Genomic DNA, 57671 nt, shown 5'->3' with positions numbered 1-57671 from the left:
TTGGCTTTGAGTGGCAGCTATCGCCTGCGTTAAGCATGACGACTCAGGTAGGCCGCTTAGAGGAGTCCAATGGTCTGTTGGGCGCCAGTGGGTCGGGTGCTTTGGGTTTGGGCGATCATAACGAAATGACCTTTGCCGGTGTAGCCGTCCAAGCGGCACTGGGGAATGGGTTTAGTACGTTTGCTGAATTTGAACAAGGTCGAGGAAATGCCCAGGGCAGCGGACTATTGACCCACATCCGCGACGTTCATACGCAAAAGGCAGCGCTAGGATTGCAATGGCAGAACGAAAACGAGCGGGCAGCGTTTTCACTGCATCAACCGCTGCGTATCGAAAGCGGTATTGCCACCCTGGATGTGCCCGTAGGGCGAACGCTTGATGGCAGCGTTATTCGTGAAGACCGAGAAGCCTCACTTTCGCCATCGGGTCGTCAGGTAGACATTGAGTTTGGCTACTCGTTTTCTCCCCAGCCCAACAAGCAATGGCAATTCAACTTACTCCATACCCTAGAGCCAGATCACATTGCCGGTGCTCCTTCCGATACGGCGGCCATGATTAGTTATTCTGCTTTATTGTAAGAATTAACTTTATAGATCCGATTATTAACCGGCAGAAATGCCGGTTTTTTTATTTCATTGCTATCTAAAAAGTAATCTGAAGAATTTTATTATTTTTATCAATATTTTACTAAATTGCTAAATGTCTTAATAAATATTGGAAAGTTTAAGCTTGAGACTAGTGAACTTGCACTGTGTTAAGCGGCATCTAGACTTAGCTTTCAAAGAAAGTTGTTAAATGGAGAAAGCTAATGGTAAAGGAAACCATCAATGATTCATTACCGACCGCATCGTTTAGCGAAACGTTATCGTTCTTGTTTAAGGTAATGGCCCCGAACATTGCGAAGGGGGTAATTGTTCGCCGCCCCGGTGTTGTACATTTCGCCGAGCGTTGGGCACTGGACCAGCGCTCCGTAAAACAGGTGCAGGCGTTCAGCAATAAATATGGCAAAGGCCCGTTACTTTTTAAAACACCTTTCAAACCTATGGCGTTGGTATTAGACCCAGACGATGCCAATCGGGTGATGGAGGAAATGCCCGAACCGTTCGCAACGGCGGAAGCTGCAAAACAGAGCGCGCTTTCCCACTTTGAGCCGGATATGGCGTTGATCTCGCACGGAAAGGCCCGCGAAGAGCGGCGACGTCTAAATGATGACGTATTGCAAAGCAGCTGCCCGATGCACAGCTTTTCTGCGCATTTTACCCGGGTGGCTGAGGAGGAGGTGGACGCGCTCCTAAAGACCGTTTACCACCATAATCATCAGCTGGATTGGCCATTATTCTTTGATGCCTGGAATCGTATCGTACGCCGCGTGGTGCTCGGTGATGCTGCCCGAGATGATTACTCGCTCACTCAGGAACTTATTCAACTGCGTAAGGCAGCTAATTGGGGATTTATGCACCCCAAACGTAAACGTTTAAGGCAAAAATTTCATGACCGTTTAGCGCATTATGTAGAGCAAGCTGAACCCAATAGCCTGGCGGCGAAACTATCGGATTACGCGCCTCAAGGCCAGGCAAAGCCGTTGGATCAGATGCCTCAGTGGCTGTTTGCTTTTGAACCCGCCGGTATGGCGACGTTTCGCGCGCTGGCGCTGCTTTGTGCGCATCCCGCCCAGAATGAGCTTGCTCAAAAAGAGGTTGAGCAAAACCCGCAGCCTCAGCCGAATAACCCTTTTTTAAAAGCCTGTGTGCTGGAAGCTTTACGGCTCTGGCCAACCACGCCGCTTATCTTGCGCGAAACAACCGAACGGACATGCTGGTCGCAGGGCGAAATGCCAACGAACACCACGCTGCTGATTCATGCACCGTATTTTCATCGGGATGATCGCCTGCTAGACATAGCTAATCGTTTTGCGCCCGATATATGGTTAGACCCCGAGCAGTTAAAGCATTGGCCACTGCTGCCCTTTAGCGGCGGCCCCGGTATTTGCCCTGGAAGACATATCGTGCTGCTGGTGACCAGTGCGGTACTGGCTGGCCTGATGAAAAACCATCAGTTCAGCCTGGATCCGCCGGAGAGGTTGAAGGGGGATGAACCCATGCCCGCGCTATTGAGCAATTTCCATCTCTGCTTTCGCGTTAAGCACGCGGATTCTCCCTCAAACCAGGCAGACTCCGCATTATAAAGACGGGGGTTACAACGACTCAGTTCAGTTATAAGGGCTAATTTATAAGAACTCAGTTATAAAATTGTGGCTATCAAAGCGTTGTTACTAAAACAGTATTTTAATCGTTAATCTCGCTATAGGTAGCCGCAAGGATGGTAGATCGAACAAGGTTTATAACCTTGCCCGATCTGCGTTGCCATTCATGTGCATTGCAACCTGGCATGACGCTCGCTAAAGTTCCGCCTCCTTTGAGTTTATGAATGCACGGAGCATGGCGCATGGCCACCTTAATGATTCAGGGCACCACCTCAGATGCGGGCAAAAGCACGGTGGTCGCAGGGCTATGCCGCGTTTTAAAACGTCGAGGCATCTCCGTTGCTCCTTTTAAGCCACAAAATATGGCGCTAAATAGCGCTGTGACCGAAGATGGCGGTGAAATTGGCCGTTCTACTGCCTTGCAGGCGCAAGCGGCGGGCGTTGTCCCGCATAGCGATATGAACCCTGTGCTGCTCAAGCCTGAAACCGACCGTGGCGCTCAGGTAATTTTGCGCGGCAAGGTTTACGGTCACATGGATGCGCTGGATTATCACGCTTTTAAACAGACCGCCCAAGAGAGCGTGATGGCGGCTTGGCAGGCGCTTGAAGATCGCTTTGATGTCATTATTGCCGAAGGGGCGGGCAGCCCTGCTGAAATTAATCTGCGTAAGGGTGATATCGCCAATATGGGGTTCGCTGAAGTGGCGGATTGCCCTGTAGTGCTGGTCGGCGATATTGATCGGGGCGGCGTATTTGCTCAGTTGGTCGGCACGCTTGAGTTACTCAGCCAAAGCGAGCAGGCGCGCACGCGGGGTTTTATTGTTAATCGTTTTCGTGGCGATATAGGGCTACTTAACCCAGGCCTTGAATGGTTAACCCAGCGGACCGGTAAACCTGTGTTCGGCACCCTGCCGTACCTGCAGGGATTATTGTTGGATGCCGAAGATAGTGTTGGCTTAACTCAAAAAACCGCGCAGGCAGCGCCTTTAAAAATTATCGTACCGGCCCTGCCGCGCATTAGTAACCATACAGATTTTGATCCGCTACGCCTTCATCCTCAGGTGGCGCTTGAATTTATTGGCCCGGGCCGGCCGATTCCACCTGCCGATGTGATTATTTTACCGGGCAGCAAAAGCACCGCCAGCGATTTGACGTGGCTTAAGCGCCAAGGCTGGGAGTCGGCGATTCATCGCCACCTGCGTTACGGCGGCAAGCTGCTGGGTATTTGCGGCGGCTTTCAAATGTTGGGCCAATGGATAGACGATGCAGCCGGCCTTGAAGGCGAGCCGGGGCGCGTAATGGGTTTAGGTTTATTACCCCTTACCACACAAATGGTGCCAGGCAAGCAGCTGCGTAACGTAAGCGGCTCTTTGATAGCCGATGGTGCTGCCGTGACCGGTTATGAGATTCATAACGGGGTAAGCGATGGGGCGGCGCTAGCAAATCCGCTGTTTGAGCTAAATGGCCGAATGGAAGGAGCGGTGAGTCAGGATGAGCAGATAATGGGTACGTATCTGCACGGCCTGTTTGATCATCCAGAAGCTTGCCAAGCGCTTTTAAGGCGCTTGGGGCTGGTGCACGCCGAACCGGTTGATTACCTGACTCATCGCGAACGGGAGCTGGACCGCTTGGCGGATTCGCTGGAAGCGCATTTGGATATGGGCACCATTTTAGGGCTTATTCAATCCTGAGATATTTAGCCACGGCTGGCACGCTTAGCCATAAGGGTAATTTCAAGACGACTACCGCCGCAGATAGAGGGCGACTCAGTGCACGTGCGGGCCGGGTAGTGCCCTTGCTCGAAGAATTCAGCATAAATAGTGTTCATTGCGCTGAGGTCTTTTAAATCAGCCAAATGGATGTCAACACGCACCACATCCGCTAAGCTTCCTTCTTCTTGGTTCAGCATGCGTTCAAGCTCGCGCATTACCAGACGCGTTTCTTCCTTGATATCGCCTTTGGCAGCGTGGCCGTTAGAAAGGTCGGCAACGGTCAGACCTGAGATAAACACGTAGTGGTCATCAATCACCATGTGACTTCCTGGGAAGTCCGGTTTGGGTAATGTCGGGTCGTTGATAAACTGTGGCATTTACACTCCATTGGGCAGCAAAAGTGCTCAATTGTGTGACTATTCGTATCCCGATCAGTTCACATGCATTAACGTAGCTAATACGGTTAGCAACAGCTTAAAGAGAGCGTAATGAAGGTAGTTCAGATTAAAGACGCAGGGCAGCGAGATGCCTGTTTAGCGCGGTTATGTGCTGAAGTATATGGTCAGCAGGCAGGGTTAACGCCGCTGGTGGTATTTACCGGTACGCGAAACGTCCTGTTTACCCAAGAGATTGCACGCTTGGTGGCGGGCGTAGATGGTGCCGGTAAGCCGCTAGCGTTAGCGTTGCTGGTGCTGGATGAGGCCGGTGAAGGCATGACGATTACTCACGCCTGTGAACTGGGATCGACTGGCGCCAAACAGCGCTTAATCAGCGAGCTATCACTTAAGGCGCCGCTGCGGGTCGAGGTTGAAAGCGCCGAGCAGGAAGCCCTATATCAAGCGAGCGGCATCAAGCGCTGGTTTGATGGGCAGGACAACAAGCGTATTGGCTTGAGTGGCCGCCATCCGGCCAGTGGCCCAGGTGAGCTAGCTGCCACGGTCGAGCTGGATGAGGCCTTGATTCTGCGGCGCTTTAAACACGATGCGAAAGCGTTTGAGAGCGCCAAGCAGGACTTTTTAAACGGCTTGAACCAGTTTCCTGCAACGCTCTAATCATGTGTTTCCGGTGAGCTGGCCGAGGCTACTTTTTGGCCAGCTCACGCATTGCACTTTCTAGCCCTTCCAGCGTCATGGGATACATCCGATCTTCGATAATTTCACGGATTAATTGCGTGGAGTACGTGTACTCCCAGGCACGGGGCGGCATAGGGTTAAGCCACGCCAAGTGGGGGAACGTCTCGCAGACGCGTTTAAGCCACAGGCCGCCGGGCTCTTCATTAAAGTGCTCAACGCTGCCGCCCCGGTGAGTGATCTCATAGGGTGACATGGCCGCATCGCCTACGATGACTACCTGATAATCTGCGCCGTAAGTGTGCAGCACATCCATGGTTGGGATGCGCTCGCTGCCGCGCCTTGAATTATCCCGCCATACGCCTTCGTATAGGCAGTTGTGAAAGTAGTAGTGCTCCAGATGCTTGAATTCAGAGCGGGCCGCTGAAAAAAGCTCTTCGCAAACGCGAATATGGTCATCCATTGAGCCGCCTACATCCAGAAATAGCAGCACTTTAACGGCATTATGGCGCTCAGGGCGCATCTGAACGTTCAATAAGCCGCCATCGCGGGCCGTTTCGCGGATAGTGCTGTCGACATCGAACTCTTCTAAAGCGCCCTGGCGAGCAAACTTGCGCAGCCGGCGCAAAGCCATCTTGATATTGCGCGTGCCAAGCTCCAGAGAATCGTCATAGTCGCGAAAGCGTCGCTCATCCCATACCTTGGTTGCGCGGCGATGGCGTGAGCCTTCCTGGCCAATGCGAATGCCTTCAGGATTATAGCCATAAGCGCCAAACGGGCTGGTGCCGCCGGTGCCAATCCATTTGTTACCGCCTGCGTGGCGCTCTTTCTGCTCTTCCAGGCGTTTTTTAAAGGTTTCGATCAGTTCTTCCAGGCCGCCTAGCGATTCAATCTTGGCTTTCTCTTCTTCAGAAAGCTGTTTTTCGAACTCTCGGCGCAGCCAGTCATCTGGAATCAGTGCCTCGATGGCTGCATCCATATCTTCAAGGCCTTTAAACCAGACGGCAAAGGCACGATCAAAACGGTCAAAGTGGCGTTCGTCTTTCACCATTACCGTGCGGGCAACTTGGTAGAACGCTTCCATATCGGCAAATACCACACCACGTTCAACCACTGCGTGAAGATCCAATAATTCACGTAGCGAAACAGGCACGCCTGCACGTTTTAAGGTTTCGAACAGACCAATAAACATGGCTTAGCGACCTGTGCCTTTCTGGCGGCGTAACATAAACGCCAAGCGCTCAAGAAGCTGCGTATCCTGCTCATTTTTAACCAGTGCGCCGGCCATGGGCGGCAGAGCTTTGGCTGGGTCGCGGTTATACAACGCTTCCTGGGCAATTTCATCGGCCATCAGCAATTTTAGCCAATCCACCAGTTCTGATGTTGAGGGCTTTTTCTTTAGGCCAGGGGCATCTCTAAGTTCAAAGAATACATTAAGCGCTTCACTGACCAGCCGGGGGGCGATATCAGGAAAATGTACATCTACAATCGCCTGCATGGTGTCGCGATCGGGGAACTCAATGTAGTGGAAAAAGCAGCGGCGAAGGAAAGCATCGGGCAACTCTTTTTCGTTATTGGATGTGATGATAATGATAGGGCGTTGTTCAGCACGAATCGTTTCACCGGTTTCATAAACGTGAAACTCCATGCGATCAAGTTCCTGGAGCAGGTCGTTAGGAAACTCGATATCGGCCTTATCGATCTCATCGATCAGCAGCACCACGCGCTCATTAGCGGTAAAGGCTTCCCATAGCTTGCCAGGCTTGATGTAGTTGGCAACGTTTTCAACGCCCTTAACCCCCAGTTGGGAATCGCGCAGGCGGCTAACCGCATCGTACTCATAAAGGCCTTGGGCCGCTTTGGTGCTGGACTTGATATGCCAGGTAATCAACCGAGTGCCTAGCGATTCGGCCAGCTCTTCCGCCAGTAGTGTTTTACCGGTGCCTGGCTCGCCTTTGATAAGAAGCGGACGCTCAAGAACTACCGCGGCGTTAACCGCCTGTTTAAGTGCGTTAGTGGCAATGTACGAAGAGGTGGATTCAAACGCCATGTGAGAGCCTCGGCTAGTCAAAAGATCGTGTTATATGAATTTCAAACAAGTGTACGTGAGGGTAAACGGCAGAGCCAACTCAAAGCCAGTACATCTCGTATGACCTGAGCACCAGTATTGAATAGAGCTAATATCAGGACTAACAAAAAAGCTATCCAATGCTGGCATGTAACTTAATGAAGCAAAATCTCATATAGATGGGCGGTGCTGGTGCAATACACCATTCTTGGCGTTAGAGTAGAACAGTTAGAAATTTATACTTTTAATTAAGTTTATGTTTTGTTTGTAAATTTTAAAAAATGGCACGCAGTTCGCAATATATTAGGTAAGCAGCAAATGAATAGAGTAATCAGCATTGACCGATTGCTTTCCCTTCTTTGCGACACCGCTGCGGTGAACGTACCGCGCGGTACACAAAGTGAGCTGGCGTGCTCCACCTAGGCCTCCTTCGGGAGGTCTTTTTTTATGTCTAATGAAAATTAAACTTGTACAAGAGTATAAAAAAATTCCACACATAATTTGGAAACACTGTTCGAATAGTATATATTGTATAGGCAAGCCGGTTGTCCGGCGCTGGTCCCAGCTAAAACGCAAAGAGGATGAACCAAATGCGCAACTTAAAATTGATTTCAGCCGCTGTGATTACTGCTGGTTTCGCTCTGGCAAGCCAGGCGGCGTTGGCATATAACGCAGGCGATGCATTTGTTCGCGGTGGCTACGCAAAAACTGATACCGGTTCTGGTAACGGTAATGTGCTCGGTGACGAACTCAATGTTCAAAACGAGAGCGGCTTCACCTTCGGCGCTGGTTACCTGTTTACCGATAAAGTGGGTGTTGAGCTCAATAGCTCTGAGAAATTTGAGCACCAGCTGAACACTGCCAATGCAGGCGATATCGGCAGCATCGACCGCTTGCCCGTTAACCTGCTAGTGAACTACTACCCGCTGGGTGGAATGGATTCACGCGTACAGCCGTACGTTGGTGCGGGTCTGAACTACACGCGTTTTTCTGGCGAGCCGGAAAACGTTGATGTTAAAGCAAGCTATGGCGCTATCGGCCAGGCAGGCGTTGACCTAGCGGTAACTGAAAATATTCTGTTGAACGGTTATGTAAGCTATGCCGATGTCGACACTGATGTACGTGTTGGTGGCGACACGGTAGGTAAAGTAGACATGAACCCGGTAACGATCGGCGGTGGTGTTACTTACCGCTTCTAACGTCCTCTGATTGATCGACGTTAGTCATCTCGAAACGCTCGGCAAACGCCGGGCGTTTTTGTGTATGTTCGATTTACCCGCTTTTAAGCTATCTCTAACGGTAAAGGAGTAGCCACATGACCACATTCTTCGTTGATACCCATTGCCACTTCGATTTCCCCCCCTTCGCGGATAATGAAGCGCAGAGTCTTGCGTGGGCGAGCGAGGCCGGGGTCGAAAAAATCATTGCGGTGGGCGTAACAGCCGAGCGCTTCGGCGGGGTGATGGCGCTGGCCGAGCGCTTCGACCCGGTTTACGCCGCGCTCGGCATTCATCCGATGGCAATCGGCGAGTTCGAAGAGGCGCATCTCGACCGGCTCGAGGCATGGCTTCGCCAAAGACCTAGCAAGCTAGTGGCGATCGGGGAGATCGGGCTGGATCTTTACATCGAGGACCCGCAGTTCGAAAGGCAGGAGGCGCTGCTTCAATCGCAGCTGCGTCTGGCGCGAAAGTTCGAGCTGCCTGTGATCCTTCACTCCAGGCGCGCCCACGACAAGCTCGCGATGCACCTAAGGCGAGTCGAGCTACCAAGGACCGGGGTAGTGCACGGTTATGCCGGCAGCGAGCAGCAGGCACGGGCTTTCATCGAGGCAGGGTATTATATCGGCGTGGGCGGCACGCTAACGTACGAGCGGGCCACCAAGACCCGCCGAACGCTTTCGCGCCTCCCGCTTTCATCGCTTTTGCTCGAGACCGACTCGCCGGATATGCCGGTGCAAGGGTTTCAGGGCGAGCCCAATCGCCCTGAGCGTATTCGCCACATCTGGAATAGCCTTTGTGAGATTCGCGAAGAGTCGCCGGAGGAGATTGCCGAGGCCATTCGCGACAATACCCGCCGGCTTTTCAGGATCTGATTGGTTAAAATCGTCAGCGTCAGAGGGACGACCCCTTCGAGTCTGGGAGGCTCAAGGCGTCAGGTTCTCGAAGCTGGATTCGGTGACCAGCACGTTATCTTCAATACGGATCCCACCACAAGGCAGCAGCTGATCAACCAGCGTCCAGTTAATGGGCAACGCTTTATCACGCAACGGTTTCAAGAGCATGGGTATAAAATAGAGCCCCGGTTCGATAGTCACGACCATGCCAGGCTTGAGCGTGCGTGTTAAACGCAGCGCAGGATGCTCAGTGGGCGCAGGAGCAGGGGTGCCGTCTGGATGGCGCAAGCCTGCAACGTCATGAACCTGGAGACCCAGCGAATGACCTAGCCCATGAGGACAGAAAGCACGCGTAACGCCTTCTTCAACGGCTTGCTGGGCGCTGCCTTTAAAAAGATCGTGGGCGACCAGAATGTTTCCCAGGGAGTGATGCATCTGCTTATGCAGTCCAACGTAATCAACGTTGGGCGCGATGCTCTCGACCATTTCATCTTTCAGACGGTGCAGGGCTTTCACCAGCTCGCTAAAAACGGCGGGCGCATCGGGTCCAGCATAAGTACGCGTAATATCCGCGCAGTAACCTCGAAAGCGCCGCCCGGCATCCACCAGTAGGCTAAAACGCTGCTTAGGAGGCGTTAAGTCATAGTGTTGGTAATGCAGGACGCCGGCATGGTTATTCAAGCCAATAATATTTTGATAGGGAACGTTTGATTCGCGCTGTCGGCTGGCGGCAAGGTATGCCAGTTGAATATCAAGCTCTCCCGAGGCACCAATAAATGCGGTTTGCGCCGCTTGATGGCCAGCAATAGCCAGCCGGTTGGCTTCCCGCAGGCAGGCTACTTCATAAGGCGTTTTGAACATACGCAGCTCATCAAGTGCCTGGACAACCGCATTAGGCGCCTCGTTCGCATTCAGCGCTTGCTTGATATCGTCACTCACGCTTTCAATATCACCGATCGCGACGGCTTGGCCAGTAAGGGATGGGGCGGTTTTAGTGCTGCATAAATGTACATCCAGCGCAGACACCCAAGGCTCTTCAGGAAGTTGAGTGGGTAGATGCCAAAAATCATCCGGCGCATAAAGATAGAGCTGAGGGCGCGTATTCGGCGCAATGACCAACCAGCTGTGCTGAATATCCGCAAGCCCCACCCAGTGCATAAAATGGCCATAGGTCTGAAAAGAGGCGGCATGATCGTCAGCAAAATGGTTGTTAGCGTGACCGCTATAAATCGCCAAGCAGTCAAAGCCGGATTTAGTTAGCACCCGTTCATATGCGCGTTGCAAATGGGCGATATGTTCAAGCTGCAGGTTGAAAAGCGTCGTTGACATGCAAGCGTATCCTGTTAACTACGTGAAGGGGCGAGTTCGCTCCAGAATTTATCCAATTCGGCGTGGCGCTGAAGTTGATGGCGGTACAAGCGCAGCTCCATGGGTACGTCCCAGCGGCTATCGCCTGCTCTTACCAGGGTGCCCTGGGTAAGCTCTTTCGCGACGCTGCGCTCGGGAAGCCAGCTCATGCCGTACCCAAGCAGTACAAGCTCTTTAATACCGGCTGCGTATAGGTTTTCGCTTTGCGCATTCAGGTAGGTGCTGTGTGGCAATCTGGCCAAGTGAGCCTTTATCGCAGAGCCGAGCAGGCCTCGCTTTGGATAGGCGAGCCAGGGCGAGGGATGAGCGCGTGTTCCCGGCAATGCCGCACTGGGATCGCCTTGCGGACTTAGCCCGGTAACCGGTATCAGTCGTTCATGACCGATGACCTTGTAAGTGCTGGCGCTAGTATCGATTTCCAGATCGCAGCGCCCCACGGGCCAGTAACAAATGGCCAGATCGCACTCCGCGCGTGCCAAGGCTTGAAAATAATCGTTGGCGACCCAGCCGGTGGCTCGCAAGTAAGGCTGTACCCGATCCTGCCAGCCGGTTGAGGCGAGCCATTCCGGCAGGAAATGGCCCAGCAGGCTCTGCGGGGCCGCCACCATGATGCGTCGCTGCTGGCCGGCATTAATTTCCCGCAGGCGATCACGCGTCAAGCGTACCCGTTCCGTTACCTGCTCGCAGAGCGTAAGAAACTCCTCGCCAGCGGGTGTTAACGAAAGCGGTAACGTCTGACGATTGATCAGCGTAACGCCCATTTCTTCTTCCAGCAGCTTAATGCGCCGAGAGAAGGTGGGCTGGGTGACATGTTGGTCGTCGGCTGCGCGCGAAAAATGCCGTGTTCTGGCCAGGGCAATAAAGTCTTCTAGCCAGCGAATTTCCATGCGATACCCCGCAGTGAGATGACTTGCTTGGCCAATGAATACCTAATCATAGGCGGCCTTCCTCAACAGCGTGACACGCAACACGCGTACCGTCATCCTGCATTTGCAACTGGGGAATTTCCTGGATGCAGCGCGCATTGGCATACGGGCACCGGCCATGAAACACACAGCCGCTGGGTAGGTTGACCGGGGTCGGCACTTCGCCCTTGAGGCGAATATGCTGCGGCCGATCATCCTCTAGGCGTGGAATCGAGGAGAGCAGTGCCTGGGTATAGGGATGACGGGGTTTGGCAAATAGGGTCGCGGTGGTGGCTACTTCGCACACCGTACCCAAGTACATGACCGCGACGCGTGTACCAAAATGCTCAACAACGGCCAAATCGTGGGTAATGAACAGGTAGGTTAAATTGCGCGCGTGTTGGGCTTCCATCAAGAGATTCAACACCTGCGCCTGAATTGACACATCCAAGGCCGAAATGGGCTCGTCGGCGACGATAAACTCAGGATCCACCGCCAGCGCACGGGCAATGGCAATGCGCTGGCGCTGGCCGCCGGAGAACTCGTGACCAAACCGCTTGCCCCAGTCGGGGTTGATGCCCACCGAGTCCATCACCTCTTCAACCTTGTCGGCAATCTGCTGCCGATTCCATTTTGGATGATGCAGCCGCAGCGGCTCTTCCAGGGTCTGCTGAATGGTCATACGCGGGTTAAGCGAGGCGTAGGGGTTTTGAAAAATCATCTGCATGCGCTTGCGATACGGCAGCAGCTGACGCGAGCTTAAATGATCGATTCGCTGGCCGTCATAATGAATTTCGCCTTCTGAAGGGGAAAGCAGCCCCATCACCGTGCGGGCAACGGTGGATTTACCGCAGCCGGATTCACCTACCACGCAGAGTGCTTCGCCACGGTTGATCTCAAGGTTGACCCCATTGATGGCGTGAACGTGCTCTTGGTGACGAATAAGCTTGCCGCCTTTAAAGCGCAGCTGGTCAAGAAAATCACCTGATAGTGAAAAGCGCTTTTTGAGGTCACGAATTTGCAACAGCGGCTGGGCTGTATCGACGTTTTCAGCGGGGATGTGGTTGGCTGCCATGGCGCTTGCCTGCGTGCTCATTGGCTTTCCTCCTTTAAACGACGATCTTCCATTAGTTCAGCCACCATATGGCAGGCGGCCTGGCAGTTACCCGCCTGCACAAAACCGGGTACCTGCTCAATACAGACAGGGCGGGTTTGGCCATCGGCGCGCTTGATAAAGTCGCAGCGCGGATGAAAGGCGCAGCCGCTGGGCAGGTTGGAGAGCGACGGCATGCTGCCGCGAATCTGATTCAGCTTCTCGCCTGGCGTGGCCATCTGGGGCAGGGCATTGATCAGCCCCTGGGTGTAAGGGTGCTGCGGGTCGTTAATGATCTCGCGCGTGGGGCCTTGCTCGATCACGCGCCCTGCGTACATGACCAGCATGCGCTGAGTAACCTGGCTTACCACACCCAGGTCATGGGTAATCAAAATAAGCCCCACATTGTGCTGTTCGCAAAGATCCAAGAGCAGCGCCATGATTTCCGCCTGGATGGTCACATCCAGCGCGGTGGTTGGTTCATCGGCAATGATGATATCCGGGTCGAGCAGCAGGGCAATGGCGATAATAATACGCTGGCGCATCCCGCCGGAAAGCTCATGCGGGTACTGGTCCAGGCGCTTTTCCGGTGAGGGGATTTGCACTTGGCGCAGCTTATCCAACGCAATGGCACGGGCTTCTTTTGAAGAAATACGGCGGTGGGCTTTCAGACACTCAACCATCTGCTCGCCAATCGACAACACCGGATTAAGGGTCATCATCGGATCTTGGAAGATCATCGAAATACGGTTGCCACGTATTTTACGTAGCCCGCGCTCCGACATGGTATTAAGCGTTTGCCCTTCAAAGGTGATACTGCCACCCGCGATAAAACCCGGCTTGGCAATCAGGTTAAGCAGCGAAAAGGCGGCCACCGATTTACCGGCACCAGATTCGCCTACAATGCCCAAGCGTTCGCCGCGTTCAAGCGTAAAGCTTACATCGCGTATTGCCTTGACCTCGCCCTGACGCAGGGCAAAGCGTACATCTAACTGGGAAACTTCAAGTAATGCCATGGTGTCCTCAGCCTTTATAGAGTCGTGGGTTCATGACATCGCGCAGCCAGTCGCCCAATAGATTGATAGACAGCACTAGCACTACCAGTACCGCACCGGGAATTAACGTAATCCACCAGGAGCCTGACTGAATGTAGTCAAACCCCGCCTTGATTAACGAGCCAAGCGATGGGTGAGTCTCCGGCATGCCCAGCCCCAGAAACGACAGCGCTGCTTCAGAAATAATTGCGTTGGCAATCTGTACGGTGGAAATAACAAAAATCGGGGAAAGCGTGTTGGGCAAAACATGGCGGAACATAATCCGTTTGCTGCGCAACCCCATGACGCGGGCGGCGTCCACATACTCTTTATTTTTCTCTGCCAGTACCGAGGCGCGCACCGTGCGGGCGTACTGCGGCCACTCGGCCAGGCCGATAATCAACACCAGCATGAGCACGGCGTACTGGCTATAAAAAGAGCTGCCCATGGTGGCTTTCACCACGGCGCCCACCACGATAGCGACCATCAGGGTGGAAAAGGACAGCTGGATATCTGCCAGACGCATAAAAAATGCATCGACACGACCACCCAGGTAGCCTGCCATCAGGCCAAAGGTCACGCCTAAAAGCGCTTGCAAGATAACCGCGCCAAAGCCGATTAAAAGCGACACGCGCGTACCGTATAAAACGATCGACCAAAGATCGCGTCCCTGAGCATCGGTACCTAGAATATAGCGCTCGTCGGTGCCATCGATCCAGAAGGGCGGCAGCTCAGAGGCAAGAATATCGATCTGGCGCAAATCATAAGGATCGGTCGGTGCAATCAGCGGCGCGGCAAAAGCGGCCACTACCAGGCAGATAAACACGGCAAGGCATAGCTGCGCGGTGCGGTCGCGCTTAAAGCTGTACCACAGAAAGGAGTCACTAAAGCGCTGGAAGCGGCTAGGTGCTTTGATTGGCTTTGTTGTCATCGTCATGCGGGCTTACCAGTCAGTTTTACGGTGGGGTTCACGTAGCCGTAGATCAAATCCACGATGGTGTTTGTCACCACGAAAATGACGCCGACAATCATCAGATAGGACACGATGAGAGGGATATCAGCACGGTTGATCGCATCCAGGAACATAAGACCCATGCCCGGCCACTGGAAAACGGTTTCGGTCAGGATGGTGTACGCCACCATCGTGCCAATTTGCACGCCGCCTACGGTAATGACCGGAAGCATGGTGTTTTTAAGCGCATGGACAAAATACACGCGACGCATGGAAATACCCTTTGCGCGGGCATACTTAACGTATTCAGTCTGCAGTACTTCCATCATCTCGGCGCGGATTAAGCGAATGAACAGCGGCAGCATAATGGAGGCGAGCGAGATGGCGGGCAGTACCAGATGCTTTAAACCGTTCCAGGAAGCGAGGTTTGTATCCCAATGGCCGACCACATGCACCAAGTCGTAGCCACGTCCAAACGACGGCATGTTGCCTTGGGTGGAGAACAAGCCGTTAAGCCATGCACCCCAGCCGGTACTTTCTGGGAAAATCGAAACGGTGATGCCGATGGCAAATATTTGAATGAGCACGATAGCGGTTAAAAATACCGGAATCGAGATGCCAATGATCGATACGCCCATGAAAAACCGCGAAATAATCGAGCGCGGTTTAATCGCACTGTATACCCCAATAGGCACCGAAAAAATCACGATAATTAGCGTTGCCGCAAACACCAGCTCAAGCGTTGCTGGCAAGTGGCGGGCAATAACGCTGAGCGCCGGTTCGCGGTAAAAGTAGGAGTAGCCAAAGTCTCCCTGCACCGCGTTCTTGGCAAAGCGCACATACTGCACCATGAACGAATCATTAAGGCCTAAGCGCTCGCGTAGGGCTTCACGTTCGCTTTCGGGGACCGACTGTCCAACCATCTGTTGTATCGGGTCACCCAGGTTATCCTGGATGGCGAAGGCCAGCACGCTGATGACGAACATCACCAATACCGCGTGCATCAGCCGCTTGATTAAAAAGGCAATCATGGCGTACGCCACCTATGTAATAGTGTTTAGCGAATAAAGTGGAGACAAGTTTTAGTTAACGTTTTGCAGCGGGTTTTGACACACAAAGCGCTTCGCTCTCCAGATAGCTGGAGAGCGAAGCATCCGTGCAGGTAACTTACAAAGCGTTAGTCGAACTTAGCGATTGATCACGAGATCGCCCAGGTAGGGGAAGTCGATGGCGTTAACGACAGGCTCGATGTCTACGCCTTCAGCGGCAGCATAGGCCAGGTTCTGCCAATGCAGCATAATGAAACCAGCATCTTCATACAGCATGGCTTCGGCTTCGCGCAGCATTTCGTTACGTTGTTCAAGATCGGTAATGCTGTCGGCTTCGGTAACTAGAGCATCAATTTCTTCATTGCAGTAGTTGCCGTAGTTGTATTGACCCGCACCCGTCTCGTCATCGATACAGAAAGACAGGTATTGGAAGAAGTTAGCCGTATCTTCGGTATCTGAGTGCCAACCCAGCATCGCGATATCAGACTGACGTGTATCATACTCAGGCCAGTATTGGGCCAGCGGCATAGTGCGCAGATTCACCTGGATATTGATGCGTGACAGCATGTTGGCGACAGCCTGGGCAATCTGTGCGTCATTAACGTAGCGGTTGTTCGGCGCGATCATGTCAACGCTAAAGCCATCTTCATAGCCCGCTTCCGCCATCAGCTCCTGAGCGCGCTCAAGATCGTAACGCGGTACTAGGTCCGGGTTATGGCCTGAGTAGCCTTCCGGTGAGAACTGGCCGGCCGGTGTGGCGAAGCCGCGCATCAAGCGGTCAGCGATACCTTCCTGGTTGATAGCAAGGTCGACGGCTTGGCGAACGCGAACGTCCTGAAATGCTTCAACTTGTTCTTCGTTAAGCTGGAAACCGATAATACGGGTACCCGGTACTTCGAAAAGATCGACACCGCTTGCTTCGCGCACGCGCTCCAGGTCATTGGGCGGTACTGCGTCGATAAAGTCGACGCCGCCAGACAGCAGGGCGGCCACACGTGAAGCGTTTTCAGCGATGGGGGTTAATACGATGCTGGACACATTGCCTTCACTTTCCGTGTCCCAGTAATCTTCAAAACGCTCAAAATCAACGCGCACGCCCTGGCGGCGGTCGGTCAAGACAAACGGACCGGTACCGGAGACGTTACGTGATGCAAAGGAATTGCCGGCTTTAACAATCTCCGCTTTATCACCGCCACCCTCAGCTTCACCGGTGTAGAACTGGCTATCCATCGGGAAAATATAGGTCGCCAGGTTGAGCATCAACGGATAAGGCTCGGTAGTGGTAATTTCCACCGTGTAATCATCAATGGCTTCAGCGCTTTCGATAGGCTCAAAAATCGCTTTGTAGTCTGGGCTCTCTTTTAGACGCTCAATGGTCCACACCACGTCTTTCGCAGTGAACTCATTACCTGAATGAAAGGTAACGCCTTCACGAAGCGTCATACGCATATGCGTATCGTCTTGTTGCTCCCACTCGGTGGCCAGGCGGGGCTCGAAATCAAAGTCTTTGGTCCAGCGTACGAGAGGGTCGAAAGCAAGGTGGGAAAAGCGCAGCATACCGCCCGATAGCTGTTCGTGAATATCGAGGGTTTCGGGGTCAGCCGAGTAGCCAATGCGTAAGGTTTCAGCACTGGCTGTCAGGGGTAGCATTGCACCACCTGCTACCGTAGCACCGATAATAGAAGCCAGTAACGTTTTCTTGAGCGTCATAATTGTTCCCATTTTTTGATGGTTTTATTGTTCGCTTTAACGCCTAAATGAATCTCAAAAGCGAGTAAAACAGACACGGTCAGCTTGTAAGCTAAGCTACTAACATAGAGAGTGCCTATTACCTGGCACAATCGAAATAATGACAGGCTCTATTCATCTACTGAATGATTACGCTTATAGCGGTGAATGACGTAACGAATGTTAGACAAAAGTCTTAGTTAGAAAATAAACGAGCGTTTGGTTATTTTCCATGCGCGCACCAACACGGCGTTAGAAGGTTGTGATGAAAAAATGTAGTTGGAGCATATTACTGCTAGCCGGATTACTTCCGATAACCGCTCAGGCCGCGAGTATTGAAGGAACGCTTGAAGGCGAGCCGCGTGAGTGGTTTATTTTAAGTGAGGGTCGGGATTCAAATGCTTCTTTTATAGAAGTAGGCGATCAACAGCAGGTGACGATTTCCGGGTTTATCGAACCTGATAACTGGAATGCCCATGAAGCGCTCTCGATCAGTTTAAGTATCGAAGATAAGCAGCTTATCGACTACCAGGTCGTGCACTTGATCGGCAACACCGCCATGCCGCCTCTTTATACTTCAGAAGGGGGCAGTGTCACCGTCACGTTGGAGCATTTTGAACAGCAAGGAAGTCAGGTTCACGTTACCGGACATATACAGGGCGTCATGGCGTTACAGAGTGATTTAGATGCAGCGCCAAGCCAGGATGAGGGGATCGACATCAATGTGCAGTTCGATGTTGAAGCCTATCGGGTCGAGTTCTAGGCCCAGTAGCGTTCTAAGTACCGAACTGTTGATGTAGCCACTTATTAATATCATCCGACTCATAAAGCCACTCTTCACGGCCATCTTCATGGCTGATCTTCAAGCAGGGCACTTTGGTTTTGCCGCCACCTTCAACCAGCGCCTGCTTGTGAGTCGGATCTAGCTGGGTATCCCGCAGTTCGATATTGAGGCCCAGACGGGCTATTTCTTTGCGCACCTTGATGCAAAAAGGGCAGGTTCGAAATTGATAAAGGGCTAAACGCTGACAGGCTTGATCGACGCGTGCCTGCTCCTCAGGGGTGCGTTCAATGGCGCTCGGCGTGGTGAGTTTTTCCGAGATAATCATTACCGGTGCCAGCACTAAACGAACACCTCGAAAAAAATAGCGAATTAATACGCGCATTGTAAGCTCCCTTGCAGGCCCTAACCATATGGCCTGAGTTTGTCGATAGGTATGCCAGTCAATCTTAGGTATGACAGTCAATAAGAATGGGCGCATCCTGCAGCAATCGAGCGCATTTGTCACTTGGCTGGTCATCTATGACCTGCGCTTAGCGTAAGAGCGACCTGTTTTGTAGTTTAAATCCAACGCTTATGGATGAGCATTCCAGCCGGGCATGCTAGTCTTTTCAGCTATTTGTTTGCTGTTTATTACGTTGTTAGGGGCGCACGCCATGCATCTTCACATTATCGGTATCTGCGGCACCTTTATGGGTAGTCTTGCGCTGTTGGCGCGTGAGCAGGGCCACCAGGTCAGCGGATCGGATGCAAATGTCTATCCGCCCATGAGTACGCAGTTGGCTGAGGCAGGCATTACGCTGATGGAAGGCTATCGTGCAGAGCACCTTGATGCGTCTGTCGACTTGGTTATCGTAGGCAATGCGTTATCGCGCGGAAATCCGGAAGTAGAGGCGCTGCTTAACTGTGGCTTGCCCTACACCTCTGGCGCCCAGTGGCTTGCCGAGCATATTTTGCCAGGGCGGCGCGTAATTGCCATTGCCGGGACCCACGGTAAAACCACTACCGCCAGTTTATTGGCCTGGCTACTAGAAAGTGCCGGCCAAGCGCCGGGCTTTTTAATAGGCGGCGTACCGCGCAACTTTGGTGTTTCGGCGCGCCTGGGCGACCCTCAAGGCCCCTTTGTGGTTGAAGCCGATGAGTATGATACGGCTTTCTTCGATAAGCGCTCCAAGTTCGTTCACTATTGCCCAGACATTGCCGTTCTCAATAACCTTGAGTTCGATCATGCGGATATTTTCCCAGACCTGGCGGCTATCGAGCGCCAGTTTCATCATCTCGTGCGCACCGTGCCAAGCCAAGGCCGCCTCCTGGTCGCTGACAAGCAGCCTGCTCTGAAGCGCGTTCTGGAAATGGGCGCCTGGACACCGGTTGAGTACTTTGGCGAGCAGGACGAAAGTGCCTGGCAGCTCTGCCTGGAACGCCCCGATGCCAGCCGCTTTCAGGTCATTTACCGTACGCCGAAAGGTGAGGAAGACAGCGTTGTTGAATGGCCGTTAAGCGGTGCCCACAACGCGCGTAACGCCTTGGGTGCGCTGGCTGCCGCCCACCAGTGCGGCGTTGACTTGGCCCGCGCCTGTGCGGCTCTGGCACGCTTTGAGACCCCGCGGCGGCGCCAGGAAGTGCGTGGCGAGGTGAAAGGCGTTCAGGTGATTGACGACTTTGCCCATCATCCCACTGCAATCGCCGCCACCTTGGAAGGCTTGCGAGCCACCACGACCAAGGGGCGCCTGCTGGCGGTCATCGAGCCACGCTCCAACACCATGCGTCTGGGGGCGCTGCGTGACCGGTTAAAAGAGAGTATTGCCGATGCCGACCAAGTCTACTGGTATCAGCCGGAGGGGATTGACTGGTCGATGGACGAACTGGTCGCAGAGCAGGGCGCCAAGGCCCATCTGTACCGTGAGATCGATGCATTGGTAAGCGCGGTGGTTAGCCAGGCGGAGCCGCTGGATCGTATCGTTGTCATGTCTAACGGTGGTTTTGAAGGCGTACACGAACGTTTATTGAGCGCACTAGCGGCAAAGGAATCCATGGCGTGAGTAAAGATTTGTGCTTTAAAAAACCGGTGACCGTCGCGTTAACAGGTGCATCCGGCGCGCAGTACGGCTTGCGGCTGATTGACGTGCTGGTAGAGGCTGGCCATGAAGTGTGGGTCATGATCTCCAAGGCGGCGCATATGGTCGTCGCGACAGAAACCGATATTACGCTACCCGCGCAGCCAGATAGGCTGGCCAAGGCATTGAGCGAGCGCAGCGGCGCGCAGCCGGGGCAGATCCGCTGTTTTGGTCGGGAAGACTGGATGGCTCCCGTAGCCTCAGGCTCCGGCGCGGCATCCGCAATGGTTATTTGCCCCTGTTCCACAGGCACGCTTTCTGCGGTGGCAACCGGAGCCAGCAACAATCTGATAGAGCGCGCGGCGGACGTGGCGATTAAGGAGCGGCGAACGCTGGTGATGGTGCCTCGGGAAAGTCCGTTTTCGCCCATTCATCTGGAGCATATGCTGGGGTTGAGCCGACTGGGAGTGGTGATTTTACCTGCCGCACCCGGGTTCTATCATCGTCCGCAATCAATTGATGATCTTGTCGATTTTATCGTTGCAAGAATTCTTAATCAGTTGGGAATTCAACATACTTTGATGCCCCGCTGGGGCGAGCTGGATGCTGACGCAGGCAATACTGCTAAGGATGACCAATGAGCTGGGCAACGCTATCGATATTTGTGCCAACGTTTCTATTCGTATCACTGACGCCCGGCATGTGTATGACCCTTGCGATGGTGTTAGGGATGACCCAGGGCGTTAAGCGCACGCTTTGGATGATGGTTGGTGAGCTTTTGGGAGTGGGGCTGGTCGCAGCCGCTGCGGGAGCGGGTGTCGCTGCATTGATGCTGCGCCAGCCCGAACTTTTTATTGCCTTTAAATGGATCGGGGGCGCTTATCTAGCTTATTTGGGTGTGATGATGTGGCGCTCTCGTGGGCGGATGGCCATACCCAATGAGTTAAATGCCGGCCCCCCCGCGGGTCGTCTTCAGTTAGCCATGCAGGGGTTTGTAACCGCGGTGGCTAACCCCAAAGGCTGGGCTTTCTTTATGGTGCTGCTGCCGCCTTTTCTGGACAGCAGTCGCCCGCTTGCCAGCCAGCTTAGCCTGCTTATCACGGTAATCCTGCTAATTGAATTTGCCAGCATGCTGGTTTATGCCACTGGCGGCAAAACGCTGCGTAAAACGTTGGGCAAGAGTGGCAATGTTCGGCTTCTTAACCGTATTGCCGGCTCGTTGATGATTGGCGTAGGCGTTTGGCTGGCGCTGGGCTAGCCGTTATTTATACCGGTGGAAAGAAGCCAACCCTCACGCTGATCAGGATAAGTGAGGCTACGCCTAATAACTGCCATGGGCAGGGGGTTAACGGTTGGCGCGGATAGCGTTGCCAGCTTAAGCGTACCAGCGCGCACACCACCAAGCCCAGCAGCGCGCCGCCGATCAGGTCACTAAACCAGTGCACGCCGATAACTAAGCGGGATAGGGCCATGGGAACGGCTAAGGCAATTGCCGCCCAGTAAACCCAGGCGCGTTTTTGGCGCGAGAGTTCTGAGGCTACAAATGCCGCCAACAGCCCCAGAACCACCACCGATGTGGAGGTATGGGCGCTGGGATAGGAGAGCGAGCCGATCAGATAGTCCGGCGTATCGGGCCGGGCGCGGCCGAAATACGCCTTGCCAAAGGTATTCAGAAACGCAATGCCCCCGACGGCCAATCCCCAGTGCAGTAAGGCATCAATACGCTTATTAAACAGCATCCATAAGCCCCACGGCGCTAGAAGCGTGGCGATACCCAGCTTGTCACCTATCTTGGCAAATACCGCACCCACCATAATCAACGTATCGCTTTGCAACCAGGTAAACAGTCGCTGAACGTAGAGGTCGAGCATTAGAGGCCCGTTGTGGTGTACCACTACCAGTGTCCAACCAGAAAGGCTGGTTAGCGCAATGATAAGCAACAAGAGTGAAGCGATAGGCACTTCACCAGACTGACTCATATAAAGCCATGGGCGGCGCATGAACGGTACTTTTCGCGCCAGCCGGGCCATGGCGAGATATAGGCGCCCATGACGACCCACCTGGGCACGACCCCAGGAGAACACCACAGCCAAGACTACAATGCTGGCTGCCATGATAAGCAGGGCTGTCTGGATGCCTGGCGGCACGTTGAGATGCTCCTGCCAAGTACGCCCCAGTAAATAGCCCGGCAATAGATAAGCCGGTGCCCACAAGGCAGCTGAACCAATATTTGCCCATAAAAACGTGCGCGGCGGCATGCGCATCATGCCCGCCACCAGAGGAATGATCGGCCTTACCGGGCCTACAAATCGGCCAATAAACACAGAATAAAGGCCGTAACGTTCAAAAAAACGTGCGCCTCGGCCCAGCCATTCGGGGTGCGCAGAAAGCGGCCAGCGCTGGGTAATTTGCGCACGTTGATGATAGCCCAGGCTAAAACTGACACCATCTCCTATGACCGCCCCTATAAACGCGGCCACCATTAGCCAGGGCAGCCCCACTAATTGATGCCCTGCTAGGGAGGCCACTGCCGTTATCAGTACGACCCCAGGCACCAGCAGGCCGACCAGGGCTAATGACTCTGCCAACGAAATCAAAAATACTAAAAGAATTAACATTAACGGGGATAGCGAGAGCTGATAAAGGGTATCGGCTAAAGACACAAAAAACTCCTAAAAGGCATTAAGCCGTCACCCGTTGGCCAATGACTTTGCACGGGCATTCAGGCGTTGTACATAGCGCTCAAAGCTCTCTTTATGAGGCAAGCAAGCGGCGATGCGTGATTCAAGTTGACCGGTTTCAACCAATACACATTGGGAAAGGGCATGTTGCAGCCGCTCACGCACTAATAATGCTCCACTTTCACTGGTATCGGGTAATACCAGCCAGAAGGCGGCCTCTCCCGCGCGACCGAGCAAATCGTGGTCACGGCAACGACCATGCACTTCATTGCATAGGGTATCAAGTAGTGCATTTTTTGCCCGGTGGCCAAACTGCTCTTCCGCCATGTCTAATTGAGGCAGATGAATCACCAGAACGGCCAGGCGCTTGTTAAGCATGGCGGCCCGCTGAAACTCGTTGTATAGGCGCTCTTTTAAGGTATCGATATTGTAAGCATTGCACTGACAGTCGTTTGGATCGGTTGCCCGAAGCAGCGCGCCACGCCGACCGTGCTCCCAGCGGGGGAGCGCCAAGAGTAAAATAAGCGTGACGTAGCCAAGCAGGAACGGGGCTTGTAAGCCTGGATGGAAAATAAAGAACCAAATTAGTGGGCCAAGTATGCCTGTGATCAGCAGCGCAGCCCATAAGGGTAAAAGTAAAAAAGCGCTAACCGTAGGTAAGCCTAGCCAGATGGGGGATACATGGGGGGGATGATAAAGCGCATTGAATGCCGTCAGGTATGTAGCACTTAACAGCAACAGCTGGGGTATATAACCTTTAAAGCCTTGTCCTAAATGAACTAATAAAGCGGCTAATAACAGCAGTGTCACAAAGGTGGGTATCAGCAAATGACGATAGTTACCCAGCCCGTAAAGCCATGACGCATAACCGACCATCAACACCAGGCTAGCACCGTAAGCGAGCGACATTAAACGTCTTGAAAACGGGTACTCGGTCATTTCGGACTCCGCTGACAAGAGGGGTGGCTAAGCTCTTCAAGCGTTAGGTTAGCGGGCTCGATATCAATTAATGGCAGCGAGTGGCTTAAGACGCTATCTGGAAGTGCTGCGTGTAGCTGCTTGCGGCGCAGTACCGCTTCCTGTGGCGAGCGCGAAAGCATCAAGGCCGCAAGCGTCGTGCCGTTAAGGCGGTAAGCATTTTCAAAGGTATAGGTTAGTGCGCACAGTTTTTTGGCCGTGGGCCAGAGCTGACGTCGCTTGACCTGAAAAACCACCAGCTCTGCGTGGATAGCCTCGCGCTCGGAGCGTGTTTGCTCTCGCGGTAAATCACGTAACAGCTGTTCGCCAGCCCATAGATTAACCTTTGGAATCAAGCGCAGGCGCTGGCGAATAGCGCCATTCATATCGACCAGCTGGCGCGCCCGGGATAATGCAAGCAGGCTCAATAGAGTAAAAAGAAGCAGCATTAGTCCGCTTTCTGGCAGGCTTAGTTGAGAAGCAATTAAGGTCCAACAGAATAGCGCTGCGATGACATTAAATATCAGTACCCACCGCGTCTGGGGTAGCATAAACATGGCGGCCCATGCCCAGATCAACATGTTATGACGCTCGGGGGCAGCGGCAATCAAGCCCAGCAACAGCGCGCCGGGCAATACTTGCCAAGGCAAGCCATGCGAGTAGCGGTGACTGAAGTCCAGAAAAAGCGCGGTAATGGAAAGCCAGGCCACCGATAGCCAAAGCAGTAAGGCGGCCATTGGCGGTGCGGTCAGCGTCCAGATCGCTAACGCGAACGCTGCGGCGAATAAACTGGCCTTGAGCAGGCGAATTTTGTATTTGCTTTGCATGGTGGCTTACTATTCACCTTTAATAACGCCATTTATCTTGTCAGTTGTGAAGTAAAAAAGGCTGGCAAGATGCGAAACCTTAAGCACCCATTATAACGTTTAATTAGCGTAATATAGTGCTAACCGCTGAACACAATGATCACGCTATTGCTTAGGCATTACTCATACTGCTTGCGCAACGACAATAGGGAGACAGCATGAGCGTTTTAACACTGTTTCAAGATGAGGCCCAGCAGCAACTCTCTTCGGGTGATGTTTGTGCGTACATGCAAACGCTAGGAAAAGCGGCCCGTTTAGCAGCAAGCGAACTGCGTCGTGCTGATACCGGTATCAAAAACCGTGCCCTTGAGGCAATGGCAAGCCGGATCGCTGACGCGCGAGCGGCTATTTTAGCCGCTAATGCGCAAGATATGCAGCGCGGGGAAGATAACGGCCTGGATAGTGCACTGCTCGACCGTCTGGCGCTGAACGACGCCCGGGTTGATGCGATGATTGAAGGGTTGCGCCAAGTAGCTGGCTTGCCGGATCCCGTAGGTGAAATTGACGATATGAGCTATCGGCCCAGCGGCATTCAGGTGGGCAAGATGCGTGTGCCGTTAGGTGTGATCGGAATTATTTACGAGTCGCGCCCCAATGTCACCCTGGAGGCCGCCAGCCTGTGTTTGAAATCTGGCAATGCGTGCATTTTACGAGGTGGCTCCGAGGCGAGCGCCTCGAATGCAGCGATAGCTGAGTGCATTACCCAAGGTTTGCAGGAGGTAGGCCTGCCGGCAAGCTGCGTGCAGGTGGTAGCAACGACCGACCGCGCCGCTGTGGGTGCGTTGATCAGTATGCCAGACTATGTGGATGTGATTATTCCACGCGGCGGTAAATCGCTGATCGAGCGGATCTCCCGCGAAGCAAAGGTGCCGGTTATCAAGCATCTGGATGGTGTCTGCCACGTCTATATCGATACCACTGCAGACCCGGCCAAGGCGCTGGCCATTGCAGTCAATGCCAAGACGCACCGTTACGGCACCTGCAACACCATGGAAACCTTGCTGGTGGATGCGCCGGTGGCAGATCTGATTTTACCCGAGCTGGCCCGCGCGTATGCTGAACATGACGTTGAGCTGCGTGGCTGCGAGCGTACCCGTGCCTTGCTGCCTCAGGCGCTGGCCGCATCGGAAGACGACTGGCATGCCGAGTACTTGGCGCCGATCTTGGCCATTAAAATCGTCGATGGGATGGATGAAGCGATTGCGCATATTGAGCAGTATGGCTCGCACCATACCGATGCCATCGTAACTCAGGACTACTCGCTGGCGCGCCGTTTTATGGCCGAGGTAGATTCAAGCTCAGTGATCGTGAATGCCTCAACGCGCTTTGCCGATGGCTTTGAGTATGGTTTGGGCGCTGAAATTGGTATTTCAACCGATAAACTGCACGCCCGAGGCCCCGTTGGCCTGGAAGGCCTTACGACGCGTAAGTATGTCGTGTTCGGGGATGGGCAGGTTCGGCAGTGAAGGATAGGGCGATATGAGTTCTCAACCGATAAAAATCGGCATGCTGGGCGGGACGTTCGATCCCGTCCATCATGGCCATCTGCGTAGCGCTTTGGAAGTACGTGAAGCGCTGGGGCTTGATCGACTGCATATGATACCGGCGCCCAAGCCACCATTGCGTGGCGCACCCCAGGTATCAGCCGAGCAACGCTTGGCGCTGCTGAAAGCCGGCATTGGTGATACGCCGGGGCTGTATGCGGATGATCGTGAGCTGCGCCGTGAAGGGCCATCCTATAGTATCGATACGCTCGCTCAACTGCGGGCCGAGTACGGCGAGCAGGCGCGTTTGGTCATGGTGATTGGATTTGATGCATTTTTGCGCCTTCACCAATGGCACCGTGCTAGCGATTTGTTTTCCCTGGCGCATCTGGTGGTTATGGCGCGCCCAGGCTATCAAATGCCTTGGACCAATGAATTAAGGGAACTGGTTGGCCAACGCGAAGTCGAAGGCGTGGACTCGCTGATGCAGCGCCCAAATGGGGGGCTTTTAACGCTATCGCTACCGTCAATGATGGCTATTTCAGCGACCTATATTCGCCAACGGCTTAGGGAGGGCAAAAGTATTCATTATTTGCTTCCAAATGCAGTTGAAGAGGCCATTCGAAAGAACGGCTTTTATCAACACTTTTCCCAGCACGACGAATAGCGCTGGTAGTCACGAAAGAAGCCGTTACAATGGCCCGCTTTATTGGCCGATTACCAAATGGGGTTGTCTTCAGGAGTCATGCACATCGATACACTGAAAAGCCTAGCGCTTGATGCGTTAGAAGAACTTAAAGCACGCGATATTACCCAGCTGGATGTTTCCAGCTTGACCGAGGTCACCGACCTCATGCTGATTGCCAGCGGCACGTCTACACGACATGTAGCGGCACTTGCGCAAAACGTCGTGGAAAAAGCCAAAGCAGCCGGTCTTGCGCCCCGTGGTGTTGAAGGCGGTGACAATGCTGACTGGGTGCTGGTGGATCTGGGCGATATTGTCGTTCATGTAATGCTGCCAGAAGCACGTACTCTCTATGACCTTGAGCGTTTATGGGCGGATCTTCCAAACGACGGTTTCAAAGCAGACGAGTCGTTTGAGCAGTTTGAAGAGCGAGCCAGCATGTCATGAAGGTACGGCTGTTAGCGGTAGGTACCAAGATGCCTGCGTGGGTTGAAGAGGGCATTGAAACTTATCGTAAACGGCTCCCTCGGGATTTCAGTCTTGAAATAGAAGAGATCCCGCTTGGCCAGCGTGGCAAAAATGCCGATATTGCCAAAGCGCGTGCCCAGGAAGCGCAACGCATTCGAGATAAGCTGCGGGGCGATGAATATGTGGTGGCGCTTGAAGTAAAAGGTAAGCCCTGGACGACTGAGCAGCTAGCCCAGGAGGCTGATGCCTGGCGGATGGAAGGTCGCGATATCGTGCTGTTGGTAGGCGGGCCAGACGGTCTTGAGCCGTCTCTGTCTGCCATGGCGGATAAAGCGTGGTCGCTTTCGCCGTTAACCCTGCCGCATCCGTTAGTTCGTATTATGCTTGCCGAGCAGCTTTATCGCGCTTGGACCTTGTTGGTTGGTCACCCCTATCACCGCTAAGGCTCAAACGGGTGGTGGTGTTTGTTGACTGTTGTTGCGTCAATCGTCTGATTTGAGAGTCATCTGTTGCCATGCCCCAGCGCCGTGACACGCTAAAAAATTCTGAGCAAGAGCTGCGTATTTTTCGTGTCAGAACGCTGCTTGCTGTTCTGGTGGTGGCAACGCTTACCAGCCTATTAGTGGGGCGTCTGGCCTACCTACAGATTGTTCAACATGAAATCTATACCACACGGTCAGAAAAAAACCGTGTTCGCGTTGAGCCTCTGCCGCCCAATCGCGGTCTGATTTACGATCGCAATGGCGTGCTGTTGGCTGAAAACCGACCTACCTATAATCTCACGTTAGTGCGTGAGCGCGTTGATAGCCTGGATGAAACCCTGGCACTGCTGGTCGAGCTTCTCGAACTTCCCGAGGAGGATGTAGAGGCCTTCAATGTGCGTTCACGCCAGCGTCAGCGCCCCTTTCAACCTGCGCTATTGATGAGTGATCTTAGCGAGGAGCAAATTGCGCGCCTCGCGGTCAATCGGCACCGCTTGCCGGGTGTTGAAGTCGAAGCACAGCTGCTGCGTTACTACCCTGACTCCGAAGTGATGGCGCATACCCTGGGTTACGTGGGGCGGATTAACGTCGAAGAGCTTCAATCTCTGGATGCCGGCCGCTATGCAGGCACTCACTTTATCGGAAAAACCGGGGTTGAGCGCTTCTATGAAGAAGAGCTTCACGGCGAAGCGGGCCTGCGTAAGGTTGAAACTAACGCTCGTGGGCGCGTGTTAAGAGAATTAGGGCGTACCGATCCTGTGCCAGGTGAAAACATTACCCTGACGATCGATAAGTCGCTTCAGACGCTTGCCTATGAGCTCATGGACGGTCGACGCGGCTCCATTGTGGCTATTGCTCCGGCGACGGGTGAAATCCTGGCGATGGTCTCGACGCCGGGGTTTGATAGCAATCAGTTCGTGACTGGAATTGACGTCGCCTCCTACCGTGGCTTGCAGGAAGATCTTGATCTGCCGCTGTTTAATCGCTCGATTCGTGGGCATTACCCACCAGGCTCTACAATTAAGCCTTTTCTAGCCCTCGCAGGCCTTGCCGATGGTGTAATTACGCCTGACAGCACGATTAACGACCCGGGCTATTACCAGTTACCCAATGATTCCCGCCGTTATCGAAACTGGCTGCGCTGGGGGCACGGTCGAGTGGATCTGGAGCGCTCATTGGCGGTCTCGAATAATACTTACTATTACACTCTGGCGCATGATTTAGGTATCGATAATCTTGATAAACGTATGAGTGGATTCGGGTTCGGGCAGCGAGTTGCCTACGATGTCCAGGGTGAAAGCAGCGGCTTGATGCCCTCTCGTGAGTGGAAGCGGGAGCGCTTTAACCAGCCCTGGTACCCCGGTGAGACCTTGTCAGTCGGCATTGGCCAGGGGTACTGGCAAGTAACGCCGTTACAGTTAGCGAGTGCAACGGCGACGCTTGCCAACCGAGGCCACTGGGTAAAACCCCGTTTAGCACTACAAATTGGCGGTGAGCCGCTGCCTCAAGACTTACCCAACACTTTGGATGATATTCAGCTGGAAAATGATGCCTGGTGGGACCGGGTATTTAGCGGTATGGAAAAAGTTCTTAATGGTAGTGAGGGCACCGCGCGGCGAACAGGCGTTGGCCTTGAGTATCGTATGGGCGGCAAATCGGGAACGGCCCAGGTGTTTTCGTTGGGCCAGGACCAGCGCTATAACGCTGATGAGCTTGAGGAACGCCTGAGAGACCATGCTCTGTTTATGGCGTTTGCACCGGTCGATGACCCACAAATTGCTGTTTCGGTGATCGTCGAGAATGCGGGCGGCGGCAGTACGCATGCCGCGCATTTGGCGCGCGCTATGACCGATGCCTGGCTATTGAAAGATGAAGCCCCAGACGCTGAAGACGTACGCGAAGTTCTACAAGAAGATAACGCTCAAGTGGAGGGGAACTGATCTATGCCTTGGCAGACACTGACCCGCCCATTACGTCGTCATCCTGTGCGTCCGCCCGACAGCGGGATAGCCCGGCGTAAAAGTATTTGGGAGCGTATTCATATCGATCCTTGGCTATTAGGGCTTTTAGTGATTTTGATGGCTGGCGGCCTGCTGGTCCTTTATAGCGCGTCGGGCCAGCGTATTGAGTCAGTAATCGCTCAGGCGATACGCTTTGGCGTGGCGCTGGCGGTAATGGCATTTTTGGCGCAGTTATCGCCTACCACATTCTTACGCTGGGCACCAATAGCCTATGGGGCCGGAGTCGTAATGTTACTGGCAGTGGAAATTGCCGGTGATATTGGCATGGGGGCCAAGCGTTGGCTTGAGATCCCCGGCGTTATCCGCTTTCAACCGTCAGAGATGATGAAGCTGGCGGTACCGTTAATGGTGGCCGCCTATCTGAATCGTTGTCAGCTTCCGCCGCGTTTAAGAGATATTGTGGTGTGTGCGGTGATTATTGGCTTGCCGGTAGTGCTGACCGCGATTCAGCCAGACTTGGGTACATCGCTTTTGGTCGCCAGTGCAGCGGTCATTGTGGTATTGCTTGCAGGTCTTTCATGGCGCCTGATTGGATTTGTTGGCGCGCTGCTGGGCGCGTGTGTGCCGATATTGTGGATGAATATGCACAATTATCAGCGCCAGAGAGTGTTAACCTTTCTAGACCCGGAGAGCGACCCGCTTGGTTCCGGGTGGAATATTATTCAGTCGACCACGGCAATTGGTAGTGGGGGGCTATGGGGAAAAGGTTGGCTTGAAGGTACTCAGTCGCAGCTTGAATTTCTGCCTGAACGGCATACCGATTTTATTATCGCGGTATTGGGTGAGGAGTTTGGCCTGGTCGGCATGCTGATTTTACTTGCTCTTTACCTAATGATTGTAGGGCGTGGCCTGTGGTTGGCGGCTTCGTCTCAGGATACGTTTGGTCGATTGTTTGCGGGCAGTATTATCCTGACATTTTTCATTTATGTGTTTGTAAATGTCGGTATGGTAAGCGGTATTTTGCCCGTAGTGGGCGTTCCGTTACCCCTGGTTAGTTATGGTGGAACCTCCAGCGTGACCTTGTTGGCAGGGTTCGGTATTCTCATGTCTATTCATGCCCATCGTCGGCTATTGCCACGTTAATATTTCAGTCAGGGCGGTGCGTTTTCAAAGGAGTGGTGAGTTGATGAAAAGGGCCCGGAATAAAGCTGGCAGTTACCTTGTCGCCGCGCTGATTGCGTGTTCGATGCCTGCTGCATTCGCTGAGGAACAACCGGCGGAAGCGGTAGACCTGCAAAAAAATGAACGCACCCAGGTATTGGTAGATGAGTTAATCGCCCAAGGCATACCAGAAGCTTGGCTTCGCGATGCTTTTTCGCACGCAGCGTATTCCCAAGAAGTGCTGGATGCCATGGAGGGTGCGGCTGAGCGCCGCTTACGCTGGTATGAGTATCGCGATATATTCCTTACCCAGCAGCGCATTGAAGAAGGCGCTGCGTTTATGCAGACCCACGCTGATACGCTGGCCCGTGCAGAGGATGTGTATGGGGTGCCGGGTAATGTTATTACCGCCATTATCGGCGTAGAAACATATTATGGCCGCCATAAAGGGCGGCACCGGGTGCTTGATTCACTGGCTACGCTAGCGTTTTATCACCCCAGTCGTGGGGATTTTTTCCGCGGTGAGTTGGCGGCATTTTTACAAATCGCCTATGAGCAGCAGGTCGACCCTGCCGAGCTTTATGGTTCGTACGCAGGCGCGATGGGTTACCCGCAGTTTATCCCCACCAGTTATCAGGCATATGCGGTCGATTTTGACGATGATGGCCTGCGTGATTTGTGGGAAAACCCGGTTGATGCCATCGGCAGCGTAGCTAATTATTTTGCCGTACATGGCTGGCAGCGTGATGGCGCAATCTATCACGAAGCGAGTGGGCCGGACGAAGCGCCGGAAACATTGACGTTTAACCAAACGTCAGCACCGAATATAACCGTCGCTGATGCCGCCGCCGAGGGCGTTGAATCTCAGCAAGTACTTGATGGCTCACTGCCGGTGATACCGCTGGTATTTGAAATGGACGACGGGCGCATGCGTTACCGGCTGGGCGAGAACAATTTTTATGTGATTACTCGCTATAACCACAGCCACCTGTATGCCATGGCCGTTACGGAGCTTGCCGAGGCCATTCAAAATCAGGCTGAGGAACAGGGATGAAAATGTTGCAAGCAGTGACTTGGCGAATGGGCGGTGCGATTGCCCTTGTTGCTTTAATAAGTGGCTGTGCAAGCCGTGAAGCTCAGCGTGTGGATAATACGCCCGCACAGGCGCAGCCCTCGGCACCAGCAGCCAGCAGCAACAGTAACAGCAGTAGTGGCGGTGGGCGTTACGCCATGAATGGCGATGCCTATCCGGTTGAACCACCGGATGTGTCTAAGGTGCCGGATGCTGAGCCGCGTATTGAAGCACCTTCGCGGGCGGGTAATCGTCCGTCCTACGAGGTGTGGGGGGAAACGTATCATGTAATGCCTGATTCCAGAGGATATGCCAAGCAGGGCACCGCCTCTTGGTATGGAGAAAAATTCCATGGCTATGCAACCTCCAACGGTGAGATTTACGATATGTACAAAATGTCGGCGGCACACCGTTCGCTGCCGCTGCCTACTTTTGCGCGTGTTACCAGCCTGGACAGCGGTCAGTCAGTGATTGTGCGGGTTAATGATCGAGGCCCTTTTCATAGCGACAGGGAAATTGATCTTTCTTACGCTGCCGCTGCGCGATTAGGTATATTGGATAACGGCACCGGGCGGGTCAGGGTTGAAGCGGTTGACCCGGAGCGCTGGCTAGCCGAACGGGGCAGAGCGTCCGCTAATGCAGTGCCAGCTGCCAGAGCGCCAGCCGCCCAGCCAACGGCTGTAGCATCGGCAGCGCCCGTTGCTGCGCAAAGCGTTCCAGTAGCGCCTCAGTCGGCCTCCGCTGCAGCACCTGCAGCTTCAAGTGCTGGGTCTGAGAGCGGCGCTACGGGGGCTATTTACCTGCAGATTGCCGCCTTGGGTAGTGCGGAAGGTGCTCAGCAGCTTCAGCAGCGATTGAAAAACGAATTGCCCCATGAAGTTCGTGTAATGAGCGATGCAAGCGTGCACCGTGTTCAAGTGGGACCAGTAAGGCCCGCTCAGGAAACACAGGCACGTGAAGAGCTTCGTCAAGCGGGCTTCCCTCAAGTTTTTATCGTGAGATAATTCACTTTTTTATACTCTTTGGTGCTTAGCGCCATTTTTCTTGTAAGTGAGATGTTAGTGATGAATGTATTTGAGTCGATACGCCGCTCCGCCAAGCTATGCCTATTTGTGGCCATGACGGCTGTTACGCTGCCTGCAACGGCCCAGGTAATCCCTCAGCCGCAGACGATTATTCCAGCCGCACCGCAGCTTGCTGCCAGCTCCTGGATTTTGCTGGATGCCAATAGTGGCCGGGTTTTGGCCGAGCATAACTCGGATGAGCGTTTGGCGCCGGCAAGCCTTACCAAGCTCATGACCGCGTATCTTGTTGAGCGTGAGCTGGATCGTGGCACCATTAAATTGGATGATCTGGTCAACGTCAGTGAAAACGCCTGGCGGACTGGCGGCTCAAAAATGTTTATTGAAGTGGGCAACCAGATTCCCGTCGAGGAGCTGCTGCACGGCATTATTATCGTGTCAGGTAACGATTCCAGCGTTGCCATGGCCGAGCATCTGGCAGGCGGGGAAGCCCCTTTTGCTGACTTGATGAACCAGCATGCGACTCGTCTGGGAATGGAAAATACCCATTTTGAGAATGCCACGGGTCTGCCCAGTGATAATCATTACTCCACCGCTCATGACCTGGCGCGACTTTCACGTCATATCATCAATGATTATCCTGAGCACTATGCAATCTACTCGCAGCGTCACTTCTCTTATGGCGGGATCGATCAGCCTAACCGTAATCGCCTACTCTGGCGCGATCCATCTGTTGACGGCCTGAAAACCGGCTGGACAGATGCTGCAGGCTACTGCTTGGTCTCTTCTGCCGAACGTGACGGCATGCGACTCATTTCCGTGGTCATGGGTACTAACTCAGATGAGGCGCGAGCCCAGGAAACTCAGAAATTGTTGAGCTACGGTTTTCGTTTTTACGAAACCATGAAGCTTTACGAGCGTGGCGCAGTACTTGAAACGCCGCGCGTATGGGGCGGTGATATCAATGAGCTGCGCGTGGGTGTCAATGAAGAAGTCTACATGACGTTACCGCGCAACCGTAGCGAAGAGCTGCGTGCCCGTCTTAACCTCAATGCAGATTTGCAAGCGCCGATTGCGGTTGGCGATGACGTAGGCACATTAGAGGTTTACCTGGGTGAAGAAATGGTGGGTGAACGCCCGCTAGTCGCGCTTGAAAATGTCGAAGAGGGCGGCTTATTCAAGCGCTTATTCGATCAGGTTCAGCGCTTTTTCAGTGGGTTGATTTCTAAATTTACCGACTAATCTGCCCGGCCTGGGTACTGCCCAGGCCTCTTGTTTCGCTTAGTAGAAGGCAAATTATGAAAAAAGGTGCCAACGATGGGTTTCGCGATCTGCGTCAGCCGGCAGTGACCGAGCCACCCAAGATTACGTTTCCCTGCGATTATCCGTTGAAAATTGTCGGCGATGCCGCTGATGATTTTACCGCCTGTGTTTGTCAGATCGTGGTGCGCCATGCGCCGGATTTTGATGAATCTACGCTAGAAGTAGTCGATAGCCGAAACGGTCGTTTTCAGTCAGTGCGTATCACGATTAATGCGACCAGCGAACAGCAGATAAGCCAGCTGTTTGATGAGCTGAAAGCTACAGGCCGTGTGCATATGGTGGTGTAAATGAGCGATGACTCGCCCATTGAGCTACACCGCTTAGGACGTAGGCCTTACCTGCCTGTGTGGGAGGCCATGCGCACGCTGACCGATACGCGCGATAGTGATACACCCGATCAGTTCTGGCTGGTAGAGCACGATCCAGTGTTTACCCAGGGTCAGGCAGGTAAGCCTGAGCATTTGCTGATGCCGGGTGAAATTCCTGTCGTGCAAACGGATCGTGGTGGGCAGGTAACCTACCATGGCCCGGGGCAGGTGGTGCTGTATCCTCTGCTTGACGTGCGACGCGCTAAAATAGGCGTGCGGGAACTGGTGTCAGCGCTGGAAAACGCGGTGATTGCGCTACTCGCCGATTACGACATTAGCGCACATGCACGACCTGACGCCCCAGGGGTGTATGTAAAGAGCCCGGTGGGCGAGGCCAAGATAGCCTCGCTGGGATTACGCATTCGGCGTGGTTCAAGCTATCACGGCGTAGCGCTCAATGTGGATGGGGATCTTTCCGCCTTTCAGCGTATCAACCCTTGTGGCTACGCGGGTATGGCTGTCACTCGTCTGGCAGACTTGGCAACGCTGCCCAAGGAGCACGACGTAGGCGAACAGCTGGCGCATGCACTAGCCATTCAGCTAAGGCGAGCGTTAGTGGTTATCGATTAGCGAAGCACCGCTTGTATAGATGCAAAGCTCATGCAGGCGTTAGATGGCGTGCATAAAAAGAGGCCGCCGCGATAAGTAATATTCGCGGCGGCCTCTTTGTTTAAGCTTATGCTAGCTTCGCCGTATCAGCCTACATTCAGTGCCGGGATAATATTGGGGTTAGACTCTTGGCCCGGAATGGCGGCCGGAGAGGCAAGTCCTAGATTATTCTTTTCGAACACTCGGTCGGCACGGTAGCTTGAACGCACCAGCGGGCCTGAAGGTACTTCCATAAAGCCTTTTTCCAAGCCCAGGACACGATACCGATCGAACTCTTCAGGGCTTACCCAGCGCTCAACCGGCAGGTGGTTTTTCGTAGGGCGTAAATACTGACCTAAGGTGACGATATCAACGCCAATTTCGCGAAGATCATCGAACGTCTTGAGTATCTCTTCGTCCGTTTCACCCAGCCCTAGCATGATGCTGGTTTTGGTAATCACATCCGGACGATGCTTTTTAGCATAGGCCAGCACGTCCAGCGTTTTGCGATAGCCGGCACGCGGGTCGCGTACTCGGCTTGTCAGCCTTTCAACGGTTTCAACATTCTGCGCAAACACCTCAAGACCTGAATCTACAACGCGCTCAATGGCTGCTTGGTCACCATCGAAATCGGGTGTCAGGGCTTCAACGACGACTTCTGGCGTACGCGCTTTGATAGCACGGATACAACTGGCATAGTGGGTGGCACCACCATCGTCGAGATCATCACGATCAACCGATGTCAAAACGATATAGCGAAGCCCCATCAGCTCAACCGACTTGGCGGTATTTTCGGGCTCTTCAAGATCCAGCCAGCCTTTGGGGTTGCCCGTATCGACTGCGCAGAAACGGCATGCACGGGTACACACAGACCCCATCAACATGATGGTGGCTGTTCCATTGCTCCAGCACTCGCCCATGTTAGGGCAGTGAGACTCAGCACAAACGGTACTTAGGCGGTGCTCCGCGACGTTACGCTTAACGGCTTCAAAGCGCTCGCCACCGGGGATTTGCGCGCGCAGCCATTTGGGCTTGCGTTCAAGCGATGGGGCTTCAGCCTGCGCACTGCGCACCTTCATGCCATCCTTGATCGCCGTCGTGCCGTGTTCATTACGGAATTTCTGGCCGCTGGGAACACGCTGTGTGGGGTTATTGCTCATAGGAATAGAGCCTCTCTACTGTGCGGCAGGCAGGGCTTATCATAAATGTAAGCGCTTGCCCCCCAATCATGCCGATTAATACGCTATCGAATGCGTTGCTAATCAATACACACTGCTTATTAATGCATATTGCTTATTAAGACATATTGCTTATTAAACATAGGTAGTAGGGCGTAATGTAACATAACTGGGGAATAACAAGACACCGCCGGGTTAGCTTGAAAGCATGGGTAAGCAGGCCACGCCATGACTCGGTAACGGGCTTGAAGGCCCTTTGAAGTGACGCTGATACTCGGTTAAATGCTCACGCACGAAGCGTAAAAAGAGTTCGGCCACGGGCGTGGGAAAACGTTCACGCTGATAAACCGTACACCAGGCTCGACGAATGGGAAAATCAGGTAGCGACAGGGCAAACAGAAGCCCTTGCTCAAGCTCCAGCTGCACGGCTAAACGCGGCAGTACCGCCACGCCTAAATGAGCCATTACGCCTTGCTTGATGGCTTCGTTGGTACCCAGCTCAATGCAGTGGGGCAGGGCGACTTTCTGATAGGCGGCCAGCTGTTCAAAGGCGTTACGTACTCCCGACCCCGGCTCGCGCATCAAAACATAGTGGCGGGCGAAGTCAGTCAACGTAGGCGAAAGCATATCCAGCAGCGGGTGCTCAGGCCATACCACCGCCACCAGCTCGTTATCGAGAATAGGCATTACGGCCAAACGTTCATCCTCGGGTACCATCGCCATAATCACCAGGTCATCCTGCTGCTCGGCCAAACGTTCAAGCGCCTGACTGCGATTGCAGACCTTTAAACGTACATGAATATCGGGGTAGCTTGCGCGAAAACGCGCCAGCAGGTACGGCACAATATATTGGGCTGAGGAGACAGCGGCCAAGTTAAGCTGCCCGGTAATCTTGCCGTTGATATCCGACAAATTCATCTGGAGTCGAGAGAGCTGCCCAAAGATTTCCCGCGTGGACAATGCCAACGTGTCTGCCGCAGGCAATACGTGCAGGGTTTTACCGGCATATTTGAAAAGTGGTTGGCCCAGAGCTTGTTCCAGCTGGCGTATTTGCGCGCTGACGGCGGGCTGGGTGAGCCCTAACTGCTCGGCCGCGCGGGAATAGGAGCGCTGGCGATGTACCGCCTGAAATACTTGCAGCTGTCGAAACGTTAGGCGGTTAAGCAGCGTAGGGGATGACATAACAACCTCTGAAAGACCGCTCTCCGGCGTCAAATAGTCCAGCTAGCGTTATAAGCCGCTAATGCTAAGTGAAAATGTTACCACTGTTTAGTCAATTCTACCTGATATACGGGTAGTTTGAGGCGTTGCGCGAATACCCATCGACGTTCGGCGCCGAGTGGCCTAGACTATATTGCATTGCAGCATCATCATGGCTTTTGGGTTGATCGCCAGCGCCTTCACCCTAGGGAGACCCTATGAATTTTCTCGCCAATCCTTTGCTTAACGCTAATCCGATAATGAACGCATGGAGAGAAACCGCTAATTCCTCTACTTCATTGCCAGGCAGCGAGGCACTTACCTCATTAATGGACCCGTTTGGGATTGGGCGCGCCGCTGTTGATTATTGGCGGGATAGCGTGGAGCGCAGCGTGTTTTACTGGGACGTTATGCGTGAGCGCGGCAATCAGTATTTGGAACATATGGAGCAAACCAAGCCGAGCGTGCTGGGTTTTAAAACCGAAGTGCTGCTGGATGGCCGTACGCTTCCCCAGCCGACCAACTATGAATTGCTGCGCGTGCTGCCTCCTGAAGGCACTGTCATCGACCCCCATAAGCGCCCCTTTGTCGTTGTCGATCCGCGTGCAGGGCATGGCCCGGGTATTGGCGGTTTTAAACCTGACAGCGAACTTGGCGTGGCGTTAAAAGCTGGGCACCCCTGCTACTTTATCGGTTTTCTACCCTTTCCTGAGCCCGGCCAAACGGTTGAAGACGTCGTCGAGTCAGAAGTGGCTTTTTTACGTCATGTGATTAGCCTGCATCCAGAAACCACGGAAAGGCCCATGGTGGTGGGTAACTGTCAGGCCGGTTGGCAGTTGATGATGGCGGCAGCGCTTGAGCCGGATGTTTTTGGACCTATCCTGATCGCGGGGGCACCGCTCTCTTACTGGGCGGGCGAGCACGGCAATGCACCCATGCGCTATACCGGCGGTTTGACGGGGGGTAGCTGGATCACGGCATTTACCAGCGATATGGGTAACGGCTTATTTGATGGCGCTTGGTTGGTACAAAACTTTGAGCGCTTAAATCCCGCCAACACCTATTGGAAAAAGCAGTATCACCTCTACGCCAATGTAGATACCGAGAGCCAGCGCTATCTTGATTTTGAGCGCTGGTGGGGCGGGCATGTGGTGCTGGGTGGTGATGAAATCCAATATATCGTTGATAATTTATTCGTGGGTAATCGCTTATCGACAGCTCAATTGGTAACGCGGGACGGGCGACGAATTGATCTACGCAATTTACGCTCACCTGTGGTGGTGTTCTGTTCCCGCGGTGACGATATCACCCCGCCTCCCCAGGCGTTGGGCTGGATTCGTGATTTATACGAAGATACCGACGATATTATCGCCAACGATCAAACCATCATTTACTGCATGCATGATACCACCGGGCATTTGGGCATCTTTGTATCCGGCAGCGTGTCGCGTAAAGAGCACTCTGAATTTACGGCGAACATGGACTACATCGACGTGATGCCGCCGGGGTTATATGAAACCAAGGTTACCCTGGCGTCTGAAGGAAGTGACGCCGCCCTTTATGAGCGTGACTATCTGCTGGAATTTCAGGCACGTAATTTTGAGGAACTTGACCGTGAAGTGCATCATAAGGCTGACGATGATCGGCGGTTTGCCACGGTTGCACGGATTTCTGAGATAAATTTAGGCCTGTACCGGCTATATGTCCAGCCTTGGGTGCAAGCGCTAATAACACCCGAAAGCGCGCGTTTAATGCGCCGTATGCATCCTATTCGGTTGGGCTACAAACTGCTTTCGGATCGTAATCCTTTGTCCGTGCCGCTGCCGGTGATGGCAGAAGCGGTGCGCAAAAACCGCCAGGAAATAAGTCAGGACAATCTTTTCAAAGCGTTTGAAATCATGAGTTCCGATCAGATTGTGGCATCGCTTAACGCCTTTCGTGATCTGCGCGATAGCAGTACAGAGCGTTTGTTTATGGATGTCTATGGTCAGCCACTGCTTCAGGCGGCCGTTGGGCTTCATGGCGATGCGCATGTGCACCGCCGTCGGCCGGGTGCTGAACCTGAGCATCGGCGCTTTTTGGCGCGTCGCCAGAACGAGTTGCGTGAGCGCATTGCGCAGGGCGGCGCTCATGAAGCGATCATGCGTTCCTTAATCTATGTATTGGGCGGTGCTCCCGCAACAGATGAGCGCAACTTCAAACGGCTGCGGGCTTCACGGGCGAAGCTTGAGTCAGAGATCAAGCTTTCTGAATTTAAGCGGTTAGTGCGTGAACAGTTCTTTATTTTAAAACTTGATCGTGAAAAAGCGCTGAATACCCTGCCTGAGCTTCTAGCCGGTGAAAGTAGTAGCGCTATCGATGGGTATATAAAAAATCTGGAGCACGTGTTTGCCGCAAGCGGCGAGCTTTCAGAACATGCTGCCGAGCGTTTTGGGCAAATCAAAGCGCTGTTTGAGAAAGCGCGGCCGGCCAAGCCCGCCCCAAGCAAAGCACCTGCCGCTTTAGCTGCGCCTAAAGCGACGGTAAAGGCTGAGCCTGCTCCAGCTGCTCAACCCGTTAATAAAAGCGCTGCCAGTAAAAATACTGTCAGTAAAAACACTGTCAGTAAAAACACCGTCAGTAAAAACGCTGACGATAAAAAGCCAGACGAGAAAAAAACGGCCGACAAGAAGCCTGCGGCTAGAAAGGCCGCGGTAACCAAAAAAGCACCCGAAGAACCGGCGGTGGTGAAAGAGGATGCCAAGCCGGGCTCGGCTAACGATACGGCCGAGAAAGCCTCAAAGGCTACCCCGGCGGACGCAGGTTCAAATGATCAAAAGCCGGCTTCAACGCCTACGGCTAAAGCAGCGGATGACCAGCCTGTTGAGGTCAAAAAACCAAGCGCAAACGTCACTCGACGTAAGACGCCTCGAAAGCGTTAATTAGGTTTTTTTGGCTGGCTCAGCGCCCCTGCTTTTTAGCAGGGGCGTTTTGTTTATAGAAAAAGGTAGGTTGCCGATCTTGAAACGTCGGTCTAGTGTCTAGCTACTTGGGTTTAGAAATCTAGTTTTAGAAAATCTGGTTTTAGAAAACTTTGGGTTTATAAAAATAGGCTTTGTTCTCTCTACCGCGCGGTTGTTACTGGCGCTAAGTGAAGGCCTGGGGTAGGGTAGGCGCATTTTTTCATCCGTATGTTTGTTTCGGCCACTTCAAGAGGGCCGTTAATTGCAACATCATGCGGTACCGTATTCAGAGCGTGGGCTGTCAGCCCACGCAATAGAAAAGTGGAGCACTATGGGCAAGTCACTGGTCATCGTCGAGTCGCCGGCTAAAGCGAAGACGATTAATAAGTATCTCGGCAACGATTTCATCGTAAAGTCGAGCGTGGGTCACATTCGTGATCTGCCGACCAGCGGCTCGGGCAAGGCAGCTTCCGACCCTAAGGAGCGCGCTCGCCAAGCCGCGGCAACACGCAAAATGTCGGCGGAAGAGAAGGCAGAGTATAAAAAGCGCAAAAGCCACGATCAGTTAATTCGGCGTATGGGCATTGATCCCAATAATGGCTGGGAAGCCCATTATGAAGTCTTGCCCGGTAAAGAGAAGGTGGTGGCTGAGCTCAAAAAACTTGCTGAAAAGGCTGACGCCGTTTATCTGGCGACGGATTTGGACCGCGAAGGGGAGGCCATTGCCTGGCATTTGCGGGAAACCATTGGCGGGGATGATAGTCGCTATAAGCGGGTCGTGTTTAACGAAATCACTAAAAACGCCATTCAGGATGCGTTTAAAGCTCCCGGCGTTCTGAATATCCCGCGTGTTGAAGCTCAGCAGGCACGGCGGTTTTTAGACCGCGTGGTAGGCTTTATGCTGTCGCCGTTGCTGTGGGCAAAAGTGGCCCGTGGCCTCTCCGCTGGTCGCGTGCAGTCTGTCGCGGTGCGCCTTATTGTTGAGCGCGAGCGTGATATTCGTGCGTTTATTCCGGAAGAGTTTTGGGATGTGCACGCGGATCTAGCCTCGCCAGAGGGCGAAGTGGTGCGCTTTGCGCTTGCCAAACAGGATGGCAAGGCGTTCAAGCCGACGTCTGAAAAAGACACCATGGAGCGTATTGCGGCGCTACGTAACGCGAAGCTTGCGATTACCTCGCGTGAAGATAAGCCCACTAGTTCTAAGCCGACGGCACCGTTTATTACCTCTACACTGCAGCAGGCGGCCAGTGGACGCTTAGGGTTCTCGGTCAAGAAAACCATGACCATGGCCCAGCGTTTGTATGAGGCCGGCTACATTACCTATATGCGTACCGACTCCACCAATCTCTCGAAAGATGCGGTGGAAAGTGCACGTGAGTTTATTGGCAGTGAGTACGGCGAGCGCTATCTACCCGAGGCACCCAATCGCTATAGTAGCAAAGAGAGTGCTCAGGAAGCCCACGAAGCGATCCGCCCATCAAGCGTTGAGCGCAAGGCAACCGATTTGGCTGGTATGGAGCGCGATGCCGAGCGCTTATACGAGCTGATCTGGCGTCAGTTCGTGGCTTGTCAGATGACGCCCGCCGAGTATCTGTCGAGCACGCTGAGCGTTGAAGTGGATGGCTATGATCTGCGCGCCAAAGGGCGTGTTCTGAAGTTTGACGGCTACACGCGGGTTATGAAGCCCAGCGGTAAGAATGAAGACCAGACGCTGCCTGATTTGCCCAAAGGCACACCAATGGCGATGGAAACGCTGGATCCTCAGCAACACTTTACCAAGCCGCCAGCTCGTTACACTGAGGCGAGCTTGGTTAAAGAGCTTGAAAAGCAGGGGATCGGTCGTCCTTCTACCTACGCCTCGATTATTTCGACGATCCAGGATCGTGGCTATGTGAAGTTGGAAAATCGGCGTTTTTACGCCGAAAAGCTGGGTGATATCGTCACCGAGCGCCTGAAAGAGTCGTTTCCTGACCTGATGGACTTCTCTTTTACAGCGCGTATGGAAGACAGCCTGGATGAAGTCGCGGAAGGTGAACGCAATTGGCAGGCGCTGCTTGATGCTTTTTATGGCGAGTTTAGTGAAGAGCTTGCCAAGGCTGAAAGCGATGACGGGATGCGTCCCAACCAGCCGGTGCCAACCGATATTGATTGCCCCTCGTGTGGTCGGAAGATGCAGATTCGCACTGCTTCCACCGGCGTGTTTTTAGGCTGTAGTGGCTATAACCTGCCGCCCAAAGAGCGCTGCAAGACTACGATTGACCTGATTCCGGGTGAGGAGGCCGTGGCGGCGGATGCCGGTGAAGAGGCGGAAACCAACGCCCTGCGTGCCAAGCGTCGGTGCCATAAGTGCGGCACGGCGATGGATAACTACCTGATTGATGAAACCCGCAAGCTGCACATTTGCGGTAATAGCCCTGACTGTGATGGTTATGAAATAGAGCAGGGCAAGTTCAAGATCAAAGGCTACGACGGCCCGGTTATCGAATGCGATAAGTGTGGCTCGGAAATGCAGCTTAAGTCAGGCCGGTTTGGTAAATACTTTGGCTGCACCAATAGCGAGTGTAAGAATACTCGTAAGCTATTGAAAAGTGGTGAAGTGGCGCCGCCCAAGATGGATCCGATTCCGATGCCGGAACTGGCCTGCCAGAAAGTGGACGACCACTACGTACTGCGCGATGGAGCAAGCGGTTTGTTTTTAGCAGCGAGCAAATTCCCTAAAAACCGTGAAACGCGTCCGCCGTTGGTTAAAGAGCTAAAAGCCCATGCTGATGAGCTGCCCGAGAAGTATCACTTTATTCTCAAGGCGCCCAGTGAAGACCCTGATGGTCGTCCGGCTCAAATTCGCTACTCGCGTAAAAATAAAGAGCAGTACGTGATGACGGACGAAGAGGGCAAGGCTACTGGCTGGAAAGCAACCTTCGATGCAGGCAAATGGCACGTAGAGGACAAGCGTAAATGAGTGCTCGCTCGCGCACTAATCAACTGCTCTACCAGGCTGAATTGCTGGTAAGCATGCCCATTGGTGAAGACGAGCATTCGCCCGCTCGCCAGATGGCGCTCGAAGAGAGTGCCTTGGCTCTCTTTGAATTGGCGTTGACCTCGCTGCTCAAAGAAGTAACCGAGCATGCCCGGCTGGAACATCACGTCTGGCAGGAACTGCTGGCAAGCAATGGGCCGCCGCTTGCAGAGCTGCAGCGGTTACGCGATTTGATGCGTGATCCTGAAAGCTGGCTGTATTGGCTTACCCAGAAGCTTGAACAGTTACATGGCAGTGATGGCGCCGCCAGGCGCGCCGTAGCTAACCCGTCGATGATTGCGGTAGGTCGTCAGGCAAGCCTTCACGAAGAGCTTCTCATACACTTGCAAGAAGCAAAGCTTGAGATTGCAGCGCTCAGGGAAACCAGCCAGGAGTGGTAGCTTGCGAGATAACGGAACTACCCTGATCAGCTAGTATCATAAAACAACACGATGTTGCTTCAATGATAGAACGCCGGAAGGAGGCAAGGATGCGCTATAACCAAGTCAAAGATTTAGTCGAGTGGGCGGAAGGCTTTCACAAGCGTATGGCCCAACAGTACAGTGACGCGGCTGACAAGACGGATAACGAGCGCCTAAGCATGGCGCTAACCTATCTTGCCAGCCGTGAGCTAAGAATGCAGAAAGGCCTGAATGATCTCTTTCATGACGGTTCAAGCCATAAAGAAGTTCTGGAAACCTGGTTTGATGAATCAAGTGAGTTTCCCGAACCGCCCGAGCTTGAGCAATTAACTGAAAAAACGGTGGCTGGGTCTGTCGATGAAGCGACACGTACAGCCGCTGAAGCTCACCAGAAATTACAGGCGCTTTATGAGCATCGCGCCTCCCGGGCGCGCATTGAGCCGGAAGCCGAGTTTTTTGATTCTCTGGCGCAGGGCCACAATGCGGAAGCACGAAAACTGGTGACCAGTATGCAAGAGTTTGAGGATATTTAGTGCTGCGTTGAATGGCGTTTGGTTGACAGGGGTATCGGTGCTTGTCGAAAAAATTGTTACTCAAGATCACTGACAGGCAGGGCGTTAATAGGGTATAACAACCCTTAGAAATGCTTTGTTGCTCAAGTCGTAAATTGACCGTTTTGAGAGCTAACCGATGCCTTTAGATTTAGAACTATGTCTTTAGATCGCCGCCGTTTTTTAGCGCTTGCCCTTAGCTGGCCAGTGGTTGCCAGCGCCGCTACAACCAACGCTACGTTAAACGTAGAGCCGCCGGACTTGGTGGAAACGTTGCTTTCGCGCGCGCACATACCGCGTTACAGCACCGAGCTATGGTTGATGATCGATGATCAGGCGTCGGCGCTTAGCGTTTTTCGCGGTGAAACGCTGCTTGAATATTTTGCGCCCATTTCACTGGGGCGCGCTGGCGCAAAGACGCAGCGGGTAATGGGTGATAACGTCACTCCGCTGGGAGAATTTCGGATCAATCGATTTAATTACGAAAGTCGGTGGCATATCTTCCTCGGTATCGATTATCCTACTCCCGCTCATGCACGCATGGCGCTCGAAAAAGGCATCTACTCGCAAAGCGATTATGAAGCCTATTTCGATTATTACCGTCGATATGGACATCCACCGCAAAACACGGCGCTGGGTGGGGCCATTGGAATTCATGGCATCGGCAGCGGTGATCCCGATATTCATGGCCGCTACCACTGGACTCAAGGGTGCGTGGCGGTGACAAATGAACAAATTGAGCGAGTTGCAGAGTTGGTTGATGTTGGCACTCGCGTTGTGATCCGCTAGTCTTATGTTGTTGATGGAAGTTCGAGGTTTTGTACAAGTGGCTATAGACAAGCGCTGCGGTCTATTATAAAACAGCGTTTGACTAGCGTGCTCACGCACAAGTCATTGTAAAGAACCTGTATCGTGGGTAGACAAACTCTAACTAAGCAATTAGCCTGATTTTGTTATACCCCTAACGTTGTACCCAAGGAAGACTCAAGGAGAACATTATGACTCTGAAGACTACTCTGAAAATGACCGCCGCTGCTGCTTCTCTGGCAATCCTGGCTGGCTGTGCTTCTACCAGCGCTCTGGAAGAAGTTCGCATGACTGCTGAATCTGCACAGGCTGATGCCGCAGAAGCACGCAGCATGGCTTCACAAGCTCTGAACACTGCTAACCAAGCTCAGCGCGATGCGCAAGCTGCCCTGCAGATGTCTGAGCAGAACCGTGAAGAAATGAACCGCATGTTCCAGCGCTCCATGCAGAAGTAATTCTGCTTGGACCACTGGGTAGTCGTTAGACTCAGCGGTTGCTGAAGATGTAAAAAAACCCCGCCTCGGCGGGGTTTTTTTATGGATGTTATCTGTTAAGCATCTTCTTCAGCAGGCTCTGCCCGGCTAAGCTCTACTTCTTCAAACAAGCCATTAAGTTCTGCTGCCGGCTCTTCTTCTACGGCAGGCTTAGGTGCTTGAGGGCCGTATAAAGCTACAAAGTGGCCATCCGGTGATTCTACGGCACGTTTTACCTGCTCGTAATCTACCTCTACCTGATCTTCGGTTAGCGCATCAACGCGCTCAATGGCGCCTAGCAGAGGCTCGAAGTCACCAACATTCTCTTCAAGCTGCGGGTACGACTGCACAAATAGCGTTCCATCGGCTGCCCAGCCGGCCTTGAAGGGCGCGTCCATCAAATTGACCTGCGTGCCGCTTGGCAGGCGCTCGTAAAGCGATTTGATATCTTCTGGGTACATGCGGATACATCCGCGGCTAACGCGCATGCCCACACCGTCAGGCCGATTGGTGCCATGAATCAGATAGCTTGGCATGGCCAATAGAATGGCGTGTTCGCCAAGCGGGTTATCCGGGCCGGGCGGTACGACCGATGGAGCCGGCTCGCCGCGCTCAGCCGCTTCACGGCGCATGGAGGCGGGCGGTGCCCAAGCCGGATCCTTCACTTTTACCGTCGTGCGGGTAAGACCTACCGGCGTTGCGAATTCATTACGGCCAACGCTGACAGGATAGGTTTCAACAATACCTGGGTTATCGGCCGGGTAGTAATAAAGACGCAGTTCAGAGAGGTTGACGACCACACCCTCACGCGGTGCTGGCGGAAGAATGTATTGAGCCGGAATCACTACCTCGGTACCTTCGCCTGGCACCCACATGCTTACCCCAGGGTTAGCCATGCGTATTTCTTCATAGCCAATATTATGGCGACGAGCGATATCGATCAGTGTCTGTTTAGGGTCTTCAACGGTAACCGTGTAGCTTTCACCGATGATGTCGCCTTGTTCGGGTAAGCGAAAATGCCCGCGTGGCAGTTCGTCGCGCGCTTGTTCAACTTCTTGGTCGGCATCTGCCAGTGCTTCGCTAGCAGTTACTGCATTATCTGCTTGCTCAGGCGCTGTTTGTGCAAAAACCGGGCCTGTAAGGCTAGCTGCCAGTAATACAGCCAAACTGGTAGGGCCCCAAAGGTTGAATTTATGACGAGTGTTCATGGTCATTCCTAGTAAGTTAGTGCTCTGCTGTACGCGTAAACGGGCAAACATGGCTTGCTTGCTACCAGTTTGCCCCAAGGTTCACGCCGCCGCTACTTTTTGATTAAGAGTAGTTAAAAGTGTCTCTACTTGCTCAAAGCGTTGCTCGCTGGTTTCCATTGTGAATTCAAACCGTAAGGTGTCTGAGCCATCCAGACGGTAGTGCTGAGGTGAGGTTTGAATCAGCTTGACGAGGGTTAATGGGTCAACCTGGGTTGTGCCATCAAACAGCACTCGTCCACGGCTGTCACCTGCTTCAATACGGCTAATCCCCAGCTGTTCGGCGCGTTGGCGCAGCTTGGTTTGGCGAACCAGATTCTTGAGTGGCTGGGGCAGCAGGCCAAAACGGTCGATCAGCTCTACCTGCAGTTCTTTAAGCTCGGCATCGCTTTGGGTATTGGCGATGCGCTTATACATGACAAGCCGCTGCTGCACATCGTGAATATAATCGTCTGGGATTAAAGCAGGTAAGTTTAGGCTAATTTCTACGCCAGTGTTGAAGGGGGCGTCGATATTAGGCGTTTTCCCCGCTCGGATAGCCTTAACGGCACGGTCCAGCATTTCCATATAAAGTGTATAGCCGATGGTTTCCATCTGGCCGCTTTGCTCATCGCCTAATAGCTCGCCTGCGCCGCGGATCTCCATATCGTGGCTTGCCAGGGTAAAGCCAGCCCCCAGATCATCGGATGCGCTGATGGCCTCAAGGCGTTTAACTGCGTCGCGCGTCATGGCTTTGGGTGGCGGGGTTAAAAGGTAGGCATATGCTTGATGGTGGCTGCGGCCTACGCGCCCCCGTAGCTGGTGCAGCTGTGCCAGGCCAAACTTGTCGGCACGCTCAATCAAAATGGTGTTGGCGCTTGGGACGTCAATGCCGGTTTCAATAATGGTTGAGCAGACGAGAACGTTAAAGCGCCGGTGATAGAAGTCCGACATCACGCGTTCAAGGCTACGCTCAGGCAGCTGGCCATGAGCCACCGCAACACGGGCTTCAGGCACGAGTTCACGTATCTGCTCCGCGGTGTTCTCAATGGTTTTGACTTCATTGTGTAGAAAGTAGACCTGGCCGCCGCGGAGTATTTCGCGCAGTAAGGCCTCTTTAATCACACTGTTGTCGCGCTGCTGGACGAAGGTTTTGACCGACAGGCGGCGAGCTGGTGGTGTCGCGATAATCGACAGATCGCGGATACCGCTCATCGCCATGTTGAGCGTGCGGGGAATAGGCGTGGCGGTGAGGGTTAAAATATCGATTTCTGCGCGAAGCGCTTTGAGTTTTTCTTTCTGTGCGACGCCAAAACGGTGTTCTTCATCGATGATCAGCAGCCCCATAAGGGGCAGTTCGACGCTTTTGGAGAGCAGTTTATGAGTGCCTATCACAATGTCGGTTTGGCCGCTTTTAATGCTCTCAAGCGTTTGTGCCATCTCTTTGCCTGCCGTAAAGCGTGAGATCAGGCGAATATTGACTGCCGTATCGGCAAAGCGGTCACGAAAATTCTCAAAGTGCTGACGCGCGAGCAGAGTGGTGGGAACCAGCACAACCACTTGGCGGCCTGACTGCACGGCCAGGAAGGCGGCGCGCATGGCGACTTCGGTTTTACCAAACCCGACGTCACCACATACCACGCGATCCATTGGCTGAGGAGACGTCATATCATCAATGACGGCTTCAATGGCAGCATGCTGGTCAGGCGTTTCTTCAAACGGGAAGCTTGCCGAGAAGCGCACATAGTCGTCGCCGGGGCTTTCATAAACCACGCCTTGTTGAGCTTCACGCCGTGCGTAAACATCCAGCAGCTCGGCTGCCGTATCGCGAATTTTCTCAGCCGCTTTGCGGCGCGCTTTTTCCCACTGATCAGAGCCCAGCTTATGCAGCGGCGCCAGCTCATCATCGGCACCGCTATAACGTGAGATTAGGTGGAGGCTATCCACGGGTACATATAGCTTCGCGCCATCGGCGTAAGATAGTGCCAGAAACTCATTGGCCTGGCCGCCCGCGGCCAGGGTTTCAAGCCCCAGGTAGCGGCCTACGCCGTGTGCCTGGTGGACTACGGGCGCGCCTTCACGCAGCTCAGATAGATGCCGAACCGCCAGCTCATTGTCATCGGTGGCCTTTTCACGGCGTCGGCTTTGACGCACTACCTCGCCAAACAGCTCTGTTTCGCTAATCACTGCGATAGTCGGCTGGGTTAGCCACAGGCCGCTATCCACCAGGCTTTCGGTAATGGCGTAAGCGTGTTGGCTCGCCAGGAATGCCTGGAAGCTTTCAACGTGGGGAAGCGACAGTGACAGAGGCGCCAGAATTTCTTCCAGCGCTTCCCGGCGCCCACGTGATTCAGCGACAAACAGAATTCGAGTGTCAGGCTCGCTGTTTAAAAAGCTCTTTAGTTCGCTCAATGGCTGTTTTGCCCGAGCATTGATCGCCAGTGGCGGCAACGCCTTTGCTTCTGGGATTAGCGCGTGGCGCTGCGTTTCATCTTCGGTCAGTTCAATACGCGGACGCGCCTTGATAGCCGAGAACACCTCGCTGACCGGGAAAAAAGCCCGGTGTGGGGGCAGAAGTGGGCGGGTAGGGTCAACCCCCAGATTGATATAGCGCGCCTCTATAGCTTGCCAGTGCTGTTCTGCGGCTTGAAAGACGCCGGGTAATAGAGCAACGCGAGTATCATCGGTAACGTGGTCGAAAAGCGATGCCGTTTCGTCAAAAAAGAGCGGTAAATAGTGCTCCAGGCCCGGGGACGGTATGGCTTTCAAGGCATCGTTATAAAGTGGGCACTGGCGCGGGTCGACATCAAACAAGGTTTCAAACTGCTCACGAAAACAGGCAATCGCGCTGCGGCTAAGTGAGTACTCGTGAGCGGGAAGCAGTTCAATCGTGCCTACTTTATCGGTTGAGCGCTGGCTGCCGGGATCAAAATGCCGCAGGGTATCAATTTCGTCATCAAACAGGTCGATGCGGATTGGCTCATCCATGCCCATGGCAAAAAGATCAATCAGTGCGCCCCGCATGGCGTATTCGCCGGGTTCATAGACGGTTTCGACCGCGCGATATCCTGCTCGGGTCAATGATTCCCTAAAATGTTCGCGGTCAAGTTTGGCGCCTGCCGTCAGCGTCATAACGCGGCCAGCAATATACGACACTGGGGAGAGGCGCTGCATCAGCGTATTAATAGGCACCAGCACGATACCGCGAACGCCGTCCTGAAGTTGGCGTAGCGTACGCAGGCGCGCCGAAACGATATCCTGGTGCGGTGAGAAGCTGTCGTACGGCAGGGTTTCCCAGTCGGGAAACGGCAATACGGGAACGTCGCTGTAAAACGCCAGGTCTTGCTCCAGGCGCTGGGCACTGGCCGTACTGGGCGTAATCACCAATAGAGGTGCGCTGGAGGCAACCTGGGCTAACGCCAATGCAGACGCACTGCCTGGAGGCGCTGTCCAGTAAAGTGTGTCGCGTGTTCCTTGCGGTTGGGGTGGTTCGAGCAGAGAAAATGATGGCATAGTCAGGGTATCGTTTTGCGCTGGAACGGAGATTGGATCATACACGATGACCCGTTTTCCGTCAGAGGGCTAGCCAGGCGCGATTACTACTGCCTATTTTGCGCTTGTAGTCAAACCCCGGTTTCTGTAATACCCCTACATGGTGTGCGACCATCCTTTGATTGCGGGCGGGCCCGAAGGCCGGGATAATGCCTTGGTCATTTGGTTTACGGCCCTGTGGTCGATAGCCGGTTTTAGCGCTTATGATTTTCAGCGCTCGGTTTTTAAGTGCTGTTTTAAGTACAGTTTTAAGTACTGGTTTTTAGCACTCTGTTTCACAAATTTGTTTTTTACCAATCCGTTTTCACAAACCTTATGAGGCCGCACGTGAGTCAGCAAGCTCCCGAGAATGTTTTTGAGGAATGGCAAAACAACCAAGCCTTGGCAGAACAGATGATCCCGCTGGTGGGGCGTCTTTATCGGCAGCACAACGTTGTGGCTACCATGTTTGGACGTTCGCTGATCAACCAGTCGGTTATCCGGATTCTGAAAGACCATCGCTTTGTGCGTAAAATCGAAGGCACAGAGCTGTCGGTTGAAGATACGTTCCCGATTGTTGAAGCGATGATTGCGCTTAACCTTGGTCCGGCCCATGTAGATGTGGGTAAACTGGCGGTAATGTTTAAAAAGCAGGGTGGCGGCGATCTGAATGCTTTCCTGCGTAATGAGTTGCACGACATTATTGATGGTTATCAGCCTGGCGCCAGCAAGGGCGAGCCGCAAGATGTAGTGCTTTACGGTTTTGGCCGTATTGGACGTTTGCTGGCGCGCGTACTGGTTGAAAAAGCCGGTGGCGGTAATCTGTTGCGTCTACGTGCGATTGTGGTGCGTGGACGGGGCGATGTGGCTAAAGATCTTGAAAAGCGTGCCAGCTTGCTGCGCCGTGACTCTGTGCATGGTCCGTTTGAAGGCACAATTTCCGTTAACGTCGAGGCGCGTACGCTCACCGTGAATGGTAATGTTGTTCAGGTGATTTATGCCGATTCACCCAGTGAAATCGACTACACCACTTACGGTATCAATAATGCCGTTATCGTCGATAACACTGGTATCTGGCGCGATGAAGCAGGCCTCGGTCAGCATCTTGAGTGCAAGGGCGCGGCCAAGGCGCTGTTGACTGCACCGGGTAAAGGCGACATCAAAAATATCGTTTATGGTATTAACCATAAAACCATCGGTGAAAATGATCGCATCGTGTCGGCAGCTTCCTGCACCACTAACGCTATCGTGCCGGTACTCAAAGTATTAAACGATGAGTATGGGGTAGAGGTGGGGCATGTTGAAACGGTTCACGCCTATACCAATGACCAGAACCTGATCGACAACTATCACAAGGGCGATCGTCGTGGCCGTAGCGCGGCGCTCAACATGGTATTAACGGAAACCGGCGCCGCCAAGGCCGTTTCAAAGGCGTTGCCCGAATTGGAAGGCAAGCTTACCGGTAATGCTATTCGTGTGCCTACGCCGAACGTATCCATGGCCATTTTGAACCTGACGCTGAATAAATCGACCGACGCTGACGCGTTAAATGATTACCTGCGTAAAATGTCCATTGATTCGGATTATCAAAAGCAGATCGACTTCGTGGACTCTGCAGAAGTGGTGTCGTCAGATTTTGTCGGTAACCGCCACGCTGGTATTGTGGATGCCAAAGCAACGATTGCTAATGACAATCACGCCGTCGTTTACGTATGGTACGACAACGAATTCGGCTACAGCTGCCAGGTAATTCGTATTCTGCAGCACATGTCCAATGTCGAATTTTTAAAACTGCCGCGCCAGCATTAAGGCGGTTTTATTGGAGTTGGCCGCGTTTCGCGATTTTAAACTCTTTTATCAAGCACTTTGAACGCCACCTACGGGTGGCGTTTTTTTATGGCAAAATCAATAGTTATTGAAATTTATATAACACTTTTTGAGAGTGTCAGGGATGTGGTCATTGGCCGCGCTTATCTTTATAATACGGTAGATTTTTCGGGGTGGTTCAAGCAGTGCTTGGGCCTGACTGGTAACAATCTGACAGAAAATAACAATTCACTGGGCAGAAAATAAGCATTCGAACCCCTTACCTTCGTATATCCGATCCATCAACTGGGCGAGACTATGATCGAAGTCAAAAAAGGCCTGGATCTCCCCATCACGGGAGCGCCCGAGCAGCGTATTGAAGATGCGCAGCCTGTGCGTTACGTGGCAATCCTAGGCACTGACTACGTTGGCATGAAGCCAACCATGGAAGTTCAGGAAGGGGATAAGGTCAAACTGGGCCAACTGCTCTTTACCGATAAGAAAGTTGAAGGTGTGCGCTTTACGGCACCGGCAAGCGGTGAAGTAGTAGCAATAAACCGTGGCGAAAAGCGTCGCCTGCTGTCGGTAGTGATTAAAGTTGACGAAAATGAAGAAGCGATGACATTCGCCTCTCATGATCGCGCTTCTTTAGCACAACTCGACCGACAGCTGGTAGTCGATCAACTGGTTGAATCGGGACTCTGGACGGCATTACGCACGCGTCCATTCTCGCGTACGCCAGCAATTGACAGTAAACCTGCCGATATCTTCGTAACAGCGGTGGACACCCATCCGTTAAGCGCTGATCCAGCAGTAATCATTAATGAAGAATCCCAGGCATTCGAAGATGGCCTCAAGGTGCTAACCCGCCTGACCGAGGGCAACGTTTTCTTATGTACCGGGGCTGATGGCACGATCCCAGGAAAAGATATTGATGGTGTGACCGCCGAAAGTTTTGCCGGTCCGCACCCGGCGGGCCTGGTGGGCACGCATATTCATTACCTTTCGCCGGTCGCGCTACACAAACACGTCTGGCATATCGGCTATCAGGATGTGATTGCGTTCGGCAAACTATTTGCTGAAGGTAAGCTGAGCACTGATCGAGTGGTTGCTATTGGTGGCCCGCGTGCTGAGAAGCCGCGCCTTATCCGCACCCGTGTTGGGGCAAGTACTGATGAACTCCTGGCGGGTGAAATCATCAAACCTGATGACACTCGGGTGATTTCCGGTTCTGTTTTCTCTGGCTTTACGGCTGAAGGAAATCTGACTTATCTAGGACGTTTCAGCAACCAGATCAGCCTGCTTGAAGAAGGCAATAAGCGCGCCTTGCTGGGCTGGCTGTCGTTGGGCGCTGACCGTCACTCGATTTTGGGTATTTATCTTTCCCGCATTAAAGGCCTGCGCAACTATGCGCCGACGACCTCCACTAATGGCTCTGAACGTGCCATGGTGCCAGTAGGTTCGTACGAAGCCGTTATGCCGTTGGATATCATGCCGACCCAGCTGCTTCGTTCGCTGATCGTGGGCGACATTGAAGTTGCCATGCAACTTGGGTGTCTTGAGCTAGACGAAGAGGATCTGGCGCTGTGCACATACGTTTGCCCCGGCAAATATGAGTATGGCCCTATCCTGCGTGACAACCTCACCATGATCGAGAAAGAGGCCTGATAATGGGTATCCGACAAACGCTCGATAATATCGAGCCGCATTTCCATAAAGGCGGCAAGTATGAAAAATTCTATCCGCTGTACGAAGCGGTAGATACAATTTTCTACTCCCCGCCCAGCGTTGCTAAAACCACGGCTCACGTGCGCGATGGTATCGATCTGAAGCGCATCATGATCACCGTTTGGCTTTGTACCTTTCCGGCCATGTTCTTTGGTATGTGGAACGCTGGCTGGCAGGCGAACGTGGCAATCGATGCAGGCTATGCCTCCATGGGTGGCTGGCGCGAAGCTATTCTGATGACATTGGCGTCAGGGCATGATTCAAGCAGCCTGTGGGCCAACTTTGTATTGGGTGCAACGTACTTTCTGCCTATCTACCTGGTGACGTTTGCCATCGGTGGCTTCTGGGAAGTGCTGTTTGCCATCAAGCGTGGCCACGAAGTCAATGAAGGTTTCTTCGTGACCTCGGTGCTCTACGCACTGATTCTTCCGGCAACCATCCCGCTTTGGCAAGTGGCGCTCGGTATTACCTTTGGTGTCGTGATCGGCAAGGAAATTTTTGGCGGTACTGGCAAAAACTTCCTTAACCCGGCGCTAACCGGTCGTGCCTTTCTCTACTTTGCATACCCGGCGCAGATTTCTGGTGACGCTATCTGGGTAGCCGCTGACGGTTACACGGGTGCGACAGCGCTCTCCATGGCTTTCCAGGATGGCATGGATACACTGACCAACACCTTCAGCTGGTGGGACGCTTTCCTTGGCTTTGTGCCTGGCTCGGTGGGTGAAGTGTCTACGCTTGCTATCATGATAGGTGCGTTGGTGCTGCTCTATACCCGCATCGCTTCCTGGCGAATTATGCTGGGCGTGTTCCTTGGAATGGTGGCGACCAGCGCATTGTTCAATCTGATCGGTTCAGACACCAACCCCATGTTTGATATGCCGTGGTACTGGCACTTTGTGGTCGGTGGCTTTGCATTTGGTATGGTCTTCATGGCAACTGATCCGGTATCTGCTTCAATGACCAACCAGGGTCGTCTGATCTTTGGCGCGTTGATTGGTGTATTGACAGTGCTGATCCGAGTGGTTAACCCGGCCTTCCCAGAAGGCATCATGTTAGCTATTTTGTTTGCCAACCTGTTTGCTCCATTGATTGACCATTTCTTCGTCCAGGCCAATATCAAACGCCGTATCAAGCGTACTGGCGTACCGGCCGAGGAGACAGCCTAATGGCACAAGGTAACAACTCAATCAAGAAGATCCTGATTGTTGCGTTTGCACTGTGTATCGTGTGCTCGGTTATCGTTTCGACGGCCGCCGTAGCGCTGCGTCCCACTCAGCAGCTCAACCAGGAATTAGACCGTAAAACCAACATCCTTAACGTGGCGCGTTTATACGAGCCGGGTATGGATGTCGAGGAAGAGTTCCAGGCCCAGATCACGCCACGCGTGGTTGAACTTGAAACCGGTGAATATACCGATGAGTTTGACCCTGAAACGTTTGACGGATTTGAGGCTGCGCGTGACCCGGCAACGGGCCGCACGCTGTCTGGCGACCGTGACATCGCGGGTCTTTCTCGGGTTGAGAACTACGCAACCGTTTATCTGGTAGGTGATGAAGAAAACCCGGATCAGATCGTTCTGCCCATTCGTGGTCAGGGCCTCTGGGGTCGTATGATGGGGTTTCTGTCCATTGAAGGCGACGGTAATACCATCATCAGTATCACTTATTACGACCACAGCGAAACGCCGGGTCTAGGTGCGGAAGTTAACAACCCACGTTGGCAGGCTCAGTGGGAAGGCAAAGAGATTTACGCTGAAGAGGGCGATCTCTCACCGGCCATCCACCTGACTAAAGGCGGCGCTAGCAACGAAAACGAAGTAGACGCGTTATCCGGTGCTACGCTCACCAGTAATGGTGTCACCAACATGCTGCAGTTTTGGCTGAGCGAAGAAGGTTTTGCACCGTACCTTGCGACATTCCGCAGCGGTACAGAGCCGGAAGACGCCGAAAACACCGAGACTGACTTCGAAGACGGTGAGGGGGCTTAATCATGGCGGACGTAAATGCAAAAAGCGTATTAATAGCGCCAATTTTTCAGAACAACCCGATTGCACTTCAGATATTGGGTATTTGTTCGGCGCTGGCGGTAACTACCAGCATGAGCGTGTCGTTGGTAATGGCGTTGGCCGTTATCTTTGTAACGGCGCTTTCTAGCTTCTTCGTATCGCTGATCCGGAATCATATTCCTTCCGCGATCCGTATCATCGTGCAGATGACCATCATTGCCTCGCTGGTAATCGTGGTTGACCAGATCCTCAAAGCCTACGCTTATGAAATGTCTAAACAGCTGTCGGTGTTTGTTGGTCTGATCATTACCAATTGTATCGTTATGGGCCGTGCTGAAGGCTTCGCCATGTCCAATACGCCCGGTATGTCGTTTCTAGACGGTATCGGTAACGGTCTGGGCTATGGTTTCGTGCTCTTGGTGGTTGGCTTCTTCCGCGAGTTGTTGGGCGCTGGTAGCGTGTTTGGCTTTACCATTCTGCCGACGGTTCAAAACGGCGGTTGGTATGTGCCCAACGGTCTGCTGCTGTTGCCGCCATCTGCCTTCTTTATTATCGGTCTGTTGATTTGGGTACTGCGCTCAGTCAATCCCGAGCAGGTAGAAGTGACCGAGTTCAAAATGAAGGAAAACTCAAAGCCACAGGAGGCCGTGTAACATGGAACACTATTTAAGCCTTTTCGTTGCTTCGGTTTTCGTCGAGAACATGGCGCTGGCCTTCTTCCTGGGCATGTGTACTTTCCTTGCCGTATCCAAGAAGGTTTCTTCAGCGATCGGTCTAGGCATTGCCGTCATCGTGGTACTGACCGTCACCGTGCCGGTTAACAACCTTGTCTACACTTACTTGCTGCAAGAAGGTGCGTTGACATGGACCGGTATCAGCGGTGCTGAAAATATCGATCTTTCGTTCCTGGGTCTGCTCTCCTATATCGGGGTTATTGCGGCACTGGTACAAATCATGGAGATGTTCCTTGATAAGTACGTGCCCTCGCTCTACAACGCGCTGGGTGTATTCCTGCCGTTAATCACCGTTAACTGCGCCATCCTGGGCGGCGTACTGTTCATGGTAGAGCGTAGCTATAACTTCGGTGAGGCGGTGGTATACGGCTTTGGTGCGGGCACCGGTTGGGCGTTGGCCATTGCCGCGCTTGCAGGTATTCGCGAAAAGCTGAAATACAGCGATGTGCCTGGAGGCCTGCAGGGGCTGGGTATCACGTTCATCACCGTGGGTCTGATGTCGCTGGGCTTTATGTCCTTCTCGGGCATTCAGCTCTAATCGGGACTGGTTTTTCCCGGCGGTGATGCATCGCCGGGTTACAGGAAACCTCAGCAATAGGAAACCGATATGGTTGATACAACTATCATCTTGCTCGGTGTTGTCATGTTCACGGTCATCGTTATCAGCTTAACGGCGATCATTCTGGCAGCGCGTAGCAAGCTAGTGAGTAGCGGGGATGTGACGATTGAAGTCAATCACGACCCCGAACACACCCTGAAGACTCAGGCTGGCGGCAAGCTTTTGAACACGCTAGCGGCAAA

The 57671-nt window shown here is 53.3% G+C and carries 52 protein-coding genes (2 of these 52 cut by a window edge); 34 read left to right on the top strand and 18 right to left on the bottom strand.

Annotated elements, in window-relative coordinates; genetic code table 11:
• The 3 genes from D467_RS0109790 to D467_RS0109780 all read left to right on the top strand — a co-directional run.
• On the top strand, positions 1-578 hold the end of the coding sequence (locus tag D467_RS0109790) for a S8 family serine peptidase (RefSeq protein ID WP_026285703.1). Its footprint begins 1633 nt before the window's first position; the window shows 578 of its 2211 coding nt (coding positions 1634-2211); the start codon falls outside the window, past its left edge; it ends in the stop codon at positions 576-578.
• A gap of 230 nt (positions 579-808) precedes the next feature.
• Positions 809-2185, top strand: coding sequence for a cytochrome P450 (locus D467_RS0109785; protein ID WP_018917337.1), 1377 nt, complete (start codon positions 809-811; stop codon positions 2183-2185).
• A 260-nt stretch (positions 2186-2445) separates the two neighbouring features.
• Positions 2446-3894: a cobyric acid synthase gene (locus D467_RS0109780; RefSeq protein ID WP_018917336.1), complete on the top strand. Its 1449-nt coding sequence runs from the start codon at positions 2446-2448 to the stop codon at positions 3892-3894.
• A gap of 5 nt (positions 3895-3899) precedes the next feature.
• Here D467_RS0109780 and D467_RS0109775 read toward each other — a convergent pair whose 3' ends face one another.
• Positions 3900-4292, bottom strand: a complete 393-nt coding sequence (locus D467_RS0109775) for a RidA family protein (protein WP_026285702.1) — start codon at positions 4290-4292, stop codon at positions 3900-3902.
• A 111-nt stretch (positions 4293-4403) separates the two neighbouring features.
• Here D467_RS0109775 and D467_RS0109770 point away from each other — a divergent pair, with 111 nt between their 5' ends.
• The gene (locus D467_RS0109770; protein WP_018917334.1) at positions 4404-4967 is read left to right on the top strand and encodes a hypothetical protein; all 564 of its coding nucleotides are present in this window, start codon (positions 4404-4406) and stop codon (positions 4965-4967) included.
• Between the two features lie 28 nt (positions 4968-4995).
• Here D467_RS0109770 and D467_RS0109765 read toward each other — a convergent pair whose 3' ends face one another.
• A complete protein-coding gene (locus D467_RS0109765) occupies positions 4996-6177 on the bottom strand; it encodes a vWA domain-containing protein (protein ID WP_018917333.1) in 1182 nt (393 codons plus the stop codon).
• A 3-nt stretch (positions 6178-6180) separates the two neighbouring features.
• Positions 6181-7035, bottom strand: a complete 855-nt coding sequence (locus tag D467_RS0109760; RefSeq protein ID WP_018917332.1) for an AAA family ATPase — start codon at positions 7033-7035, stop codon at positions 6181-6183.
• 608 nt (positions 7036-7643) lie between these two features.
• On the opposite strand from D467_RS0109760, the gene D467_RS0109755 reads away from it, so the two are divergent.
• Positions 7644-8252 carry an OmpW/AlkL family protein gene (locus D467_RS0109755; protein WP_018917331.1) on the top strand — a complete coding sequence of 203 codons (609 nt, stop codon included), beginning with the start codon at positions 7644-7646 and terminating at the stop codon, positions 8250-8252.
• Positions 8253-8368: 116 nt separating this feature from the next.
• Positions 8369-9145, top strand: a complete 777-nt coding sequence (locus tag D467_RS0109750) for a TatD family hydrolase (protein WP_018917330.1) — start codon at positions 8369-8371, stop codon at positions 9143-9145.
• A gap of 51 nt (positions 9146-9196) precedes the next feature.
• On the opposite strand, the gene pepQ is transcribed toward D467_RS0109750, so the two are convergent.
• The 7 genes from pepQ to D467_RS0109715 form a co-directional block, all read right to left on the bottom strand.
• Complete coding sequence (gene pepQ / locus D467_RS0109745; RefSeq protein WP_018917329.1) at positions 9197-10495, bottom strand: Xaa-Pro dipeptidase; 1299 nt, start codon at positions 10493-10495, stop codon at positions 9197-9199.
• A gap of 14 nt (positions 10496-10509) precedes the next feature.
• Positions 10510-11421 (bottom strand): LysR family transcriptional regulator, encoded by a 912-nt coding sequence (locus tag D467_RS0109740; RefSeq protein ID WP_018917328.1) that lies wholly within the window; start codon positions 11419-11421, stop codon positions 10510-10512.
• A gap of 46 nt (positions 11422-11467) precedes the next feature.
• On the bottom strand, positions 11468-12514 hold the full coding sequence (locus D467_RS0109735) for an ABC transporter ATP-binding protein (protein ID WP_155826477.1): 1047 nt from the start codon (positions 12512-12514) through the stop codon (positions 11468-11470).
• 17 nt (positions 12515-12531) lie between these two features.
• Positions 12532-13548 carry an ABC transporter ATP-binding protein gene (locus D467_RS0109730; protein ID WP_018917326.1) on the bottom strand — a complete coding sequence of 339 codons (1017 nt, stop codon included), beginning with the start codon at positions 13546-13548 and terminating at the stop codon, positions 12532-12534.
• A gap of 7 nt (positions 13549-13555) precedes the next feature.
• Positions 13556-14503 carry an ABC transporter permease gene (locus D467_RS0109725; protein ID WP_018917325.1) on the bottom strand — a complete coding sequence of 316 codons (948 nt, stop codon included), beginning with the start codon at positions 14501-14503 and terminating at the stop codon, positions 13556-13558.
• Positions 14500-15549 carry an ABC transporter permease gene (locus tag D467_RS0109720; protein ID WP_018917324.1) on the bottom strand — a complete coding sequence of 350 codons (1050 nt, stop codon included), beginning with the start codon at positions 15547-15549 and terminating at the stop codon, positions 14500-14502. The genes D467_RS0109725 and D467_RS0109720 overlap by 4 nt, the downstream gene beginning before the upstream one ends.
• A 156-nt stretch (positions 15550-15705) precedes the next feature.
• Positions 15706-17277 carry an ABC transporter substrate-binding protein gene (locus D467_RS0109715; protein WP_018917323.1) on the bottom strand — a complete coding sequence of 524 codons (1572 nt, stop codon included), beginning with the start codon at positions 17275-17277 and terminating at the stop codon, positions 15706-15708.
• 283 nt (positions 17278-17560) lie between these two features.
• Here D467_RS0109715 and D467_RS0109710 point away from each other — a divergent pair, with 283 nt between their 5' ends.
• Positions 17561-18058, top strand: coding sequence for a hypothetical protein (locus D467_RS0109710; RefSeq protein ID WP_018917322.1), 498 nt, complete (start codon positions 17561-17563; stop codon positions 18056-18058).
• A gap of 13 nt (positions 18059-18071) precedes the next feature.
• Here the strand turns inward: D467_RS0109710 and D467_RS0109705 are convergent, their stop codons facing one another.
• Positions 18072-18461: a glutaredoxin family protein gene (locus D467_RS0109705; RefSeq protein ID WP_018917321.1), complete on the bottom strand. Its 390-nt coding sequence runs from the start codon at positions 18459-18461 to the stop codon at positions 18072-18074.
• Positions 18462-18732: 271 nt separating this feature from the next.
• Between D467_RS0109705 and mpl the strand changes: the two genes are divergently transcribed.
• Genes mpl through D467_RS0109690 form a run of 3 tightly spaced genes read left to right on the top strand, consistent with a single transcriptional unit; the run spans position 18733 to position 21391 of the window.
• A complete protein-coding gene (mpl, locus tag D467_RS0109700; RefSeq protein ID WP_026285701.1) occupies positions 18733-20118 on the top strand; it encodes a UDP-N-acetylmuramate:L-alanyl-gamma-D-glutamyl-meso-diaminopimelate ligase in 1386 nt (461 codons plus the stop codon).
• Positions 20115-20774 (top strand): UbiX family flavin prenyltransferase, encoded by a 660-nt coding sequence (locus tag D467_RS0109695; protein ID WP_018917319.1) that lies wholly within the window; start codon positions 20115-20117, stop codon positions 20772-20774. The genes mpl and D467_RS0109695 overlap by 4 nt, the downstream gene beginning before the upstream one ends.
• Entirely contained in the window at positions 20771-21391 is a 621-nt protein-coding gene (locus D467_RS0109690; protein ID WP_018917318.1) for a LysE family translocator, read from the top strand. Before D467_RS0109695 ends, D467_RS0109690 begins: the two co-directional genes overlap by 4 nt.
• 7 nt (positions 21392-21398) lie before the next feature.
• On the opposite strand, the gene D467_RS0109685 is transcribed toward D467_RS0109690, so the two are convergent.
• From D467_RS0109685 to D467_RS0109675, 3 genes are read right to left on the bottom strand one after another with little or no spacing between them, the layout of a single operon-like run.
• Complete coding sequence (locus D467_RS0109685; protein WP_018917317.1) at positions 21399-22796, bottom strand: bifunctional DedA family/phosphatase PAP2 family protein; 1398 nt, start codon at positions 22794-22796, stop codon at positions 21399-21401.
• Positions 22797-22823: 27 nt separating this feature from the next.
• Positions 22824-23753 carry a GGDEF domain-containing protein gene (locus tag D467_RS0109680; RefSeq protein ID WP_018917316.1) on the bottom strand — a complete coding sequence of 310 codons (930 nt, stop codon included), beginning with the start codon at positions 23751-23753 and terminating at the stop codon, positions 22824-22826.
• Positions 23750-24598, bottom strand: coding sequence for a hypothetical protein (locus D467_RS0109675; protein WP_018917315.1), 849 nt, complete (start codon positions 24596-24598; stop codon positions 23750-23752). The genes D467_RS0109680 and D467_RS0109675 overlap by 4 nt, the downstream gene beginning before the upstream one ends.
• 197 nt (positions 24599-24795) lie before the next feature.
• Between D467_RS0109675 and D467_RS0109670 the strand changes: the two genes are divergently transcribed.
• From D467_RS0109670 to lipB, 11 genes are all read left to right on the top strand, one after another.
• Positions 24796-26103 (top strand): glutamate-5-semialdehyde dehydrogenase, encoded by a 1308-nt coding sequence (locus D467_RS0109670; RefSeq protein ID WP_018917314.1) that lies wholly within the window; start codon positions 24796-24798, stop codon positions 26101-26103.
• A 13-nt stretch (positions 26104-26116) separates the two neighbouring features.
• A complete protein-coding gene (nadD, locus tag D467_RS0109665; protein ID WP_018917313.1) occupies positions 26117-26788 on the top strand; it encodes a nicotinate-nucleotide adenylyltransferase in 672 nt (223 codons plus the stop codon).
• Between the two features lie 78 nt (positions 26789-26866).
• Entirely contained in the window at positions 26867-27253 is a 387-nt protein-coding gene (gene rsfS / locus D467_RS0109660; protein WP_018917312.1) for a ribosome silencing factor, read from the top strand.
• Positions 27250-27717, top strand: coding sequence for a 23S rRNA (pseudouridine(1915)-N(3))-methyltransferase RlmH (gene rlmH / locus D467_RS0109655; RefSeq protein ID WP_018917311.1), 468 nt, complete (start codon positions 27250-27252; stop codon positions 27715-27717). The genes rsfS and rlmH overlap by 4 nt, the downstream gene beginning before the upstream one ends.
• Before the next feature lie 71 nt (positions 27718-27788).
• A complete protein-coding gene (gene mrdA, locus D467_RS0109650) occupies positions 27789-29696 on the top strand; it encodes a penicillin-binding protein 2 (protein ID WP_018917310.1) in 1908 nt (635 codons plus the stop codon).
• Between the two features lie 3 nt (positions 29697-29699).
• Positions 29700-30860, top strand: a complete 1161-nt coding sequence (gene rodA, locus D467_RS0109645) for a rod shape-determining protein RodA (protein WP_018917309.1) — start codon at positions 29700-29702, stop codon at positions 30858-30860.
• Positions 30861-30903: 43 nt separating this feature from the next.
• Positions 30904-31932: a lytic murein transglycosylase B gene (gene mltB, locus D467_RS0109640; RefSeq protein ID WP_018917308.1), complete on the top strand. Its 1029-nt coding sequence runs from the start codon at positions 30904-30906 to the stop codon at positions 31930-31932.
• Positions 31929-32954 (top strand): septal ring lytic transglycosylase RlpA family protein, encoded by a 1026-nt coding sequence (locus D467_RS0109635; RefSeq protein WP_018917307.1) that lies wholly within the window; start codon positions 31929-31931, stop codon positions 32952-32954. The genes mltB and D467_RS0109635 overlap by 4 nt, the downstream gene beginning before the upstream one ends.
• A gap of 60 nt (positions 32955-33014) precedes the next feature.
• The gene (locus D467_RS0109630; protein ID WP_018917306.1) at positions 33015-34214 is read left to right on the top strand and encodes a D-alanyl-D-alanine carboxypeptidase family protein; all 1200 of its coding nucleotides are present in this window, start codon (positions 33015-33017) and stop codon (positions 34212-34214) included.
• A gap of 56 nt (positions 34215-34270) precedes the next feature.
• Positions 34271-34582 carry an HP0495 family protein gene (locus tag D467_RS0109625; RefSeq protein ID WP_018917305.1) on the top strand — a complete coding sequence of 104 codons (312 nt, stop codon included), beginning with the start codon at positions 34271-34273 and terminating at the stop codon, positions 34580-34582.
• Positions 34583-35233 (top strand): lipoyl(octanoyl) transferase LipB, encoded by a 651-nt coding sequence (gene lipB / locus D467_RS0109620; RefSeq protein ID WP_018917304.1) that lies wholly within the window; start codon positions 34583-34585, stop codon positions 35231-35233. It begins immediately after the preceding gene.
• A 125-nt stretch (positions 35234-35358) separates the two neighbouring features.
• Here the strand turns inward: lipB and lipA are convergent, their stop codons facing one another.
• Positions 35359-36411, bottom strand: a complete 1053-nt coding sequence (gene lipA, locus D467_RS0109615) for a lipoyl synthase (RefSeq protein WP_018917303.1) — start codon at positions 36409-36411, stop codon at positions 35359-35361.
• A 213-nt stretch (positions 36412-36624) separates the two neighbouring features.
• Positions 36625-37611, bottom strand: coding sequence for a LysR family transcriptional regulator (locus D467_RS0109610; RefSeq protein WP_018917302.1), 987 nt, complete (start codon positions 37609-37611; stop codon positions 36625-36627).
• 236 nt (positions 37612-37847) lie between these two features.
• Here D467_RS0109610 and D467_RS0109605 point away from each other — a divergent pair, with 236 nt between their 5' ends.
• From D467_RS0109605 to D467_RS0109580, 6 genes are all read left to right on the top strand, one after another.
• The gene (locus D467_RS0109605) at positions 37848-40550 is read left to right on the top strand and encodes a DUF3141 domain-containing protein (protein ID WP_018917301.1); all 2703 of its coding nucleotides are present in this window, start codon (positions 37848-37850) and stop codon (positions 40548-40550) included.
• Between the two features lie 352 nt (positions 40551-40902).
• On the top strand, positions 40903-43530 hold the full coding sequence (gene topA / locus D467_RS0109600) for a type I DNA topoisomerase (protein ID WP_018917300.1): 2628 nt from the start codon (positions 40903-40905) through the stop codon (positions 43528-43530).
• The gene (locus D467_RS0109595; RefSeq protein WP_018917299.1) at positions 43527-43988 is read left to right on the top strand and encodes a DUF6586 family protein; all 462 of its coding nucleotides are present in this window, start codon (positions 43527-43529) and stop codon (positions 43986-43988) included. Before topA ends, D467_RS0109595 begins: the two co-directional genes overlap by 4 nt.
• A gap of 89 nt (positions 43989-44077) precedes the next feature.
• Positions 44078-44542: a hypothetical protein gene (locus tag D467_RS0109590; protein ID WP_018917298.1), complete on the top strand. Its 465-nt coding sequence runs from the start codon at positions 44078-44080 to the stop codon at positions 44540-44542.
• 177 nt (positions 44543-44719) lie between these two features.
• Positions 44720-45349 carry a L,D-transpeptidase gene (locus D467_RS0109585; protein ID WP_018917297.1) on the top strand — a complete coding sequence of 210 codons (630 nt, stop codon included), beginning with the start codon at positions 44720-44722 and terminating at the stop codon, positions 45347-45349.
• A gap of 209 nt (positions 45350-45558) precedes the next feature.
• Positions 45559-45822 (top strand): Lpp/OprI family alanine-zipper lipoprotein, encoded by a 264-nt coding sequence (locus tag D467_RS0109580; RefSeq protein ID WP_018917296.1) that lies wholly within the window; start codon positions 45559-45561, stop codon positions 45820-45822.
• Between the two features lie 95 nt (positions 45823-45917).
• Here D467_RS0109580 and D467_RS0109575 read toward each other — a convergent pair whose 3' ends face one another.
• The gene (locus tag D467_RS0109575) at positions 45918-47048 is read right to left on the bottom strand and encodes a L,D-transpeptidase family protein (protein ID WP_018917295.1); all 1131 of its coding nucleotides are present in this window, start codon (positions 47046-47048) and stop codon (positions 45918-45920) included.
• 81 nt (positions 47049-47129) lie between these two features.
• Positions 47130-50579, bottom strand: a complete 3450-nt coding sequence (mfd, locus tag D467_RS0109570) for a transcription-repair coupling factor (RefSeq protein ID WP_026285700.1) — start codon at positions 50577-50579, stop codon at positions 47130-47132.
• Between the two features lie 366 nt (positions 50580-50945).
• Between mfd and D467_RS0109560 the strand changes: the two genes are divergently transcribed.
• From D467_RS0109560 to nqrF, 7 genes are all read left to right on the top strand, one after another.
• Positions 50946-52406, top strand: coding sequence for a glyceraldehyde-3-phosphate dehydrogenase (locus tag D467_RS0109560; RefSeq protein WP_018917292.1), 1461 nt, complete (start codon positions 50946-50948; stop codon positions 52404-52406).
• 315 nt (positions 52407-52721) lie between these two features.
• Positions 52722-54071 (top strand): Na(+)-translocating NADH-quinone reductase subunit A, encoded by a 1350-nt coding sequence (locus D467_RS0109555; RefSeq protein ID WP_018917291.1) that lies wholly within the window; start codon positions 52722-52724, stop codon positions 54069-54071.
• Between the two features lie 2 nt (positions 54072-54073).
• The gene (locus D467_RS0109550) at positions 54074-55297 is read left to right on the top strand and encodes an NADH:ubiquinone reductase (Na(+)-transporting) subunit B (RefSeq protein WP_018917290.1); all 1224 of its coding nucleotides are present in this window, start codon (positions 54074-54076) and stop codon (positions 55295-55297) included.
• Positions 55297-56118 (top strand): Na(+)-translocating NADH-quinone reductase subunit C, encoded by an 822-nt coding sequence (locus D467_RS0109545; RefSeq protein ID WP_018917289.1) that lies wholly within the window; start codon positions 55297-55299, stop codon positions 56116-56118. Before D467_RS0109550 ends, D467_RS0109545 begins: the two co-directional genes overlap by 1 nt.
• A 2-nt stretch (positions 56119-56120) precedes the next feature.
• Positions 56121-56789, top strand: a complete 669-nt coding sequence (locus D467_RS0109540; protein WP_018917288.1) for an NADH:ubiquinone reductase (Na(+)-transporting) subunit D — start codon at positions 56121-56123, stop codon at positions 56787-56789.
• A 1-nt stretch (position 56790) separates the two neighbouring features.
• Positions 56791-57408, top strand: coding sequence for an NADH:ubiquinone reductase (Na(+)-transporting) subunit E (gene nqrE / locus D467_RS0109535; protein ID WP_018917287.1), 618 nt, complete (start codon positions 56791-56793; stop codon positions 57406-57408).
• 69 nt (positions 57409-57477) lie between these two features.
• On the top strand, positions 57478-57671 hold the 5' end (the start) of the coding sequence (nqrF, locus tag D467_RS0109530) for an NADH:ubiquinone reductase (Na(+)-transporting) subunit F (RefSeq protein WP_018917286.1). It continues 1039 nt past the right edge of the window; only the first 194 of its 1233 coding nucleotides appear in the window; its start codon is at positions 57478-57480; its stop codon lies beyond the right edge, outside the window.

This window comes from Vreelandella zhanjiangensis DSM 21076, from assembly GCF_000377665.1.
GTDB classification, from domain to species: Bacteria; Pseudomonadota; Gammaproteobacteria; order Pseudomonadales; family Halomonadaceae; genus Vreelandella; species Vreelandella zhanjiangensis.
Note: the sequence above shows the minus strand (reverse complement) of the source record. Positions and strands in the feature narration are given on the sequence as shown.

Bases quoted from the DNA above. Each gene is read 5' to 3' on its own strand.
- D467_RS0109730 (WP_018917326.1), bottom strand. From the start codon at position 13,548: ATGGCATTACTTGAAGTTTCCCAGTTAGATGTACGCTTTGCCCTGCGT.
- D467_RS0109775 (WP_026285702.1), bottom strand. From the start codon at position 4,292: ATGCCACAGTTTATCAACGACCCGACATTACCCAAACCGGACTTCCCA.
- D467_RS0109735 (WP_155826477.1), bottom strand. From the start codon at position 12,514: ATGGCAGCCAACCACATCCCCGCTGAAAACGTCGATACAGCCCAGCCG.
- D467_RS0109770 (WP_018917334.1), top strand. From the start codon at position 4,404: ATGAAGGTAGTTCAGATTAAAGACGCAGGGCAGCGAGATGCCTGTTTA.
- topA (WP_018917300.1), top strand. From the start codon at position 40,903: ATGGGCAAGTCACTGGTCATCGTCGAGTCGCCGGCTAAAGCGAAGACG.
- D467_RS0109545 (WP_018917289.1), top strand. From the start codon at position 55,297: ATGGCACAAGGTAACAACTCAATCAAGAAGATCCTGATTGTTGCGTTT.
- D467_RS0109755 (WP_018917331.1), top strand. From the start codon at position 7,644: ATGCGCAACTTAAAATTGATTTCAGCCGCTGTGATTACTGCTGGTTTC.
- D467_RS0109605 (WP_018917301.1), top strand. From the start codon at position 37,848: ATGAATTTTCTCGCCAATCCTTTGCTTAACGCTAATCCGATAATGAAC.
- rsfS (WP_018917312.1), top strand. From the start codon at position 26,867: ATGCACATCGATACACTGAAAAGCCTAGCGCTTGATGCGTTAGAAGAA.
- D467_RS0109550 (WP_018917290.1), top strand. From the start codon at position 54,074: ATGGGTATCCGACAAACGCTCGATAATATCGAGCCGCATTTCCATAAA.
- D467_RS0109785 (WP_018917337.1), top strand. From the start codon at position 809: ATGGTAAAGGAAACCATCAATGATTCATTACCGACCGCATCGTTTAGC.
- nadD (WP_018917313.1), top strand. From the start codon at position 26,117: ATGAGTTCTCAACCGATAAAAATCGGCATGCTGGGCGGGACGTTCGAT.
- D467_RS0109750 (WP_018917330.1), top strand. From the start codon at position 8,369: ATGACCACATTCTTCGTTGATACCCATTGCCACTTCGATTTCCCCCCC.
- D467_RS0109610 (WP_018917302.1), bottom strand. From the start codon at position 37,611: ATGTCATCCCCTACGCTGCTTAACCGCCTAACGTTTCGACAGCTGCAA.
- D467_RS0109540 (WP_018917288.1), top strand. From the start codon at position 56,121: ATGGCGGACGTAAATGCAAAAAGCGTATTAATAGCGCCAATTTTTCAG.
- mltB (WP_018917308.1), top strand. From the start codon at position 30,904: ATGAAAAGGGCCCGGAATAAAGCTGGCAGTTACCTTGTCGCCGCGCTG.
- D467_RS0109740 (WP_018917328.1), bottom strand. From the start codon at position 11,421: ATGGAAATTCGCTGGCTAGAAGACTTTATTGCCCTGGCCAGAACACGG.
- nqrE (WP_018917287.1), top strand. From the start codon at position 56,791: ATGGAACACTATTTAAGCCTTTTCGTTGCTTCGGTTTTCGTCGAGAAC.
- D467_RS0109670 (WP_018917314.1), top strand. From the start codon at position 24,796: ATGAGCGTTTTAACACTGTTTCAAGATGAGGCCCAGCAGCAACTCTCT.
- D467_RS0109635 (WP_018917307.1), top strand. From the start codon at position 31,929: ATGAAAATGTTGCAAGCAGTGACTTGGCGAATGGGCGGTGCGATTGCC.
- D467_RS0109780 (WP_018917336.1), top strand. From the start codon at position 2,446: ATGGCCACCTTAATGATTCAGGGCACCACCTCAGATGCGGGCAAAAGC.
- D467_RS0109765 (WP_018917333.1), bottom strand. From the start codon at position 6,177: ATGTTTATTGGTCTGTTCGAAACCTTAAAACGTGCAGGCGTGCCTGTT.
- rodA (WP_018917309.1), top strand. From the start codon at position 29,700: ATGCCTTGGCAGACACTGACCCGCCCATTACGTCGTCATCCTGTGCGT.
- rlmH (WP_018917311.1), top strand. From the start codon at position 27,250: ATGAAGGTACGGCTGTTAGCGGTAGGTACCAAGATGCCTGCGTGGGTT.
- D467_RS0109555 (WP_018917291.1), top strand. From the start codon at position 52,722: ATGATCGAAGTCAAAAAAGGCCTGGATCTCCCCATCACGGGAGCGCCC.
- pepQ (WP_018917329.1), bottom strand. From the start codon at position 10,495: ATGTCAACGACGCTTTTCAACCTGCAGCTTGAACATATCGCCCATTTG.
- D467_RS0109625 (WP_018917305.1), top strand. From the start codon at position 34,271: ATGAAAAAAGGTGCCAACGATGGGTTTCGCGATCTGCGTCAGCCGGCA.
- mpl (WP_026285701.1), top strand. From the start codon at position 18,733: ATGCATCTTCACATTATCGGTATCTGCGGCACCTTTATGGGTAGTCTT.
- D467_RS0109580 (WP_018917296.1), top strand. From the start codon at position 45,559: ATGACTCTGAAGACTACTCTGAAAATGACCGCCGCTGCTGCTTCTCTG.
- D467_RS0109725 (WP_018917325.1), bottom strand. From the start codon at position 14,503: ATGACGATGACAACAAAGCCAATCAAAGCACCTAGCCGCTTCCAGCGC.
- D467_RS0109710 (WP_018917322.1), top strand. From the start codon at position 17,561: ATGAAAAAATGTAGTTGGAGCATATTACTGCTAGCCGGATTACTTCCG.
- D467_RS0109575 (WP_018917295.1), bottom strand. From the start codon at position 47,048: ATGAACACTCGTCATAAATTCAACCTTTGGGGCCCTACCAGTTTGGCT.
- D467_RS0109590 (WP_018917298.1), top strand. From the start codon at position 44,078: ATGCGCTATAACCAAGTCAAAGATTTAGTCGAGTGGGCGGAAGGCTTT.
- lipB (WP_018917304.1), top strand. From the start codon at position 34,583: ATGAGCGATGACTCGCCCATTGAGCTACACCGCTTAGGACGTAGGCCT.
- D467_RS0109715 (WP_018917323.1), bottom strand. From the start codon at position 17,277: ATGACGCTCAAGAAAACGTTACTGGCTTCTATTATCGGTGCTACGGTA.
- D467_RS0109720 (WP_018917324.1), bottom strand. From the start codon at position 15,549: ATGATTGCCTTTTTAATCAAGCGGCTGATGCACGCGGTATTGGTGATG.
- D467_RS0109690 (WP_018917318.1), top strand. From the start codon at position 20,771: ATGAGCTGGGCAACGCTATCGATATTTGTGCCAACGTTTCTATTCGTA.
- lipA (WP_018917303.1), bottom strand. From the start codon at position 36,411: ATGAGCAATAACCCCACACAGCGTGTTCCCAGCGGCCAGAAATTCCGT.
- D467_RS0109680 (WP_018917316.1), bottom strand. From the start codon at position 23,753: ATGACCGAGTACCCGTTTTCAAGACGTTTAATGTCGCTCGCTTACGGT.
- D467_RS0109705 (WP_018917321.1), bottom strand. From the start codon at position 18,461: ATGCGCGTATTAATTCGCTATTTTTTTCGAGGTGTTCGTTTAGTGCTG.
- mfd (WP_026285700.1), bottom strand. From the start codon at position 50,579: ATGCCATCATTTTCTCTGCTCGAACCACCCCAACCGCAAGGAACACGC.
- D467_RS0109595 (WP_018917299.1), top strand. From the start codon at position 43,527: ATGAGTGCTCGCTCGCGCACTAATCAACTGCTCTACCAGGCTGAATTG.
- D467_RS0109630 (WP_018917306.1), top strand. From the start codon at position 33,015: ATGAATGTATTTGAGTCGATACGCCGCTCCGCCAAGCTATGCCTATTT.
- D467_RS0109760 (WP_018917332.1), bottom strand. From the start codon at position 7,035: ATGGCGTTTGAATCCACCTCTTCGTACATTGCCACTAACGCACTTAAA.
- D467_RS0109585 (WP_018917297.1), top strand. From the start codon at position 44,720: ATGTCTTTAGATCGCCGCCGTTTTTTAGCGCTTGCCCTTAGCTGGCCA.
- D467_RS0109675 (WP_018917315.1), bottom strand. From the start codon at position 24,598: ATGCAAAGCAAATACAAAATTCGCCTGCTCAAGGCCAGTTTATTCGCC.
- mrdA (WP_018917310.1), top strand. From the start codon at position 27,789: ATGCCCCAGCGCCGTGACACGCTAAAAAATTCTGAGCAAGAGCTGCGT.